The sequence below is a fragment of the Psychrobacter okhotskensis genome (assembly GCF_965638355.1).
Lineage (GTDB): Bacteria > Pseudomonadota > Gammaproteobacteria > Pseudomonadales > Moraxellaceae > Psychrobacter > Psychrobacter okhotskensis.
This window is the reverse complement of sequence record NZ_OZ281822.1, coordinates 2,825,901-2,883,571: the sequence shown is the minus strand read 5'-3', so window position 1 is coordinate 2,883,571 and position 57,671 is coordinate 2,825,901. Positions and strand designations below refer to the sequence as shown.

The 57,671-nt window shown below is 44.2% G+C and carries 50 protein-coding genes (1 of these 50 only partly in view); 25 read left to right on the top strand and 25 right to left on the bottom strand.

Translation table 11 applies throughout. The annotated features are described in order from the left end of the window. Positions 1–20: 20 nt before the first annotated feature. The 5 genes from bioB to serB form a co-directional block, all read right to left on the bottom strand. On the bottom strand, positions 21–1,055 hold the full coding sequence (gene bioB / locus ACSUPM_RS11985; RefSeq protein ID WP_025652281.1) for a biotin synthase BioB: 1,035 nt from the start codon (positions 1,053–1,055) through the stop codon (positions 21–23). A gap of 358 nt (positions 1,056–1,413) precedes the next feature. Then, on the bottom strand, positions 1,414–1,920 hold the full coding sequence (locus ACSUPM_RS11980; protein WP_025652282.1) for an SCP2 sterol-binding domain-containing protein: 507 nt from the start codon (positions 1,918–1,920) through the stop codon (positions 1,414–1,416). A gap of 266 nt (positions 1,921–2,186) precedes the next feature. Then, the gene (aciT, locus tag ACSUPM_RS11975; protein WP_227502360.1) at positions 2,187–2,564 is read right to left on the bottom strand and encodes an AciT family ciprofloxacin tolerance protein; all 378 of its coding nucleotides are present in this window, start codon (positions 2,562–2,564) and stop codon (positions 2,187–2,189) included. 282 nt (positions 2,565–2,846) lie between these two features. Beyond that, positions 2,847–3,857 carry a DUF368 domain-containing protein gene (locus tag ACSUPM_RS11970; protein WP_025652284.1) on the bottom strand — a complete coding sequence of 337 codons (1,011 nt, stop codon included), beginning with the start codon at positions 3,855–3,857 and terminating at the stop codon, positions 2,847–2,849. Between the two features lie 260 nt (positions 3,858–4,117). Beyond that, positions 4,118–5,308 carry a phosphoserine phosphatase SerB gene (gene serB / locus ACSUPM_RS11965; RefSeq protein WP_436879975.1) on the bottom strand — a complete coding sequence of 397 codons (1,191 nt, stop codon included), beginning with the start codon at positions 5,306–5,308 and terminating at the stop codon, positions 4,118–4,120. Between the two features lie 527 nt (positions 5,309–5,835). Between serB and ACSUPM_RS11960 the strand changes: the two genes are divergently transcribed. From ACSUPM_RS11960 to ACSUPM_RS11935, 6 genes are all read left to right on the top strand, one after another. After that, the gene (locus ACSUPM_RS11960) at positions 5,836–7,362 is read left to right on the top strand and encodes a hypothetical protein (RefSeq protein ID WP_173238743.1); all 1,527 of its coding nucleotides are present in this window, start codon (positions 5,836–5,838) and stop codon (positions 7,360–7,362) included. Positions 7,363–7,569: 207 nt separating this feature from the next. Next, positions 7,570–7,806: a PA3496 family putative envelope integrity protein gene (locus tag ACSUPM_RS11955; RefSeq protein ID WP_025652287.1), complete on the top strand. Its 237-nt coding sequence runs from the start codon at positions 7,570–7,572 to the stop codon at positions 7,804–7,806. Between the two features lie 511 nt (positions 7,807–8,317). Next, on the top strand, positions 8,318–8,875 hold the full coding sequence (locus ACSUPM_RS11950; protein ID WP_025652288.1) for a UPF0149 family protein: 558 nt from the start codon (positions 8,318–8,320) through the stop codon (positions 8,873–8,875). A 163-nt stretch (positions 8,876–9,038) separates the two neighbouring features. Further along, entirely contained in the window at positions 9,039–9,476 is a 438-nt protein-coding gene (locus ACSUPM_RS11945) for a YbjQ family protein (RefSeq protein WP_227502364.1), read from the top strand. Between the two features lie 49 nt (positions 9,477–9,525). Further along, a complete protein-coding gene (locus ACSUPM_RS11940; RefSeq protein WP_025652290.1) occupies positions 9,526–10,014 on the top strand; it encodes a YbjQ family protein in 489 nt (162 codons plus the stop codon). Between the two features lie 445 nt (positions 10,015–10,459). Then, the gene (locus tag ACSUPM_RS11935) at positions 10,460–11,383 is read left to right on the top strand and encodes a bile acid:sodium symporter family protein (RefSeq protein WP_173238745.1); all 924 of its coding nucleotides are present in this window, start codon (positions 10,460–10,462) and stop codon (positions 11,381–11,383) included. 146 nt (positions 11,384–11,529) lie between these two features. Here ACSUPM_RS11935 and ACSUPM_RS11930 read toward each other — a convergent pair whose 3' ends face one another. Continuing rightward, positions 11,530–12,687: a formate/nitrite transporter family protein gene (locus tag ACSUPM_RS11930; RefSeq protein ID WP_201565538.1), complete on the bottom strand. Its 1,158-nt coding sequence runs from the start codon at positions 12,685–12,687 to the stop codon at positions 11,530–11,532. A 374-nt stretch (positions 12,688–13,061) separates the two neighbouring features. Here ACSUPM_RS11930 and ACSUPM_RS11925 point away from each other — a divergent pair, with 374 nt between their 5' ends. Continuing rightward, positions 13,062–16,007, top strand: coding sequence for a valine--tRNA ligase (locus ACSUPM_RS11925; RefSeq protein ID WP_436879974.1), 2,946 nt, complete (start codon positions 13,062–13,064; stop codon positions 16,005–16,007). A gap of 77 nt (positions 16,008–16,084) precedes the next feature. On the opposite strand, the gene ACSUPM_RS11920 is transcribed toward ACSUPM_RS11925, so the two are convergent. Together ACSUPM_RS11920 and ACSUPM_RS11915 are read right to left on the bottom strand one after the other, a co-directional pair. Then, a complete protein-coding gene (locus tag ACSUPM_RS11920; RefSeq protein ID WP_201615922.1) occupies positions 16,085–16,558 on the bottom strand; it encodes a type II toxin-antitoxin system VapC family toxin in 474 nt (157 codons plus the stop codon). Continuing rightward, positions 16,555–17,316 (bottom strand): hypothetical protein, encoded by a 762-nt coding sequence (locus tag ACSUPM_RS11915; RefSeq protein ID WP_201615924.1) that lies wholly within the window; start codon positions 17,314–17,316, stop codon positions 16,555–16,557. Before ACSUPM_RS11915 ends, ACSUPM_RS11920 begins: the two co-directional genes overlap by 4 nt. A gap of 159 nt (positions 17,317–17,475) precedes the next feature. Here ACSUPM_RS11915 and ACSUPM_RS11910 point away from each other — a divergent pair, with 159 nt between their 5' ends. After that, positions 17,476–18,783 carry a VWA domain-containing protein gene (locus ACSUPM_RS11910; RefSeq protein WP_201577344.1) on the top strand — a complete coding sequence of 436 codons (1,308 nt, stop codon included), beginning with the start codon at positions 17,476–17,478 and terminating at the stop codon, positions 18,781–18,783. Positions 18,784–18,799: 16 nt separating this feature from the next. On the opposite strand, the gene ACSUPM_RS11905 is transcribed toward ACSUPM_RS11910, so the two are convergent. Continuing rightward, positions 18,800–19,930, bottom strand: coding sequence for a sterol desaturase family protein (locus ACSUPM_RS11905; RefSeq protein WP_201577346.1), 1,131 nt, complete (start codon positions 19,928–19,930; stop codon positions 18,800–18,802). A gap of 215 nt (positions 19,931–20,145) precedes the next feature. Here ACSUPM_RS11905 and ACSUPM_RS11900 point away from each other — a divergent pair, with 215 nt between their 5' ends. The 5 genes from ACSUPM_RS11900 (at position 20,146) to ACSUPM_RS11880 (ending at position 24,494) form a co-directional block, all read left to right on the top strand. Beyond that, positions 20,146–21,957, top strand: a complete 1,812-nt coding sequence (locus ACSUPM_RS11900) for a hypothetical protein (RefSeq protein WP_436879973.1) — start codon at positions 20,146–20,148, stop codon at positions 21,955–21,957. Positions 21,958–22,083: 126 nt separating this feature from the next. Beyond that, positions 22,084–22,470 carry a hypothetical protein gene (locus ACSUPM_RS11895; protein ID WP_101212226.1) on the top strand — a complete coding sequence of 129 codons (387 nt, stop codon included), beginning with the start codon at positions 22,084–22,086 and terminating at the stop codon, positions 22,468–22,470. A 311-nt stretch (positions 22,471–22,781) separates the two neighbouring features. After that, entirely contained in the window at positions 22,782–23,267 is a 486-nt protein-coding gene (locus ACSUPM_RS11890; RefSeq protein WP_201577350.1) for a hypothetical protein, read from the top strand. A 349-nt stretch (positions 23,268–23,616) separates the two neighbouring features. Beyond that, positions 23,617–24,039 (top strand): YbaN family protein, encoded by a 423-nt coding sequence (locus ACSUPM_RS11885; protein ID WP_101212228.1) that lies wholly within the window; start codon positions 23,617–23,619, stop codon positions 24,037–24,039. 245 nt (positions 24,040–24,284) lie between these two features. Then, a complete protein-coding gene (locus tag ACSUPM_RS11880) occupies positions 24,285–24,494 on the top strand; it encodes a cold-shock protein (protein WP_010201661.1) in 210 nt (69 codons plus the stop codon). A 207-nt stretch (positions 24,495–24,701) separates the two neighbouring features. Here ACSUPM_RS11880 and ACSUPM_RS11875 read toward each other — a convergent pair whose 3' ends face one another. Continuing rightward, positions 24,702–25,784 carry a YeiH family protein gene (locus ACSUPM_RS11875; protein ID WP_101212229.1) on the bottom strand — a complete coding sequence of 361 codons (1,083 nt, stop codon included), beginning with the start codon at positions 25,782–25,784 and terminating at the stop codon, positions 24,702–24,704. 187 nt (positions 25,785–25,971) lie between these two features. On the opposite strand from ACSUPM_RS11875, the gene ACSUPM_RS11870 reads away from it, so the two are divergent. Next, on the top strand, positions 25,972–26,901 hold the full coding sequence (locus ACSUPM_RS11870; protein ID WP_037025358.1) for a LysR substrate-binding domain-containing protein: 930 nt from the start codon (positions 25,972–25,974) through the stop codon (positions 26,899–26,901). A 120-nt stretch (positions 26,902–27,021) separates the two neighbouring features. Here ACSUPM_RS11870 and ACSUPM_RS11865 read toward each other — a convergent pair whose 3' ends face one another. Then, positions 27,022–27,489, bottom strand: a complete 468-nt coding sequence (locus ACSUPM_RS11865; protein ID WP_025652301.1) for a universal stress protein — start codon at positions 27,487–27,489, stop codon at positions 27,022–27,024. 298 nt (positions 27,490–27,787) lie between these two features. Here ACSUPM_RS11865 and ACSUPM_RS11860 point away from each other — a divergent pair, with 298 nt between their 5' ends. Next, positions 27,788–30,865: an insulinase family protein gene (locus ACSUPM_RS11860; protein WP_201565527.1), complete on the top strand. Its 3,078-nt coding sequence runs from the start codon at positions 27,788–27,790 to the stop codon at positions 30,863–30,865. 121 nt (positions 30,866–30,986) lie between these two features. On the opposite strand, the gene ACSUPM_RS11855 is transcribed toward ACSUPM_RS11860, so the two are convergent. Then, positions 30,987–31,550, bottom strand: coding sequence for an NUDIX hydrolase (locus ACSUPM_RS11855; protein WP_025652303.1), 564 nt, complete (start codon positions 31,548–31,550; stop codon positions 30,987–30,989). A 519-nt stretch (positions 31,551–32,069) separates the two neighbouring features. Between ACSUPM_RS11855 and ACSUPM_RS11850 the strand changes: the two genes are divergently transcribed. Beyond that, positions 32,070–32,822, top strand: coding sequence for an NUDIX hydrolase (locus ACSUPM_RS11850; RefSeq protein WP_037025361.1), 753 nt, complete (start codon positions 32,070–32,072; stop codon positions 32,820–32,822). A gap of 110 nt (positions 32,823–32,932) precedes the next feature. On the opposite strand, the gene ACSUPM_RS11845 is transcribed toward ACSUPM_RS11850, so the two are convergent. Both ACSUPM_RS11845 and nhaA read right to left on the bottom strand, forming a co-directional pair. Further along, positions 32,933–34,273 carry an oxygenase MpaB family protein gene (locus ACSUPM_RS11845; protein ID WP_436879971.1) on the bottom strand — a complete coding sequence of 447 codons (1,341 nt, stop codon included), beginning with the start codon at positions 34,271–34,273 and terminating at the stop codon, positions 32,933–32,935. A 72-nt stretch (positions 34,274–34,345) separates the two neighbouring features. After that, positions 34,346–35,545, bottom strand: coding sequence for a Na+/H+ antiporter NhaA (gene nhaA, locus ACSUPM_RS11840; protein ID WP_201578211.1), 1,200 nt, complete (start codon positions 35,543–35,545; stop codon positions 34,346–34,348). Between the two features lie 517 nt (positions 35,546–36,062). On the opposite strand from nhaA, the gene ACSUPM_RS11835 reads away from it, so the two are divergent. After that, entirely contained in the window at positions 36,063–36,818 is a 756-nt protein-coding gene (locus tag ACSUPM_RS11835; protein WP_025652307.1) for a TSUP family transporter, read from the top strand. Between the two features lie 211 nt (positions 36,819–37,029). Here the strand turns inward: ACSUPM_RS11835 and ACSUPM_RS11830 are convergent, their stop codons facing one another. The 3 genes from ACSUPM_RS11830 to radC all read right to left on the bottom strand — a co-directional run bounded on the left by ACSUPM_RS11830 (position 37,030) and on the right by radC (position 43,281). Next, complete coding sequence (locus tag ACSUPM_RS11830; protein ID WP_101212232.1) at positions 37,030–38,403, bottom strand: dicarboxylate/amino acid:cation symporter; 1,374 nt, start codon at positions 38,401–38,403, stop codon at positions 37,030–37,032. A gap of 525 nt (positions 38,404–38,928) precedes the next feature. Then, positions 38,929–41,835 (bottom strand): acyl-CoA dehydrogenase, encoded by a 2,907-nt coding sequence (locus ACSUPM_RS11825; RefSeq protein ID WP_436879970.1) that lies wholly within the window; start codon positions 41,833–41,835, stop codon positions 38,929–38,931. A 762-nt stretch (positions 41,836–42,597) separates the two neighbouring features. Then, positions 42,598–43,281: a RadC family protein gene (radC, locus tag ACSUPM_RS11820; RefSeq protein ID WP_025652310.1), complete on the bottom strand. Its 684-nt coding sequence runs from the start codon at positions 43,279–43,281 to the stop codon at positions 42,598–42,600. A gap of 128 nt (positions 43,282–43,409) precedes the next feature. On the opposite strand from radC, the gene coaBC reads away from it, so the two are divergent. Together coaBC and ACSUPM_RS11810 are read left to right on the top strand one after the other, a co-directional pair. Next, the gene (gene coaBC, locus ACSUPM_RS11815; protein ID WP_436879969.1) at positions 43,410–44,783 is read left to right on the top strand and encodes a bifunctional phosphopantothenoylcysteine decarboxylase/phosphopantothenate--cysteine ligase CoaBC; all 1,374 of its coding nucleotides are present in this window, start codon (positions 43,410–43,412) and stop codon (positions 44,781–44,783) included. Between the two features lie 40 nt (positions 44,784–44,823). Beyond that, a complete protein-coding gene (locus tag ACSUPM_RS11810) occupies positions 44,824–45,612 on the top strand; it encodes a sulfite exporter TauE/SafE family protein (protein ID WP_101212235.1) in 789 nt (262 codons plus the stop codon). An 82-nt stretch (positions 45,613–45,694) separates the two neighbouring features. On the opposite strand, the gene ACSUPM_RS11805 is transcribed toward ACSUPM_RS11810, so the two are convergent. From ACSUPM_RS11805 to ACSUPM_RS11790, 4 genes are all read right to left on the bottom strand, one after another. Continuing rightward, entirely contained in the window at positions 45,695–45,901 is a 207-nt protein-coding gene (locus tag ACSUPM_RS11805; protein WP_025652313.1) for a DUF2905 domain-containing protein, read from the bottom strand. A 70-nt stretch (positions 45,902–45,971) separates the two neighbouring features. Continuing rightward, a complete protein-coding gene (locus ACSUPM_RS11800) occupies positions 45,972–46,886 on the bottom strand; it encodes a histone deacetylase family protein (protein WP_201577040.1) in 915 nt (304 codons plus the stop codon). 219 nt (positions 46,887–47,105) lie between these two features. Beyond that, on the bottom strand, positions 47,106–47,927 hold the full coding sequence (locus tag ACSUPM_RS11795) for a YbjN domain-containing protein (RefSeq protein WP_436879967.1): 822 nt from the start codon (positions 47,925–47,927) through the stop codon (positions 47,106–47,108). A 63-nt stretch (positions 47,928–47,990) separates the two neighbouring features. Further along, positions 47,991–49,028: a hypothetical protein gene (locus tag ACSUPM_RS11790; protein WP_227692959.1), complete on the bottom strand. Its 1,038-nt coding sequence runs from the start codon at positions 49,026–49,028 to the stop codon at positions 47,991–47,993. Between the two features lie 133 nt (positions 49,029–49,161). Between ACSUPM_RS11790 and ccmA the strand changes: the two genes are divergently transcribed. From ccmA to ccmE, 5 genes are all read left to right on the top strand, one after another. Beyond that, positions 49,162–49,791, top strand: a complete 630-nt coding sequence (gene ccmA, locus ACSUPM_RS11785) for a heme ABC exporter ATP-binding protein CcmA (RefSeq protein ID WP_201582969.1) — start codon at positions 49,162–49,164, stop codon at positions 49,789–49,791. Between the two features lie 64 nt (positions 49,792–49,855). Beyond that, positions 49,856–50,593, top strand: a complete 738-nt coding sequence (locus ACSUPM_RS11780) for a heme exporter protein CcmB (protein ID WP_227523265.1) — start codon at positions 49,856–49,858, stop codon at positions 50,591–50,593. Between the two features lie 218 nt (positions 50,594–50,811). Continuing rightward, positions 50,812–51,600: a heme ABC transporter permease CcmC gene (gene ccmC, locus ACSUPM_RS11775; RefSeq protein ID WP_025652319.1), complete on the top strand. Its 789-nt coding sequence runs from the start codon at positions 50,812–50,814 to the stop codon at positions 51,598–51,600. A 44-nt stretch (positions 51,601–51,644) separates the two neighbouring features. Further along, positions 51,645–51,866: a heme exporter protein CcmD gene (gene ccmD / locus ACSUPM_RS11770; protein WP_025652320.1), complete on the top strand. Its 222-nt coding sequence runs from the start codon at positions 51,645–51,647 to the stop codon at positions 51,864–51,866. A 242-nt stretch (positions 51,867–52,108) separates the two neighbouring features. After that, a complete protein-coding gene (ccmE, locus tag ACSUPM_RS11765; protein ID WP_025652321.1) occupies positions 52,109–52,609 on the top strand; it encodes a cytochrome c maturation protein CcmE in 501 nt (166 codons plus the stop codon). Between the two features lie 98 nt (positions 52,610–52,707). Here ccmE and ACSUPM_RS11760 read toward each other — a convergent pair whose 3' ends face one another. Then, the gene (locus ACSUPM_RS11760; protein WP_025652322.1) at positions 52,708–53,556 is read right to left on the bottom strand and encodes an aldo/keto reductase; all 849 of its coding nucleotides are present in this window, start codon (positions 53,554–53,556) and stop codon (positions 52,708–52,710) included. Between the two features lie 264 nt (positions 53,557–53,820). On the opposite strand from ACSUPM_RS11760, the gene ACSUPM_RS11755 reads away from it, so the two are divergent. Next, a complete protein-coding gene (locus ACSUPM_RS11755) occupies positions 53,821–55,050 on the top strand; it encodes an MFS transporter (RefSeq protein ID WP_265089666.1) in 1,230 nt (409 codons plus the stop codon). Positions 55,051–55,222: 172 nt separating this feature from the next. On the opposite strand, the gene ACSUPM_RS11750 is transcribed toward ACSUPM_RS11755, so the two are convergent. From ACSUPM_RS11750 to ACSUPM_RS11740, 3 genes are all read right to left on the bottom strand, one after another. Next, a complete protein-coding gene (locus ACSUPM_RS11750; protein WP_025652324.1) occupies positions 55,223–56,185 on the bottom strand; it encodes a MetQ/NlpA family ABC transporter substrate-binding protein in 963 nt (320 codons plus the stop codon). Positions 56,186–56,353: 168 nt separating this feature from the next. Then, a complete protein-coding gene (locus tag ACSUPM_RS11745) occupies positions 56,354–57,040 on the bottom strand; it encodes a methionine ABC transporter permease (RefSeq protein WP_025652325.1) in 687 nt (228 codons plus the stop codon). Positions 57,041–57,059: 19 nt separating this feature from the next. After that, a protein-coding gene (locus tag ACSUPM_RS11740) for a methionine ABC transporter ATP-binding protein (RefSeq protein WP_037025372.1) crosses the window boundary here: on the bottom strand, positions 57,060–57,671 show its 3' portion. It continues 159 nt past the right edge of the window; only the last 612 of its 771 coding nucleotides appear in the window; its start codon lies off the right edge, out of view; it ends in the stop codon at positions 57,060–57,062.

Sequence of the window (57,671 nt, the reverse complement as noted above, 5' to 3'; positions counted from 1 at the left end):
TGGTAGCGTTATACCGCAAACTATTCCGCCAATACGACTTGCGATTGATGACCATTCATCGCATCCATAACGGGCACTTGCTTGGGTACTCTCGGCGCGGCAAATTGCGCGGTCAAACCAAGCTCACGCATCAGTCGATTGTCGCTTGATTGACTGGCGTTACCCGTGGTCAGCAGCTTGTCACCATAAAAGAACGAATTGGCACCACCCATAAAGGCTAATGCTTGCTCAGCATCAGATAGGCTTTCGCGACCAGCGGACAGACGCACGTAGCTGGTTGGGCAGCAAATACGTGTCACCGCAATGGTACGAATCCACTCAAGAACGGACAGCTCACCTTCTGCTAATACCTTATCGCCAATCGGTGTACCTTTGATAGGCACTAATAGATTGACCGGAATCGACTCTGGCGCTTTGGGCATTTTTAGCAGCTCATGCACCCAATCGATGCGATCATCACGGCTTTCACCCATGCCAACGATGTTACCGCTACACACGCTAATACCAGAATTGCGCACATTGGTAATCGTATCTAAACGCTCATCATAGCTGCGCGTACTGACAACCTGCTCATAATAACGGCGCGAGGTGTCCAAATTGTGATTGTAATAATCCAATCCGGCATCCGCCAATTGCGCTGCTTGCTCAGTGTCGAGCATGCCAAGGGTCATACAAGTCTCAAGACCGAGGGCTTTTACTTCTTTGACCAGCTCAACCACATAGGGCATGTCTTTGGCGCTAGGGTGCTTCCATGCCGCACCCATACAAAAACGTGATGAGCCACTGGCTTTGGCACGCTTGGCTGCGGCAATGACTTTATCGACTTCGATACGCTTCTCTGCTTGCAGGTTGGTTGTGTCGCGATGATGACCCGATTGTGAGCAGTAGCCGCAATCTTCAGGACAGTTACCGGTTTTGATGGATAGCAATGTGCTGATCTGCACTTCATTGGCAGTAAAATGCTGGCGATGAACGGTCTGTGCTTGCAACAATAAATCCATCAACGGCAAATCAAACAATTGAGCAATTTGTTCACGACTGTGTTTCACGCCCATATTTGAGTTCACTGTAGTGGCATCTGTAGCTAGTGCCGCTAGCAAGTCATGGGTTGCATTGGCTGAATGATTAAGCGTGTTAGTTGGCGTTTGGCTGTCGGCGTTAGGTTCTGAGATACTAAGCAATCCTGCCATAATATAAATCCTTTTATAACGGTATTAAAATTTGAATATCGGTGCCTTTAAGGGTTTTGAAATAATAAAAAAGGCTGCGATATAGTATACCGCAACCTTTTTAGAAAGTCAGAACGCGACTAGCTAGTATTTATAATGACTACAATTAAGCACATTAGAATCATTTTAGCTGCACCTCAGGCGCAACCAATAGCTACTCAATGATTTAGCGACTTATGTCTGATTATTTGCCCAATTTGTGCTTAGCAAAACCAATCCAATGCTCCGCAAATTTCTGCGCTTTATAGGCATAAGGTTTGGCTTTATCAATATACGGCTTACACTCTTCTGGAATGGCTGGCACGATGTGCTTAGCAAGCTTGTTAAACCACATCATCAGGCTATAATCACCCTCAATGCTCAGATTGCCTTCTTGTACGGCAGTCATAAAAGCAGGAAGACTGCCTTGAGTCAAAAGCTTAACACCAGTCATAGAATCTTTAAAGTTAATCGTTAAATCTGCTTCTTTTGCATGACCGCTATGTTGGCTAAACTGTCCATTATCAAAGCTAAAATAACGTGCGATATCCGCCTCAGTGCTGGCAAGCTCGATAGTGACTTTGCGATCAGCAAACAGCGCTTTAACGTCTTCGTTATCGCTATCAGCCAACATCGATAAGCGATAGCCAACCACAGCCAATAACACGTCTAACGGATCAGATTTGATATCTAACACAGGAACAGTAAACATAGTGCAACTCCTAAAGAATGGACATAAAAATAAAGCGTACTTTATACCAATTTTTGCGACAAATATATAAGTAGATTATAAACCATTGCAAGGTCACAACTCTTTAGTAGTTAAGTAGAGAGCGTTAAGTATCTTGTAACATTAATCGCTCAAGGTTTACTGATTATCAGTTTCTTCGCATTGGCTTTCTTACTTCTGCTGAACTGTTTGCAGTTATCTACTTTTTTATAGATTACTTTTTGATTGTCTGCTTTTTATTTAACCTTTCAATGAAAGCGCGGCTGATAATCGTCGTCGTAGACAGGAGTGTGTTCGATATAGCGTGCCGCTTCCAATTCTCGCTGTTGTTGTACCGTTTGACTGACGTCGTCGTAACGTAGCGCCCGATACAGTACCCAAGCACCTAAAGGTAGCCAGCTGATACCCATGGCGATGACATAGCTGTGCCATTCTGAGAGCGTGGCGAGCATCGGCCAAGTCGCCAACAAACCTTGGATGACTTCAACAGCCAGCCAATAGGCCATACCACCAAACAGATATAGCAGCAGCCAGCGCTGTGATGACAAGGCAAGCGCCACTACCAAGCTTGCCAACAAGCCATAGCCGAGCCACGTCGCGCTGCTCCACGTGTCTATACTGATCATAGAAAATATCGTCAATAACATCATTCATCTCGCTAGTCATAAGGTGAATTCCAATGTGACCATTATGAAAGTTTGCTGAGTAAAGCTAAAGAGGGCAGAGGCGACTTTGCGACAACAGATGACGTTTGGTTTTTTGACTAATTTTGACCGTTGAGCATGTGTAATTGGCAGGCAAAGCGCCGCAAGGATGGGCGCTTATTTTTGAGACTGGCGATGGTTTAAGAATAAGATATTAACAAAAGTATTGCTAAATCGAATTTTGACAGTTTGACAGTTTAACGGTTATAGACGATTGCTGCGGTTGCCCCACCAAGCCAATAGTGAGACTAAAACTGCGCCTAACGCCATCAGTCCTATAGTGGTGAGCCACTGCGGGCCAGTAGGGTATTGCCACGGCATGACATTAGTGATTGCTTCGCTATTTAAAGTACCTAAAGCATCTGTTTTCCACGGCCAGACTTTAACCAAGGAGCCGGCAATAAAACCGGTAAGCAACGTTAAGGTGGCTTGATAATAGTGTGACAGTAGCCATTTGAGTGCGCGGGTAAATAATAACAATCCTGTGACCATACCCGCCATAACAGTAAGAATGATAGTAAAGTTATGGGTATGCACCGCTTCTAATACCGTATCATAAGCGCCCATTAGCAGTAAGATAAACGACCCTGAGATGCCCGGTAAGATCATCGCACAGATGGCAATGGCTCCGGCAAAAAACAGATAGGGTAAGCTTGGGGTGGTGGTCAATACAGGCAAACTACTGATAATGACCGCTGCCGCAATCCCGATGACAAACAGCACCGCCCGTCCCATGTTCCAGCGCTTAATCTCACTCAATAAAATAAAGACAGTGGCGACGACCAGTCCAAAAAAGAACGACCAAATCAGTAGCGGCTCATTGTCTAGTAGATGCTTAATAATGCCAGCCAAGGTCACAAAGCTGGTCGCAATGCCGAGTAGCAGACACAATAAGAAGGTGGCATCAACTTGGCGCCAAACGGCAAGCAACCCTTTAATACCACCGTCTTGTCGAAATACTCGCCAGAGACTGGGACCGATACTGCCGAGCGCATTGATCAAACGCTCATAAATACCGGCAATCAGCGCGATGGTACCACCAGAAACACCAGGTACGATATCAGCCGCGCCCATCGCCATGCCTTTGAAATACACGCCCAGTAGCTGTTTTGGATTGTCGGTAGCGGTAGCAGGGTTGATGCTGTTATCCAAAGATTGTGGCAATGGTTGTGGCGCTGACGGCGCATTTGGCCGTGGTGATGGTGATGCCGTCATGGACTATCCTTTATGATTAAAAAATAATAAATCTAAAAACCAGCGAAACATATAGTCGATACTAAGTAAAATAGAGACACGACATTATAAAATGCGTGACTGATACAAATTTTTTTGGCTTGCTGTGCCTACGCAGACAGAGGCGACAAAAAATTTATCTCAGTCACGCTGGCTCTTTTTTATATTGAACTGACCATACAAACCAGAGTAATGATAAAGCATTAACCTAATTTGTATGAACATGTCTAACTATTTAGCGTCTACACAGTAGGGGCAAGCGCTGGATAACCAAGCGCATAGAGTGTGCCTTCCAGCCCAGTGACATTGATTGCGGCATCGGCGCGTGCTTGTACAATAGGCTTGGCATGATACGCAACACCCAGGTCAGCAATAGCCATCATTGGCAAATCATTAGCACCGTCACCGATACAGACCACTTGCGACATGTCGATACCCAAGCGCTCGGCAGTATGCTCAACGATAGCTGCTTTTTTGGCACCATTGACGATGGGCAGCTGTACATGACCGGTGACTTCACCTTCGTCGATGTCTAAGGCATTGGCGTGAACCTCATCAATGCCTAATTGCTCAGCGATATAGCGCGCAAAGTAGGTAAAGCCGCCGGAGACCAATACCGTATGATAGCCCAATGCTTTGAGCGCCTTGATCGTTGTGCGAGCACCCATTGATAGTGTCAAACGGCTGCAGATATCATCCAGTACATCGGTTGAGATACCTTTTAATAACGCCACTCGCTGGGCAAAAGACTCATCAAAATCCATCTCACCGCGCATTGCCGCTTCCGTGATAGCTTCGACTTCCTCACCGATGCCCGCTGTTTTGGCCAGCTCGACGATGACTTCTTGCTCAATTAAGGTTGAATCCATATCAAAGCAGGCAAGTTTGTGAGTACGTAGCATATGACCGACTGATAAAATATGACAATCGACGACGTTTAAGTCATCTACACTGCCAGCGCTACGCGTATTGTTATAGGCTTCGGTCAAGTCATGACGCAGACGCGTGGTTAGCTGATCGTCGATGATATGAGCTGCTGCGGTCTTTTTAGCAGGGTGCATGAGCGTGTCAGTCACTGGTACCAATAAATAGCGGAAGACTTGTGATTGCGTAAAAGGCAGGCGCTGCGCGTCTGCTGCTGTCGATTCTGTATCAGAAACCATGATGTCGACGAAGCTGGCATCGGTATCTTCAGCGACGGTCACCAAATGCCAGCTTGGCTGCTCATCGACCCATGACTGTATATACTGATGGATATCAAGCGTTGTGACTTGCATCGGCAACACTACAATGAGGGCAAAAACCGGTAGTGATTGCAGCGCGTCGAAATCTTGCAAGTTAGTACCGTCGGGTAGTAGTGAAGCGATAGAGTCGACGGCTTGTTGCCATGCTTTGCTGTCTTTTGGTAACGAATAGGAGGTATTTTTTGGCATGGCTCAATTGTCCCTTGTATGCTCATATAAGATTGGGAATAATAACAGCTTTACTCGGCAGCGCCTATAGATGAGGCGCAAAGTCTCAGCGTTGTATCAAAACGACTCTGAGGGGTAAAAAAGCCGTTAGAATAAATTCAAACGATTATGACAAATTTATAAAACGGCTAACGCCATCAGGCTTACTATGGTGATATAGTAGCGTTATTGCCTTGATAATGACTTTATATTTAAGATAATGACTTTATATTTAAGATAATGACTTTATATTTAAAAGGCGATGCTGAGCAATTTTATCTTAAGCTGTGCTATTTTTTAGACCTCGTTAAGTTTAAGGCTGTGGTGCCTTTTAGATGGTAAGGCTTTTTAGATTGTGGAGCTTTTTAGAACATATTACGTCTTATAATGTAGTGCTTAATGTCATCATCTTTATAAATATAAACATCGCAGAATTTTTTAAAATTAGCCAAAAAATGAGCCATCGCCTTGTTTTTTAATTTCTTTTATCCAAAAAAGTTTACTATATCATGACGTATTTAGCGCCGCGGCAAGGGTTGTTTGCCATTATTCTTCTGGTTAGTTTTTGTTTGCAAACTCTATTATTGGTCATCAGTACCGATCAACAGCTGAGCGAGAGTCGGGCGCAAAAGGGCGAACAGATGGTCGCCCAACTGATTGATGAGGCGCGCTTGTCTTTGGAAAACAAAGACCGTGTCAGCTTGAGCGTCATTGCCAATCGCTATACCAGCGAGCAAGACGTGACTCGCATACTGATCAAAGACAATAACGACGATATATTAGTGCCGGTCGGCAATGCGCCGATGCAGCAAGGCAATACGATCAGTCAAATCGCGACTAAAGGCGATGCGGTGATTGGCAGTGTGTCATTGACGTTGAAGGATATTAGCAAAGGCGAGATCATCACCATGCAGTGGCCGTTTGTAATCGGTACTATGCTGCTGCATTTATTATTGTGGCTCATCTATGGCTATATTGCCCGTCCGACCAAAGAGCAGATTAATGCCCTGAGCCGTGATATCGAAGATTTGCACCGTGAGCAATATCGGCAGATTGATCAGCGTGGTCATTACCGCGAGAATGCTCGTGGCTATGCGGATGATGGAAAAGGCAAGCGCTCAGACGATTTTGAGACAGCGGATAAAGATCTTAACCTTACTGATAGCCAAGCGAATGCCAGTGGTGAGACAAACGATACAACCACGCGTACTCGCAAAATTGATGTTCACAATGAAGTCAATGCCTACTTAAGAGCGCAGCAGAATCAAGAGGCGACTGCTGTTAACTCTGATCATGCATCTGAAAATCACACAGATTATCAGGTAACCAACGCGACGCACTATGAGGAGCTTGATACTGATAACGGCGCTCACAAAACTACTCGTAGTGCCTCCCAGCTATCTACTAATAAGCTATCTAACGCCAAGCTATCTGCCACCCGCGCATTTGACACGGTCAGCGTCCAAATCGTCTTTCATGACGAATTTAATATGCTTGAGCGCCTAGCGCCTTCTCAGCGCTTGCCTTATCTGGCGCTATGTACGCAGCTTCTAAATCAAGCAATGACCGAGCTACTCAAACAGCCACTGCTGATGGGTGTGAGTGCGATGAATGAACCGCGCTTTGATGAAAGCGGTGCTTGTGCGCTGCTCAAAGCAGATAATAGCCACGCCAAAGTTGCGCTAGCAGGTGTAATGTTGGGTAAGCTCTATTTAATGCTTAATAAAATCATCCACGACAAGCATATTGAGCTATCACGCTTTGCTTTGCCAGCCAAAGCTGGGGTGAGCGATGATGCCCAAGCCGATGCCATGAGCCAACTGCTACAAAGCGTGGGCAAAAAAGAGCAGATGCTGATATTGCTCCCCAATGCTGGCCTTAAGCAAATCAGCAACCATGTCCAAGTACACAGCATCATGCGCCCAACGACTGTCTATGAGCGTGAGTGCGCGATATTTGATGGTGGCAATGACGCCATGATTCAGCGCTTAGCCGATGTCCGTAATGCCGTATTGATGATTGAAGACGACGAGTGATGATGACAAGTATGGTATTTCGCTGCCTTTAACGCAGCTACTTTCTCTACAATTGCCTACGCGATAGCTGGTCAGATTCACTTTGTATTTGCGACTAAATAGCGCATAGTGATAAAAAGGATTGACAACGCTCAGTAGAGACTTTATAAGGCATATATATATTCATGTATTTTTAATACACTTGCCGAAAAATGATAGGAGTTTGTCATGAGTGACGCTGATATTGACGACGATTTTGATGATGATTTTGTCGACGATGACGACGCAAAGATGGTAGAAGAGGCTGAGACCAGTGTGCGTACGCGCCTAAGCAGTCTCGAGAAGCGTCGACTAATCGATAATTTGCTAGAAGAAAAGCGTTTGGCAAAAGAGTTAAAAGACGACCTTGATGATCTAGATAACTTCGATGAAGATGGCGATGATTGGGATGATGACGACCTCTAGGCTTTAGACTTAAGTTAAGCGCTAGAGGCGTCAGCCAAACAGCCGTTATAACCTTGGTTATACGAAGTAGATCATACAAATTGGGTCACGCAAACTAGGTTATGTAAATTAGGTCGCGCAAAAGCAGCTCAATAAACTAAGCCAACGCCTTAGCAGATTATCGCGACTTAATTGTGCTAAGCTGACTGTCTACATATTAGTGGTTAACGCTTGATTTTCGTTTTTACCGACTGCGACATTATCTACTTTATCTAATAGACTTATAGTCTGTTCGATATAATCTGGATACCAGGAGAGCGAGTGAAGTACTACAAATAGTAGACTAAGCGAGCTTGATACCGTATCTGACTTATAGAGGACTGACTATGCTTTATAAAGGTTGTTTGGTTCTAAGTATGCTCGCCAAGCAACTGCTATCCTCTTTTTATTTACCATCTTTTATTTACCACCTTACATTTAATCGATCGTTTGTGGCGACTGACGCAATCTATCTTTCAAGGACCATCACACCATGAATAACCAATTAAGTTTCGACGAATTATTAGACTATTTGGACAATCAAGAGAGCCAATTCGTGCTTGATAGTGTCGCAACCCATGGTTTTTTGACGGCGACTGTCATTGGGCGTCCGTTGCCTAACTGGCTTGAGGCGCTTTTTGAAGGTCATGTGAGCGAAATTCCAGAAAACGTTATTGATGGTATCCAGCGCTGGCGCGACTCTATCATGGCTGAGCTAAAGAACGAGACGCCTATTGAATTGCCTTTTGGTGAAGATGCGGGCAACGAAGAAGTGGCTGTTGATTTTTCTGAAGAGTCCGATATCGTTGCTTGGTCAATTGGTTTTGTCGATGCCATGTATGGTGATGAAGCCAGCGACTGGTTTGAAAACGAAGAAACGGCAGAAGACGTGGCTGTATTAACCTTGCCAATGATTGTGCTCAGCGGTATCGATGATGAAGATCCAGAGCTGGCCGAAATGCGTGTGGATCAAGATAAAATGGCACAGATGGCCAACAGTATCGAAGGCAATCTGACTGAGTTGTTTTTATTGTTCCATACCAATGATTAGTTTGTTGGAGACAGCATTTATTATTAACACTGTTTATTTCTATTAATATTGGGTTTTGTTCGCAGCCATGCGCGCTAACATTACCCTTAATCAACGTCGATGAACGCTGAATGTTACTCGCTAAATTATTTTTATAAGTCACCGATAAGGTCGTACTATGACTGTGCAACTCTCCAATCTTGAGCACTTGCCCAACTATCAGATCACTGAGCGCTTGGACGTGGTTTACGGCAGTACCGTGCGCTCAAAGCATGTCGGTAAGGACTTGTTCGCCAGTCTAAAAAACATCGTTGGTGGCGAGCTGACTGCCTATACTGAGCTACTAGAAGAGTCGCGCCAAGAGGCGATAGATCGCATGATTGTAAAAGCCGAAGCACTCGGTGCTGATGCCGTCGTTGGTCTGCGATTTTCGACCTCTAGCATTGCCCAAGGCGCTTCTGAGCTATTTGTCTATGGTACTGCGGTCAAAGCAGTGCCGGTACAACAGCAGCCTGCCTCAGCGCAACCACCACATTCTCCCTCTAGTCACGACCCATCTATTCAGAATTCACAACCGCCAGCCCCAGCGGATGATTTGCCACGTTTCAATCCTTTTGGTTAGTTAATTAAGTTTTAAAACACTAAAGCTTTTTTATGATAAGAGACGTGCCATGAATAACTCTATGACTCAGTTCCTCATTAACTACGCGCCGCTTATCATATTATTCGTGGTAGGGTGGTTCTTTGGCTCGCGTCATGAGCGTCAGCATTTGGCGCAGCTGATGGTTTCAGAGCAAGCCGTGGGTCATATTGTGGTCTCAAGCGAGCGCTTTTATCGCCCCAAGCTGGTAGCCAATAGTGACAGTGAGCTGGTGCTTGGCAGCGTGGTGATTGCGCAAGATTACTTTAAGATGATTATCGCTCGGGTGCTGAGTTTGTTTGGCAAAAATCTAACCACTTATGAGACGCTGTTAGACCGTGCACGACGTGAGGCTATCGTCCGTATGCGCTCGCAGGCACAAGCCAAAGGCTACAATCATATCTATGGTTTGCGTCTGGAAGTCACTAATATCAATCAATTGGGCAGCATGGTTGAAGCCATTGCCTATGGTACGGCAGTTCTTAGCACTGAGATTGCTACCAAAACGTCCCCAAAATAAGCGCTCATAGCACTATCAATATTTAGCCATCATTATTTAGCTATAACTACTTCACGCCAAATTATCGACCGCCAATTCATTTAAAAGCCAAATCCTTTAGAAGCTGACGGTACACACTCTCATTTAATCTTATTAAACCCGCTTTTATTGTTGTTCAATAGACCCTATTCTGCATTTGACTGATGAGTCGTTGAATAAAGCAGATAAACCTAACTTTCGCCCTATATACTCCCTTTATTGATTCTTAATAATTATCAATGATTAATCACAGTATCTATAAAGTATTTTATAAAAATCTATATCAGAAATGGTATAAAAAAATGGGTGATGTCCGTTATTCATAAGGGTCGGTAACGATGAACCCGTATTAGCAAGGAGCGCTAATCTGGCATCATTTAATCATTATAAACTGACCTAGTATTAGGTCTTCTACATGGATGTAGTTATGGAAAATCTTGAAATAGTCACTTTAGTAAACTCAGTCGTGATTCCCCTTTGCCTATTTTTGATCATGATGGGTATGGGTATGACCCTCATTACCAACGATTTTAAACGTGTTTTAAAATACCCAAAAGCGGTCAGTATTGGCTTGCTCAATCAGCTGATTTTGTTGCCTATTATAGGTTTTGCACTGGCAAATATCATGCCGCTGCGACCTGAATATGCGGTAGGGGTCATGTTACTCGTGCTCTGTCCGGGTGGCACCACTTCCAACTTATTTACCTTCCTTGCCAAAGGCGATGTAGCGTTATCCGTCACTATGACTGCGATTGCTAGTATCATCACGGTATTTAGTATTCCTATTGTTCTAAGCTTTTCATTGATTCACTTTATGGGTGCTGGAAGCGAGTTTCAACTGCCAATTATAAAGACAATGATTTCTTTATTCGTCATCACCATTTTGCCTATTAGTATTGGTATGCTGATCAAACGCTTTGCGCCAAGGGTTGCCGATAGCTCACAAGTATTGGTCTCTCGTTTTGGCGTGACGTTTTTGACATTTTTAGTGGTGTTTTTGAGTTATGTACAAAGAGATATCATCGTTGAGGCGCTTATCGCTACTGGCCCCGTATCGTTGCTACTAAACCTATCAACCATGGCGCTTGGTTACTACAGTAGTAAATGGTTGGGCTTGAACCTAGCACAACGAACGTCTATCACTATGGAAGTCGGCTTGCAAAATAGTACCTTATCTATATTTATGGCGCTCACGCTCTTGTCTAATTACGATATGTCGATGACCCCAGCTATTTATACCTTAGTTATGTTCTTGACCGCTGGTATATTGGTGAGAGTATTTAGCTCGAAGTTCAATAAGTTGAAGAAAAAAGAAGTAGAACAAGGGGTTTTGGCCGCCCGTATGCTTTAAAGGTATCATCAGTGTTGAGCACTTATTGCCTATAAAATATAATTACTGATAAAATATTGCCAGCGCACACTCTTAAATAATGAGTTTGCGTTGGCATTTGCTTGTATGAGTCAGAGGCTTTACGAGTCGATAGGTATTTGATTACCCTAGCGCCGTCGTCTATTCATCCTCGCGACTTGGTTGTCTTTGTTTTGCTGCTTCACTCTTTCGATTTCAAATAAGAAGGTACGGTTTTTGAGTACCGCGACGAACACCACGCCGCCTACGGTATTGCCTAATATCACTACCACCAAAAATATCAAGTAACGCCAAAAGCTGACGGTATTGCCATACAGTAGGGCAGAAAACACCTCGATATTACCCACGATACTATGATGCAAACCCAAAAAACCAATACTACCCGTGATTAATGACACCAGCACGATACGGCTAATGGTATCGCGTGCCGAGGTCACCAGCCAAGCGGCGACCCCCATCATCCAACCTGCCAGCACAGCACTACCAAATATCACCCACCATTCAAATCCCAAGACATGCTCGGAATAGGCGTCGATATCGCTCGCACTAAATAGCTGCATATGTAAACCCAACCCGATCATTAACGCTGCAAATAAGCAGCCACCAACGACGTTACCCGCGATCACAATGCCCCACAGCCGCATGAGTTTGTTTAATGGTTCGATGCCATTTAGTACAGGAAGACTCAACAGAGACGTTTGCTCGGTAAACAATAGCGATTGCCCAATGACGACAATGATAAAGCCAATCGGGTAAAGTAGGGAAGCGAGGACAATGGCATAATGACTGGGTAGCACGCCACTCAACAGCGCAAAAGCCGATAAAATCATAAAAAAGCTAATGCCAATCTCCAGCCCAGCGGTAAAGGCACTGGTAAATAACGAGCCAAGCGAGCGTTCAAAGGTTTCTTTGGCATCCATTACTTGCTCAACCAAGATACTGGCATAGCTTTTAGGTTCGCTTAAGTTGTCATCGCTGGCCACTTCTTTGATAGATTGTTTGTCTTCATCGCTCATGCCTTCTGAAAAGTCTTCGTCTTTTAGGGTTTTGCCCTCTGACGCACTTTCATCTTGGTTTTCATCTTCAGAGTCATCTTGGCTTTCATTTTTGGAATCATTTTGGTCTTCATCCTGAGCGACGTACTGATGGGTTTCATTGCTCACTGCTACTGCATTGTTCTTGTCATCGGTATTGGCATTATTATCGTCACTGCTCTTTGCTGCGTGACGGTGAGTGGTGACGCTGGATTCATTATTTTCATGAGAATGATCTTTGTTATTAGGCATGCTAGTAAACTTATATAAGAGAAGCGGTGAGTAAAAGATATAAAAGTGCGAGTCAAACCGACATCGACTTATAGCCATTGCCATGCTGTAATGGCGCTATGCCGTGCTGCTGTATTACTAAAGACAGCTTATTTTAATAAGTTACAGTAAGCCAATAACGACTGCAAGCAGCGAAAAAGCATTCGATGCTAACAAAATTTGCCCATATAAGATAAAATCATCCTACTAACTTTTTTGTTTGCTCGGATGACTTATTATTATCCAACGTTAGCGCTAGGTCTGAACCTAGCTTGCGTTGGTTAATTGTATGAATTCAGCGATAACCATACCTTTGCTTATTATTTAATCCATTTACATTTTAGTCTGAGAGCCTTATGAGTAACCCTGATAGCAAAAATAATTTAACCCAATCGATTCAAGCCGCCTTAAGCCAATTAGAAAACGCCTACAATCCAAGCGATGTCGAAGCAGGCATGTATCAAGGCTGGGAAGACAGTGGTTATTTTCAGCCGACTTTTGATAAAGACGAGTCGTTTTCTATTGCGCTGCCACCGCCAAACGTCACGGGCTCGCTACACATGGGTCATGGTTTTAATAACGCTATTATGGATGCGCTCACCCGTTATCACCGCATGGATGGCGACAATACGCTGTGGCAACCAGGTACGGATCATGCGGGTATCGCCACCCAGATGGTTGTTGAGCGTCGTTTAGAAGCGCAAGGTATCAAGCGCCGTGATATGACGCGTGCAGATTTCATCGATAAAGTCTGGGAATGGAAAGAAGAGTCGGGCGGTAATATCACTAGCCAGATTCGTCGTTTGGGCAGCTCGGTTGACTGGTCGCGTGAGCGTTTTACTATGGATGATGGTCTATCTAACGCGGTAAAAGAAGTGTTCGTACGTTTATTTGATGATGGTTTGATTTATCGCGGTAAGCGTCTGGTTAACTGGGATCCAAAGTTCCAAACCGCATTATCTGATTTGGAAGTAGAAAACCACGACGAGAAAGGTAGCTTGTGGCATTTCCGCTATCATTTCACGGATGCAGAGCTAACGACTCAAGATGGCAAAAACTATCTGGTCGTCGCCACCACACGCCCTGAAACTTTACTCGGTGATACCGCTGTCGCCGTTAATCCTAGCGATGAGCGTTATGCACATTTGGTCGGCAAAACCATTACCTTACCAATTACGGGTCGCGTCGTGCCTATCGTCGCTGATGATTATGTCGAAAAAGACTTCGGTACAGGCTGCGTAAAAATCACGCCTGCGCATGATTTTAACGATTATGAATTGGGTCGTCGTCATAGCTTGCCATTGATTAACATCCTTGATGAGCGCGCCAATATCTTGCCAGCGATGGAAGTTTATCCTGATTTGCAGACACGTGAGCCTGAATTAGAGACCACGCCGAGCGAATATGCAGGACTTGAGCGTTTTGCTGCGCGTAAATTCCTTGTAGAGCAAGCAGGCGAGCAAGGCTGGCTAGAAGACATCGAAGACTACGCGCTCAAAGCACCGCGCGCTGAGCGTGGCGGTACGATCGTCGAGCCATTTTTGACCGATCAGTGGTACGTCGCCATGAATAAGCTGTCACAGCCTGCGATTGATGCGGTAGAAGACGGTAGCATCGAGTTCGTGCCTGCGCAATATAAAAACATGTATATGGCGTGGATGAACAATCTGCAAGACTGGTGCATCAGCCGTCAGCTCTGGTGGGGACATCGTATCCCTGCATGGTATGACGATGCGACAGGTGAAATCTATGTCGCCCGTGACGAAGCGGAAGTGCGTAGTAAATACAACCTAAGCGAAGATGTAAAACTGCGCCAAGACGATGACGTGCTCGATACGTGGTTCAGCTCTGGTCTATGGACGTTTAGTACGCTTGATTGGGCAGACGTCAACGCCGATCCACGCGTGATGGACACTTTCCACCCGACCAGCGTGCTCGTGACAGGTTTTGATATTATCTTCTTTTGGGTGGCCCGCATGATCATGATGACCATGCACTTCGTGAAAAACGAAGACGGCACGCCGCAAGTACCGTTTAAGACCGTCTATGTGCATGGTCTGGTACGTGATGGCAATGGTCAAAAAATGTCAAAATCAAAAGGTAACGTCTTAGATCCGATTGATCTGATCGACGGTATTGACCTAGAAGCGCTGGTCGAAAAACGTACCAGCAATATGATGAATCCAAAAGACGCGGCCAAGATTGAGAAGCAAACGCGTAAAGAGTTCCCAGAAGGCATCCCAGCCTTTGGTACGGATGCACTGCGCTTTACCTTCACCTCCTTAGCCAGTACCGGTCGCGATATCAACTTTGATCTAAAGCGTGTCGAGGGCTATCGTAACTTCTGTAATAAAATCTGGAACGCTAGCCGTTTTGTACTCATGAACTGCGTCGATAGCGAAGGTGCTGCCAAGCCTATCGACCAAGCGGCGAATCCTGACGTATGGGAATTACCAGAAAAATGGATCATGAGTCGTCTGAACTCTACCGTTGCCGATATCCATCAGCATTTCGCCCAGTATCGTCTCGATATGGTCAGCCAAGATATCTATGAGTTCATCTGGAATGAGTACTGTGATTGGTATGTTGAGCTTGCCAAAGCCAGTCTAAATGATGACTCGGTGTCTGACGAGCGTAAAGCGCAAATCCGCTATGTGCTGCTGCACGTGCTAGAGACGGCGCTACGCTTTAGCCATCCAATCATGCCGTATCTGACCGAGCAAATCTGGCAGACCATCGCGCCGCTACTGGGTCGCAAAAACACCGACAGCATCGTGATCGCTGACTATCCACAGACTGATGCCAGCCAAATCAGTGAGCAGACCGAAGCGGATATGGCATGGTTACAAGAGCTCATCGCGAGCGTCCGTAACATCCGTGGTGAGATGAAACTGGGTAACGCGGTACGTCTGCCAGTACTCCTACAAAACGTCTCTAGTGATGAAGAAGCGCGTCTATCACGTATCAAAAACCAGTTTAAAGCGCTTGCCAAAGTCGAGAGCCTAGAGATCGTCAAAGAAGGTGATGACGTGCCATTGTCATCATCAAGTATGGTCGGTCAGCTACGCGTACTCGTACCGATGAAAGGGCTAATCGATCCAACGGCTGAGCTGGCACGTCTGGGCAAGGCGCATGAAAAGCTACAAAAGCAAGCCGACGGTATCGCGCGTAAGCTAGGCAATGAAGGCTTTGTCAGTAAAGCACCTGTAGAAGTGGTCGATGCTGAGAAGGCGAAACTGGCTGAGCTAGAAGGGCAGTTGACGGCAATGACGGCGCAGATGGAGCAGTTAAAAGCGTTGTAATATTTTTGCTTTAGATATAAAAAAGCCACCTAATTAGGTGGCTTTTTTACCATCTCAAATTATTTGATCAGGGTCTGTCAATCTAATGATGATTCAAATAGTGTCATACCTAAGAGTTCGTCTTTCTCAAAATTAATGACTTCAATTGGTAAGTCAAGCTGATCGATTATCTCTATTATCCCTTTGTCTGCGGTATATAACTTAGAAACTCTATTTGCTACAGCAATACTGATAATCTGGATATCAACTTTGATAACTTGTCTTTTGCTATTATTTTCTTTGATATATCCAATATCTTGTAAATTACGAAAGATTTCTGCACTTAATAGTGCTGACTTCATATCAAAGTCAAAAGTTTGTGTAAAGCTATTAACCTTAGATAAGAATGTTGCTCGTTCATAGTTATTGTCTTTTACCAAAAACTCAGCAACAACAGGAGTTGGCAAACCTAAAGATATTTCACTTCGTTCAAGAGATTGGAGGAAGATACGATATGTTTGGTTATCGTTAACTAACTTAATCAGGAAATTACTATCTACCATAACCATCATGAATGACGTTCCTCAAGCCATGTACCAATAGGGTCGTCATCATTTTGCCAACCACTTTCGCCGCATTCAATAAAGTCTTTCATCCAAGATCTTGCTATCGTTTTATTCTCAATAATCTCGAAACTATCTGCATCAAAGCTCTTTAAGAGTAAGCTGTATTTTTGTTGTAATTCATAACAAGCTGTACCTCTAAATTTGATTAAGCTTTTAAATCGCCACAATGATTCTAAATGAGGAGCCAAGTCATACGATAAGTTTTTAGGAACTGAAACTGATATCGTTTTATCATTACCAAGCAGAATTGTAAAATGATCGGTATCATCTTTTCCATGCGCAGGTTTTAGTAATTTACCAATAAAAGTTTCTGGTTGCTCAAAGGTATGAGATGAGGGTTTACGAAAATCTATATGATGAATCAGTTCCATATCATCATCATTTACAGCTGTTCTACTAGCGAAAATAGAGGCGTCTATATCTGTAAACTGTTGTGAGTATCGACGCATTACTTTATGGATATCATCTAACGCTGAGCTTGGTTTAACTAAGTTTTCACTAAGTTTTTCAATTTTATTCGTATAGTACTCAGGTTCTGTTTTTACCTTCAGTACGGCAGAGCCTGAATAAATATTATCAAAATACAAATATTCATCACCTAGTAATTTGCAAAAATCGTTAAGCAAGCGACCTATATCACCCGCTTTGATATTCTGTAAATCAATACCAGTTAGTTTTAGGACGAAAGTGGATTTATCTGTCATATCGCCCTCCTATACTTAAGCGAAATATAAGTTAATACTAATATGGATTTATACTAGTATGTAATAAGCTTATGTTAACAAAATACACTACCTGCTAGATAGTAAAATTATAAATATGTGAATTAAATTATTATTAAGTATGATTTATTAAGGAACACCTTGAACCATCTCACCGTCGGACAACGCGCGCCTTTAAGCAACCTTGCTATTGACGATACCGCACCAATCACGCTTAAGTTTACTCGCCAAAGCCCAATAGAGATGGACATCAGCTGCTTTGCCTTAGACGCAGCGGGCAAACTGATCAATGATGATTATATGGTGTTTTATAATCAGCCAACCTCACCATGCGGACAAATCAAGCTTACGCATTATGAGGCGCAGCCAACAGCAAATAAAGGTATTCAAGCCGAGTTTGAAGTTAATTTATCCAAACTGGCTGCTAATATAGACAGCTTATTTTTTGTGTTATCAGCTGACACGCCACTCAATCAAATTCAATCGTTAGAGATTGGCATTTGGCAGCAATCACAAAAAGCGCAGGCAGAATATCAAGCAGCAGACTTTGCCCAGCAGCAAGCCAGTATGCTGATGCAGCTTTATCGTAAGAGTGGAGTTTGGCGTGTCGCCAATGTGGCGCAAGGCTTTAATGGAGGACTAGCGGCAATCGTGCAGCACTTTGGTGGCGATGTAGAAGAGGGTAAAAATGAAACTACGGCTTCACCAGCTCCGCAACCCTCTAAAATAAATACCTCAAAAATTCCCTTAGAAAAAGTGATGCTAGAAAAAGCACCGAAACTCGTTAACCTCGCCAAAAAAGCTACCATTTCACTAGAAAAACGTCAGTTACAGCAATTAACGGCTAAAGTTGCTTTAGTATTAGATGCCACAGGCTCAATGAATCGACAATATAAAGAAGGTCGCGTACAAGAAGTGGTCAATCGTCTATTGCCATTAGCAGTCAGTTTCGATGACGACCAAGCGCTAGACTGTTGGGCATTCGGTGAGCATTGTTCTTATTTAGGTGAGGTTGGGCTGAACAACTACGCTGATTTTATTGACACCGTACAAGGTGGCTGTCGTAAATGGGAGCTGGGCGCACGTACTAATAATGAGGCAGGGGTGATGAAAGCGGTTACTGATTTTTATCAGAATGATGGACTCAACGTTCCCGTTTATATTTTATTCATCAGTGATGGCGGGGTGCGAGATACGCGTGGCATTACTAAAATCATGACTGAAGCGGCGAAGCTTCCTATATTCTGGCAATTCGTTGGTTTGGGTGGTCGCAGTTACGGCATATTAAAAGACTTAGATGATATGACTGGACGACTGCTTGATAATTGCAGCTTTTTTGAATTAGACGATTTGGATGATGTTAGCGAAGAAGCTTTATATGAAAATATGCTAGAAGAGTTTCCAAGCTGGCTTAAAGAGGCTCGCGATATCGGCTTAATAGCGAAGTAAGTAGATGTTAATAGCATCAATTCTTTTTGCGTTGTTCATTTTGCAGCGGATATACCAACTGCGCCACAAAGCCCTCTGGTACTTTTGTATTTGCTGTCGTGCCATATTTTTTAGGTAGATGCTCTGGCAGATGAGCGGTTTTAAATATCACATCATAAATGGGCAAAAACGCAGCAAAGTTTTTGTCCCATGCCTCTTTTTCTGACGAATGATGCCAATGATGGAACTCTGGCGTTGCGAGCACCCAGCGAAAATACGGAAAACGAAAACGTACATTGGCATGAATAAAAATGGCGTGAAAAGAGATAAACACCAAGTAAGCATAAGTTGCCGCTGGAGAGAAGCCCATAAACAATAATGGAATATAACCCACAAAACGATTCACAATCAGCTCAAATACATGCACCCGACTTGCCGCCAGCCAGTCCATGTGATGCGAAGAATGATGCACGGCATGTATGCGCCACAGAGACGGGACTTTGTGCATCGTGCGATGAATCCAGTAACTAAAAAAATCCACTATGATCAGAATCTCTATAAATTGCAGTACTAAAGGCTGACCGCTTACCAGCTGATGCCATGAGGGATTGAGCCATTGGTTAAATAAAATCTGTGCAGGAATGATGGTAAAAAAACTCAGTAACTGAATACCCAAATGGCTAAACATGAAGTATTTAATATCGGTTACCCAGCCAGATCGCAACAGTTTTTGTTCTTTATATTTGGCATAAAACCGTTCCATAGGAATAAACACCAGCGCGGAAATTAACAGCGTTAAAATAAAATAGTCCAAGCCTGCATATATACTACGGTCATAGTAATTGGGCTCGATCTGCCCTGATGCGAGTAGCGCTGCAAAGGCATTGAGTAATATCCCCGCCATTCCCCAGCGCTTAGACGGATTGCGTAGTAGGCTAATAACACCCGACACAAAGCCAATAACCACACTGACAAACAATAGGCCTCGTAAAATATTGGCATTATATAAGGGTCTAAAATCTGGTGTGGTAAGCAGATTGGGGAATAAAAAACACAAAGCAGCAAGGGTGGCAAGTATGCCTAAAGACAGCGCAATAAAGGCAGACACTTGCCCTGAGCCTTTTTTAATTTCACGGTCTTCAAAGTGTTGTCGGAGTAATTTGCTCATAGTTTTAATTTGCTGATGCGATTTGAGTTTAATCTAGCATTGTTTAGCGCAAATGAGTATATTATTTACTCGACATTATTAGATAAATACTGTTTATTCGCATAATGTAAGCTAGCTATAGTCAAACCACTACGATGCCACAGCGATGCTAACGAAAGTCCTGCTGCTAATCATAATTTTATGCTTCTTAAAACCCTACTGCTGGATAGCGATTTATGACTGATTTGACAACCTACTCTATAGGCAGTCGTGCAACCGTTTTGGCCTCTTTACCATTGAGTATTTTACTGGCATTAGCTGTCAGTGGCTGCTCTTCAGAATCTGTTGATGATAACAGGGACTCGGTAGATACCAATAATACGAGTAGCCACCAGCCCAAAGCAAATAAAAGCTCTGCTAACTCTGCTTTAGAGCAAATTACAGCGCTGCCCTTTACTAAAAAGACGTCACAAAACGGTCAACAAAGGCCGTTATCAGCATTTCCAGTTAAGACCAATAATAAACAGCTTCAAGAGCTGCTATCGCGGGATTATATGAAGCGGGCAGGATTTTATCAGCTCCCTGATAAGGATGATATGCAAGTCTTTGTCATATTTCATGCTTATGAAAGTGAGTCCCTTGAGCTTGAAGATACCTCTGGTTTAACCATTGATCAACTTGAAGATCAACACAGCTATCTTGTGACTATTAAAAAAACGCGTACTCCAAATGCTAATGATACGGTTCATATATTTGAGCTGGCTGAAAACGACTTTGTAATAGCAAAAGACTATCAACAGATCATTAACACTTATTATGATTTTAACCGCCAACCCATTCATTATCAGTTAACTGATGATGGTTCAGTGCGAGCAGACCGAAGCATCACCAATGTCACTACACTACCCTTTAGTAGTTATGATGTAGATGACGCCGTGCAGCTCGATACCAATCTAGTCACTAGCGAGTTTACAATGGATGATCAAGTGCATGCCAAGCAAGTGACTAATAAGCTTAAGCCTGTGCTGGGTGGCTCCTCTGACCGAGGGTTTTTTAAACTGCCCAGCATTGGTGATATTGAAGTATTTTTGGCATACGGGTTATTCGAGGATAGCGGTGCGGACTATATTACTGACGATAATCCTGAAGGTATGTTTGTTGATCCCGAATATTATCTCATTACTGTCAAAGACGACAATATTGCTATTACCCATTTAGGTAGCACGTTCACTATTGAAGAGGATTACCAAGAAATATCAGTAGTTGATAAGTATTTCCAAATCACGGTCACAGGAAAGATTGTCCCTGTTGATGAACGTCCTAAACCAACCCCACCAAAGGCTAGGATCACCCAAGCAAACTATAAGCATTTTTTTCCCAGTCCTTTATTTGCCAGTTTTCATTTCGATGTCAATAATGATGGCAAGCGCGACTTACTAGTGGCTAAAAATAACTCTAATGGCGATAGCCAGCAAGATGATGAGTTATACGTTTATTTAGCAAAAGGTAAATATTATGAGTTAGATTTGTCTTCGATTACCTTTGCTGATGCACCTTCTACCCTTTTTTCTACCATTACTCCTAGACATAATAATAAGGGATTTATTGTAAGTACATACTGGGCAAATAGTGAAAAAGACTATATCAAAGAGTATCTATTTGAACAGGTTGGTACTGAATGGTGGGTGACCCATGGCGTTTTAAAAAGCACCGTAGATACGGGGGAGGCATATTATTGTCAAAGTAGAACGCAATATAATGCCACGACGGATTTTGCTCGATTTGATTTAGATAAAGAAGTCGACGATGACTACAAATTGCAAAATTGTCCCATACCGCCTACCCGCTATAAGGTAGTCAGTGATAAAGCAGAAATTTTGAATGAAAATTTTGTGCCCAATAAACCAGCAAGCTATTTTATAAAAGGCGACATCATCCAACAACCTGATATTTTTTACGGACAAAATCAGGATTGGGTTAAAGTAAGCTATAAAGGTGGCTCAAAGTCAGGGTGGGTGCGTAAGCGTGATTTGCTAGGTATGAAATAAGATCTTTTCACCCTTAGCGCATAAAACAAAAGCACCTAAAACAAAAACAGCTAAAATGAAGTTTTTAGCTTGCCTGTTATACTATGAAATGCAGAAGGGAAGACTCATAGTCAAAGGAGAGACGCCATGCACACCACTAAAATGCTTACCTTAAGCCTCTTGATAGCAAGTCTAACGGCTTGCGTCTCGCAGCCTACCAATGAAGACACCTTAACAGATGCCGATCTTATTCAAGCGGCCAAGCAAAAAGAATCAGCACCAACCGAGGGCGCGCAGCAGTGGGTGATTGGCTATCATCATGGTACCGCAGTCGTCAAATCCTTCCAGTGCGCAGACCTCTGTCCGCAGAATACTTTGCGAGTGATTTATTATGATGTGCCTGATGTAGAGAGCTGCGCTCGCATTGGCGGTGTCAGTAAACAGATTTTAGTTCCGATAGCGATTACTGTCGCCCCAAGACCGTTTTGTTTTCCTAAGGCGATTGCGGACAACTGGGAAGGCTATCTTAAATAAGCCGATATTGAGTAAGATGCCATCGAATAAAGCTCAAATTTAGCAGTTAGCTTTTTATACTAATAATTAAGAGTATCAGACAAACGATCAACCAAACATCGTATTCTGTTTGCCAGTGATTGTCGTTGCTACAGTCAAGTTTTTCTTTAGACATTTTGTTACAAATCAAAGCGATAAGGCTGATAATATAAACCTAAGCGCATTAATTCATGTGGACGTTTGCACTATACAAACACAACGTTTTATGTCGGACTTTAGTAGTACAGCCGCTGTTTTTAAATCATATTTTCATAGATTTAGGGATAATTACTATGATAAATATATATGTAGTCTTTTGGGTCGCCCTGACGTTTTTTACTTTCCTTTTGACCGTCAGTAATATCAGAGGTCATAACTCAATCATTACTAGAGGTGCTCTGCCCAGAGCGCTCAGTAGCGACAGGCTCGATATTGAGAGCAGCTTTTATAGAGCCGATGCCACATTGCACGACATGATATTCTTTCATGCCTCTGCATCAGGCGTGGCCATCGTGCTATTGGTACTAATTATCAAAGGTGAGGTTTTATTCCCCGGCACCGTGGTGTTTTTTGGCGTCCTGTCCTCCGTGGCGATATTTGCTATTAGTATGGTGCTACTATTATTAGCGTTCTATTTTTATACCATCTCGATTTTGAAGCTTGGCGATACCCTCACTAAAACGCAGATCGATGGCAAGCCGCTCAAGACCATGTACGCAATTATGGGCGTCTTTGGCTATTTTCTGGTATTTTCAGTACTGGCATTGATATTGGTTTAGAACTTATTTGTCAAAAAATCCTTATAAGAAAACCGCTCACAGTGTCGATTGTGAGCGGTTTTCTTATTAATACAGTGTATCTCATAATATTCTGGCTATTATTCAGCATATAAGGGAGCAAGCACCCCTTTATAAGTAAAACGTTCGTTCACAGACATTTTAAACAGCTGTCCTGTAAATGGCGTAGACTTTACCCAAACACTAACCAATTATACTTATCGATAGCAAAAGCATCGTAAAAATAGCCTTGTGCAGATTTATAAGATATTGCATGCTTATCCACCTATATGGGTAGTTATCTGATAGCTGCTTGACCTCTATTGCCACCATCGCCAAGTGATACCTTTTTATGAGCGACAACAAAAAAGCGTTTTATTATCGACCAAAGACCAATCAATCCAACAGCCCTACAGTGCGCTGGACGTTTGTAACGCTTGGCTGGATATTTTTTATTTTGGGCATTATTGGCGTGTTATTGCCCGTAATGCCGACCGCGCCCTTTATACTACTGGCGGCGGGTTGCTGGGCACGTAGCTCGCGGCGCTTTCATTTTTGGCTGATCAATCATAAATATTTTGGGAAGTTCGTCCGTGATTGGGAAGATCGCCATGCCGTACCGCTGTATGCCAAGTGTCTGGCGACAATTATGATGGCGTTATCGACAGCAATGTTATTTTATCGTTTACCCAGCGACATGATGTGGGTTGCATGGCTGGTAGCCACGGTGTGTAGTGGGGTTGCGGTCTATTTGTTCCGTTTGCCAAACGCCTAAAAAGCTATAAAATTAAGGCTAAAAATAGAAAAAAACGACCTTTAGTTACACGAAATGTCAGATAAGGCTTGCGCTACTAGAATGTACCCCTTATAATACGCCCAAGCTTAAGAGCAGTTCTGCACCAAATCATTACCTCGTAGTATTAGTTATAATCCTTCGTTTTAATATTTATCGTTCAGTAGCTATTTGCAAGCGTTACCGGTCACTAGGCCATTAATAAATTAAAAAGTAGGATTATCAATATGTCAGATACTCAAAAAGGTACAGTTAAGTGGTTCAACGAAGCTAAAGGCTTTGGTTTTATCGCTCCAGAAACTGGCGCAGACGTTTTTGCTCATTACAGCGAAATCACTGGTTCAGGTTTTAAAACTTTGGCTGAAGGCCAAGAAGTTGAGTTCACTGTAACTCAAGGTCAAAAAGGCCCACAAGCCCATAACATCGTTGCTATCTAATTTGTCTTTATAGGCAACTAGAGCAAGATGAAAAAAAAGCGAACCTTCGGGTTCGTTTTTTTTCGTCTATTGTTTATGTTTATCGCCTATGACTTATGATAAATGCTTTGATAATAAGACATTAAGCAAGGTTTTAGAGTAAAAATGCCTACGATTGTGATGATAGTCGTAGGCATTTTTGGTTTTGGTGTTTAGTCAGTAACTGTTTTAGAGTGAAGCAATCCCTATATTAATAAGTCCGCCGCCAAGAATAAGCCAAGCAAACATAATGGCACCCAAGATAAGAGGTTTTACGCCAGCTTGCTTGATAGCGCCTAGATGGGTGGTGAGTCCCAATGCAAACATAGCCATGGTCAGCAAGACGTCATCTAGCATAACCATACTACGCTCAAAATTCTGAGTCATTGGCACCCACGTGTGCAATACCACAATAAGAATAAAAATAAAGGCGAACCAAGGTATTTTGACCTGTTTGGCACGCATAAGTAGGGTTTGTTTTTCAGGATTTTTGCCCGCGCCTTTGGTTAAGGCAAAAGATAGTACCAGTAAGAATGGCGCAAGCATCATCACCCGAATCATTTTGGAAACCACCGCAGTATTACCAACGTCAGTACTGATCGCATTACCGGCTACCACGACTTGTGCCACCTCATGAATGGTTGAGCCGGTATAGATACCGTATTGTTGGGCACTCAGCCAAGGTTGTAACCAGCCAAGATGATAGAGGAAAGGGTAGAGCAGCATGGCAATCGTGCCAAAGACTACCACCGTCGCGATAGCAATCGTTACTTTATGGGCTTCAGCTTTGACAACTGGTTCAGCTGCAATCACCGCCGCGGCTCCGCAGATACTAGCACCTGAGCCAATCAATAAAGTGGTTTGCTGATCGATCTTTAACCATTTTGTACCCAGCCAATAAGTGAGCAAAAATGTCGATGTTAGCACCAAGGCATCAGCCATCACCGCTGGCATACCGACACTGGCCACTTGGGTCATCGTCAACTTAAAGCCATAAAACATAATAGCGAGGCGTAGAATTTGCCCTTTGGCAAAGCATACTCCCGCATTCAAGCGCTCAGCTAAATGAGGATAAATGGTATTGCCCAATAGCATACCAAGCAAAATGGCCAATGTTAAGGAAGACAAACCAACGATGCGTCCGTTCGACCACGTCGCCAGACTCGTATTTAACCATAGACAAAATACACTACCGCTCAGCACGACAAACAACCCTGCCAAATGTCGGTTGTTTGGAACATAATGATTCACTGATTGGGCAAAAGCGTGCATAGCGTACGCATCCTATTATTGATAATCAAAATAAGCATAAGCTTATGAATAGACAGTATAAGCCAAGCTGATTTATAATAAAAACAGATTAATAAGATACAAGCTATCGAAAAAGTAGGTTAATAATTGGTTTTTAATATTAAGTGATTTTTTAAATTTATAGTTTGTATAGGATGTTAGAAAGATTATGAAAAAGCCCATGCAGACGCTACCGAAAATTACCCTCAAGCAATTGGCGGTATTTGTTAGTATTTATCAGACAGGTAGCACCAGCCGTGCCAGTGAAGAGATGCATCTATCACAGTCTGCGGTGAGTAGCGCGTTGACTGAGCTCGAGTCAAGGTTGCAAATGCCCTTGTTTGAACGGGTCGGGCGCAGGCTTAACCAACATCCCAACGCCCATCCCGTGTATGTACAAGCGCAAGCGATCTTGGGGCAATCATTAACGCTAGAGCATTATCATAAATATCAAGCAGGACAGATTCATATTGGTGCGAGTACCACCATCGGCAACTATGTATTGCCGCCGCTACTTGCCAAGCTATATGAGGTGCTACCGGATGCCAATGTCGATGTCTACATTGCTAATACGCAAGAGGTGGTCAGCGAGGTTGAGCAATTAAACATCGATATTGCTGTGGTCGAAGGCATGCCGCGTCCGACTGATATAAAAGTCATCGAGCAGCGAGAGTGGCGCACCGATACCTTGATGGTATTTGCTAAACACCATAGCAAATGGTTGGCAGGATTGGTCAACTATGACAAGGACGAGCATTGTTATTTGTTGACGATCGAGCAATTGGCACAGCTACCTTTATTGGTAAGGGAGGCAGGTTCGGGGACACGGCAGATTATCGATGAGCAGTTACTAAAGCACTTACCCGATCCAAAAGTGGTCATGGCTATTCAACAGTCAGAGGCCATCAAGCGTATGGTTAGTGCCGATATTGGGCTTGGCTGTCTGTCACAACACGTTATCGAGGCAGAGCTAGCAGCAGGGAAGTTGGTACAAGTAAAAATAGCCGGTATCGATTTGTCACGCACATGGTGGCTAGTTTGGCACAAAGCCCGCCATCAAAGCCCGATTTGGCAGACCTTTATTGATATTATTGAATAGGATAATAAATAAGTTAGGGCTAAAATGAATGAGCTAAAAAAAGCGCCCCGTAGATTGCTCACCGATGCGCTTTTTATCAACTTATACAAACCATTTATCAAAACGATATTTGGGTTCAGGTTAGCTGCGTTTTGATACGGGCTTGTCAAGTCTAACGACTAAACTGTCACAGGGGACGTTTGGCAAAATATTATCTGCTGTGGCACCGCTGAGCCATGCGACGATACCATGACGCTCATGGCGACCGATGACCAGAAGATCAACGTCATGCTTATGGCAATAGTTGACGATACCTTCGCTACTAGAGATGGCGGTGGTTACCTCGGCATTAACGGCAGTTAAGCCATTGCGCTCTAAGAATTGTGCCAATTTGGCTCGTGCCTCTTGGCAGCGCTCATCGTCAATCTGGTCATATAAGCTTGATGCGGGCACCAACTCATAACCAAAACCGACCATGGTGTCTTTGACAATGTGCAGTACAGATAGCTTAGAACCGGGGCGGTTATCGACGATCTGTTTGGCTTTTTGTGCCACTGTGTCGGCATCAGATAACAAGTCGGTGACCAGTAAAATATGTTGGTAACTCATGAGGTGCTCCTCGTAGCAAGTAGTCTTAACTATAGCACTACTGATGGCTGCTGTTAAGTAATGTCGGCGTACTTTTAAACGGTTGCGGTGTCGTGCTTCCTAGTTGTAGTATCAGCACTGTTCTTTCTGCTGTCACTGTCTTGACTTCTCAATCTGCCAACCCCATCTATTAGCGCTAGACCAATTGTTTTCATGACTAGCGTTTGCCACTATAAAAACCAATACATCACACCTTTTGACCATTCTATTTACTCTGAATTGCAGGGTGCTATTTACCTAATAAGCTATAAGGATAACTATGACTGACACGCCATTTATTGCGGATTTAACGCTACATCCAGCGTTTGAGCTGATTGAGCATCGCCACATTGAGGCGCTATCGATGGATGTGCTGATCAGTCAGCATGTTAAGACTGGGGCGATGCATTACCATTTGGCGCATCCGAGTGATGAAAATGCCTTTTTGGTTGGCTTTCGCACTCAGCCAATGGATTCAAAAGGTGAGGCGCATATTCTAGAGCACGTGGCTTTATGTGGCTCTGAGAAATTCCCTGTACGTGACCCATTTTTTTCGATGATTAAACGCTCATTGAACACGTTTATGAATGCGATGACGGCTGCCGATTGGACGGCGTATCCGTATGCCACGCAAAATAAGAACGATTATTTTAATTTACTTGCCGTTTATCTTGATGCGTCATTTTTCCCTAATATCCATCCGCTTGATTTTGCCCAAGAAGGCATTCGTGTCGAGTTAGACGAAAATGATAAGCCGCAGTTTAAAGGTATCGTCTTTAATGAGATGAAAGGCGCGATGAGTGGCGAGATTGACCAGCTCTATCATACGGTCGCCCATCATTTGTTCCCAACGACGACCTATCATTATAATTCAGGTGGCGATCCTGCTGATATTCCTGACTTGACCCATCATGAGCTGGTTGAATTTCATCAAAGCCATTATCACCCATCAAACAGTGTGATTATGAGCTTTGGTAATATTCCAGTCGCTGAGACGCAAGCGAAAATCCATGAAGATGCCTTGATTCAATTTGAAGCTGGCAAAAAACACGTCTCGCGTCCAGAACAGCGTCTGTCTGCACCGATTAGCGCGGTCGATACTTATACCGCTGACGAAGCCGGTCCTGACCAAACCCATCATGTGGTGGCGTGGTTATTGCCATCAATTACCGATCCAAAGCAGCGTTTAGCACTGCGTCTACTAGAAGGCGTACTGGTTGAGCATGCTGGCTCGCCATTGCGCGCGTATTTGGATAGCCATCCACTTGGTAAAGCGCCAAGTCCGCTATTGGGACTCGACGACAGTCATTATGAAATGGTCTTTTATACCGGTCTGCGTGGTTCAAACCCTGAGCATGCCGAAGCGGTAGAGCAGGGGATTATTGATTTGCTTAAACAGGTCGCGAGCAAACCGATTGATGATGAAACCATTGAAACCATTTTGCATCAAATTGAGATTGATCAGCGCCATATCGGTGGTGATAGCATGCCGTATGGTTTGAATCTCATGCTAGAAGGCTTTAGCACGGCGATTCATGATGGCAACCCTATCGACGTCTGGGAAGTTGACGAGCATTTGCAGTGGCTACGTGAGCAAGTAAAAGATGCGCAGTGGTTACCGAATTTAATCAAGACTCATTTACTCGATAATCAGCATCGTGTCCGTGTCACTATGACGCCTGACAGCGAAAAAACTGCCCGCCTTGCAGCAGCTGAGCAAACCCGTCTTGATACCATTGCGATGGATTTGACCGCTGATGATAAAGCTATCTTAAAACAACAGGCTTTAGATTTGGCAGCGCGCCAAGCAGCACCTGATGATTTAAGCCTATTGCCAAAAGTTGGCTTAGAAGATGTCCCGACCGATATCAGCTTTAAGCAAGGCACGCAAAAACAAGTGAATTTAAGCGGGCAAGAGAGCACCTTATTTGAATATGAAGCGGGTACCAATGGCTTGTATTATTATCAAGTGATTGTGCCGTTGACCGATGCGATTGGTAATCAGGATACCAGCGTGCTACCGGTTAATGAAGTGATTAATCATCCATTGTTGCCTATTTACTTAAGCTTATTATCTGAGCTCGGTACCGATTCGCTAAGCGCTCATGAAATGCAAGCCAAGCAAGCGGCGCATTCATCAGGGGTGACGGCACGTATCAGTCAGCGCACTAATATCGATGACAGCCAAGCGATTAGCAGCTATTTTGTTGTGGCAACGCGCGCGTTGAATCGCAAGCCTGAGGCCATTGACTTGCTAAAAGAAGTCATGGAGCACAGCGTCTTTAGTGAGCATGACCGTATTAAAGAGATTTTGCAGCAGCGTCAAGCAGGTTGGCAATCAAACCTTGCCGGTTCAGGGCATTCTTATGCGATGCAAACTGCCAGTCGCGGCATGAGTCGCCAAGCACAGTTAGAATATGTGCGCAGCGGTCTGCCAGCACTAAACGCGCTAAAAGACTTCTTAACCCATGCCAGTACTGATGATGCACAGTGGGATAAATTGGCAACCAGCTTGATGGATTTACATCAACGTTTAATCAGTTTACCTAAGCACGCCGTTATTATCTGTGAAGCCGAGCAAACCGAACGCTTAAGTAACTTAATCGTTGATAGCTGGAAAGACAGCCAAGCGCCAAAGATTGCGGAAAAAATCACAAACTCTGATGCGGGTATTGAAGACAATATCCCAAGCGAGTTTGCCGAGTTGCAACTTGATGCGGCGTTAAATGGCGAGACAGACGCGGTCAAAGCACTAGAAAGTGGTGTGGCGCTCGATGTTGAAGATTTGGCGTGGCTAGTTCCGACCAACGTCTATCATAATGCTAGCGCATATACCGTGCCAGCAGCCGACCATCCTGATACCGCTGCCTTGATGGTATTAGCGCCTTATCTGCGTAATGGTTACTTGCATAGTGTTATCCGTGAGCGCGGCGGTGCTTATGGTGGCGGTGCAGGCTACGATGCCAATGCTTGCGCCTTTAAGTTCTTTAGCTACCGCGATCCGCAGTGTGCTGAAACCTTTGCGCATTTTGATGCCAGTATCGAATGGTTATTAAATGAGCCGCAAACCGATGAGCAGTTGGAAGAAGCCATCTTAGGTATTATCTCAGGTATGGATAAACCAGGCTCTCCAGCAGGTGAAGCGGTCAAAGCCTGCTTTGCCAATCTGCATCATCGCGGTGTCGACTGGCAGCGTAAAATGCGTGCAGCCATATTGGCCGTGACAGTTGCTGACATACAACGTGTGGCTAAGCAATACCTGCAAGGGCAAAAGCATGTCCGTGCGGTACTAGCACCTTATGATAAAGAAGAGCAAGTGAAAGAGCTTGGCTTTAAGGTTTGTAAGATTAAAAGCTAGTTTTTGACTTATCGTGAAATCAGTCATAGCAAATTATTGACTGTATAAAAAAACCGCCGCCTTCAATATTTATATTGAAAGCGGCGGTTTTTATTGCCGGTAAGTATTTTTAAAAGCTGTATTAATAACGCTTAATGGCTTGGTCTTTGCCAATCAACTCTTGATGAATGGGAAAGTTCTCATGGTTATCGTATTGCTGACGGTCGGCAAAATAACTTTTTAAAGTGCGGCGCACGGCTTCAAAGGCAAGCTTATCCCACGGAATGTCTTCTTCGGCGAACAAAGCGCAGTCCAGACTTTCAGAGCCAATACCGTAAGCGCCGTCTTTTAACTCGGTGATATAGATGCTATAGATTTGCCCGATATCAGGGATGTCATATAAACAATATAAGTGCGGATTGGTGACCACCGCTTCCGCTTCTTCAAAGCTCTCACGCGCAGCACCTTCCGCCATTGTTTCACCATTTTCCATAAAGCCTGCGGGCAGCGTCCATAAGCCATATTGTGGCTCAATTGCGCGGCGACATAGCAGCACACGTTGCTTATGCACGACCAATGAGCCACAGATGACTTTTGGGTTTTCGTAGTGAATGTAGCCGCAATTCGGGCAGACCAAACGCGGTATATTATCAGTGGCCGGTATTTTACGTTCAGCCTCGTGGCCACATTGTAGACAATAGCGCATATAAACTGCCTTGTTATTATGATGAGAAAGGATGGGGGTGTAATGTAATTGCTAGCACTCAGTTTGTTTGTATCGATATCATGGTGGATTGATTATACTCAAGGTTAAGCGTCATTCCACAAGAGTGCTATAAATAATCGTTATTACCTTAAGATAGCACACATTTTCGTGGCACAGAATGATGATAACAGTAACGCATCATTTCACTTGTAGTGACATTGCATAATTCTATTAACCAAACGGCCTCAAGCAATTCTGATGATACAAATAAGCAGTCACATAAATAGCATGCAGTTGACAGGCGATTGCGCTAATCTAGATTCAGAGATTATTTTAGGTTTTTAGTTAGGGCGTGTCCTCAATTCAAGCGATTGTACCTAAATGGGCTAAAAATGGCTAAATTTTGCTAAACATCGTCAAATATAGTCAGTGAGAAGTAATATCGATATCAGCAGTACCGTAGCGATTTTAGGATATGGTGACAAGGCTTTATACCGATAAAAATACAAGGCAATTATAATGGCAACCCCCAAGCAGTCTGCACCTTTTAGTGAATTGTCAGTCGCTGTACCCACTTTTATTCGTCATCCGACGCTGAGACAGTTGGCAGAACGGGTGCAGCATGAAACTTTAAACGCGGTGACCAGTCCAGCGATGTACAACTCTCAAAATACCTCGCGCAGTGCTCGTATCTTAGACAGCCTGTATCAGACACCGATAGCTGATGCCTCAGTCTTGGTTGCTATCACTCATGAGCGTCATCCTAAGCTGCTATTGACGCGCCGTGCAGCTCATATGAACAGTCACGCTGGCGAAGTATCCTGTGCTGGTGGCAAGTATGAAATAGGCGATGGCAATAACGTCATCACCGCGCTGCGTGAAGCTTGCGAGGAGACGGCGCTACCACCAAACAAAGTCCAGCTGCTCGGTCAACTGCCTATCCAAACTTCCAAAAGTGGTATGAGTGTTCGTCCTATTGTGGCGCTCATTGCGCCGGGTCTGGTATTGGTGCCTGAAATGGGCGAGATATCGCGCATCTTTTGGGCAGATTTTGAAGCGCTGCTCACACAGCCGACAGTAGAGTATGCGATAGAGTATACAATGCAAGAGGAGACTGCGACCATCCTTACGCCCAGCTGGCAAGTGGATGGTGAGACGGTTTGGGGGTTGACAGGACGCGTCATCGCCAGTTTGTTAGAAACGGGGTTTGATCGACAATTGGAATGGTACTACCGTATCCAAAATGAACAAGCGCAAAACGTAAGGCAGTAAGAATGAGCGGCTGATAACTTCTCACCCAAAACCATGAGTAAACCTATCCGTTATAGATTGATTATAATGAGTGTCGAGGCGATTGATAATGCTTTCACCTATTCTAATGACTACTTATAATAGTCATCGTTTTTCTTAAGCCACCAATTCATATTGTCTTGGCGTTTGGCACGGAAGGCTTCTAACTTATGCGCTACGGCTTGATTGTGCTGTCTGGCAGTGTCAAGAGCAAAGAGAATCGGCACCGAAGATAAGACGCCAAAGCGTATCTTTGATTTGGGCAAATCTAAGCCATCACCGATATCATCGCCGACTAGAGTGCGAGTCACGCTGGCATTGACCATCTCGACGAAGCGCCCGCGACGATTGTCTTCACCCATCAGCTGACGAGGCAAATCGTGCAAGGCTTTTGCTAGTGGTTGTCCCATCTTAAAGTCAAGCTGTTGAATGGATAAATAGGTATATAACCACTCCCAGCACGCTGCTTCATCTGTTGGCAAGCGATCTAAATCAACGCCCATCCAGTAGCTGGCAAGATTCCATAAATGTAAAATACCTTCCGCCTCCTCGGGACTGATGCGTGCGCCCAGTAGTCGTAGGCCGCGCATTATCAACAACGAAAACTGCAAATGGGTGGCGATCATATCGGTCTGGTTGATGGGTAGACCCCAATAAATCGTATTCCAGCTGCCATCGGGGTTATGATGCTGATCGGCACTCGGTATGACGCCCTTAGCAGCATTGCCTTTACCTTTTAATAAATTCTGCCGTACCAATGTATGAATTTGCCGCACCTGAATAGATTGCCGCCAGCCTTCAGAGCCAATCGCTAGTACTTGGTCGATAGGCTTGCGGCCGTTAGCTATGTGCGCAGTGACTTGTGGATGTTCAGAGACGGCTAAGATATAAGCATAGGTACGCATCAAACGCGGCAGCGCATCGTGCATCAAAGCGCCGGTCTGAATGAGTGGCAAGGAGAGGGCAGGGATACTATAGCCTGCCATCAGCGCGACGTTGCGTAATAGCCAAATCAGCATCAATGGATAACGGCGATAGGCGACTGCCCCAATGTGCGCAAGCTTGGGATCGAACCAAGCAGGCTGCCTGCTAAATTGCTCAGTTAAGGCGTTAAACGCAGGGTTATCTATCAGATTGGTATCAAATTTTGCACTGCGATCATTAATAATGAATTGCTGTAAAGGTTTGGCAAAACGAATGCCATCAGCGGCTAAAGTATCTGCCAACGGATCGCCAATATCGTAGCCTGCCACTATCTCGTCTAATAAATCTTGCGAGATTACAAAGTCCTTTGGTAATAAATAACGCTTGATGCGCTTTAAAACCTGTAAGTCGCTATGATCGTCGATAGCAGTAGTACGACCATGGCGCTGATAAGAAGATGCCGACTGACGATGGGTGTCTGAATTCAAACCATTGTACTTTTTGTCCATATTTGTCTCTACACCCATCCTCTATCGCTTGCATCTGTTACTTATCGATTCCCTTATTGCCCGTCAATCGTATTAATGACGGGTCAAATCTACCGAAGTGCTGTTGATGTCTTCTTTTAGCGTTGCTTTGAGCATCATGTAACCGGCGATACCAGAAACAATTGACCCCATGATAATACCTAAACGCTCATCGAATAATGGAGTGTCGCCTGCGAATGCTAAGCCACCGATGAATAAACTCATGGTAAAACCAACCCCACATAGTAAGGCGGCACCATAGATTTGTTTAAAGTTCATGCCTCGTGGCATGGTTGAGATGCCAAGTTTAAAGATTAACCAGCACATAATCATAACCCCTAACTGCTTACCGATGAAGAGACCAGCAGCGATACCCAGCGGTACCGAGTGGAACAGTTCAGCGAAGCCTGCACCCTTCAGCGAGATACCTGCGTTGGCAAAGGCAAACAACGGCAAGATACCAAAAGAGACGGTATTTTGTAGATCATGCTCCAGCTCTTCTAATGGCGAATGCTCAGGGTCAGTACGATCAAACATTGGAATAAATAGAGCCAACACCACACCTGCCAACGTCGCATGAATACCAGATTTGAGTACCGCAATCCACATAATCACACCGATGAGTAGATATGGGGTGATGCTCGTCACGTTGCGACGATTGAGGAGGTATAAAAACGGCAGACATAAACCAGCGACGGCTAAAGAGCCCAATGACAAGTCACTGGTATAAAATAAAGCGATGATTAAAATGGCGCCAATATCATCAAAAATAGCAATAGAGACCAAGAACACTTTTAATGAGTTAGGAACGCGATTGCCCAAAAGACTTAAGATACCCAAAGCAAAAGCAATGTCCGTCGCGGCAGGGATTGCCCAGCCTTTCCAAAAATCAGGTTCATTATAGTTAAAGAGCAGATAGACAATGGCGGGCATAATCATGCCGCCCAGCGCCGCTCCAGCGGGCAGGATAATTTGCTTAACGTTAGAGAGTTCACCAATCAAGACTTCACGCTTGAGCTCAAGCCCGACTAAGAAAAAGAAAATCGCCATCAGACCATCGTTGATCCAATGATGCGCATCCTTAGCAATGCCAAAGTCGCCAATGCGAATGGATACGGGGGCGTGAATAAAAGCCTCGTACCAAACGCTAAGAGGTGTATTGGCAATGATCATTGCAGCAATGGCAGCCAATGCTAAGACGATACCGCCTGCTGCCTCAAATTCGAAAAATGCTTTGATTCTTTTTATTGCCATATCATCCTCATTTACTAAATACAATTTGCTAAATAATTCAATAACCTCAAGTGTCTATACTGGCAACTTTGACGCTGGCGCAGCTAGATGCTAACAGTTTCTCATAATCTCATTCAGATAGACAACAAAATCCGTCAAACTGAAACCATAAAACTATCTTACGCTCGCAATAATAGCGAAATGACAGTGGAATAACAGCAATATGGTGAAAGGCAGGACGGAAATAAGCTATAAAATCTGCTGTCAATAAAATATTATTCTTAAAGATTTCAGCAACCTGTTAGACAAATCTAGCAGACTTTGTTACGTTTTTGGCTTTTTTTAGTCTTTTATCTCTATAATGAGTGGCATTACGTGCACACAGATGCTCTTGCGCACGCGGTTATTTAGGCGCTTTTTGCCTGTTTAATTGCGGTGTTCTTACTCTCGATTTCACTCTTATTTTTAGGGTTGTTTTCTACAGATTGTTTTCTAAAGTTTGTTTCTCTTTTTATCCTCAATGTTGAAGGTCGGCGTCATGGACTTATCCCTCTCGTTAGAGATTATTTTAATGCTCACTGCTGTGGCAGCGTTGGCAGGTTTTATTGATGCTATCGCAGGTGGCGGTGGCTTATTGACTATCCCAGCCATGCTACTGGCGAATATTCCGCCAGTGCTCACGCTAGGTACCAATAAGCTACAAGCGGCTTCAGGCGCATTGGCTGCGTCCATCACCATGATTAGAAAAGGGGTCGTCAAGCCTCAACGTATCAAAGTCGCCATTATTGCGGCTTTTATCGGTTCGGTTATTGGGACTATCGCCGTACAGATGTCACCGCCTGACTTGCTCGAAAAGCTCATTCCTTTCTTAATTGCCGCGATCGGTATCTATACCTTGTTTGCACCTAGGCTTGGCGAAGTAGAAGCGGCACCGCGCATCTCAGAAGGCAAATGGCAAAAAGTCGTTGCACCCTTAATTGGTTTTTACGATGGTTATATCGGTCCGGGCACCGGCATGTTCTTTGCGTTAGGTAATGTAGCACTGCGTGGGCGTCAGATCATCGAAGCAACAGGCGCGGCGAAAGTTTTGAACTTATCGACCAATATTGGCTCGCTGATTTTCTTTATTTTGGGCGGCAATGTCTTGTGGAAAGTAGGGCTGGCAATGATGGTGGGACAGACGATCGGCGCTTATTTTGGCTCGCATATGGTCGTCAAAGGCGGTAGTAAGCTGATTCGTCCGATGATTGTGTTGGTCTGCTTAGCCATGGTAACCAAATACGTACTTGGCTAGTTTCCTTGATGTAAACATGCTTTAGACTATACCAAAAAAAAACTCAGCCAATTTGACTGAGGTTTTTTATTTGAATAAGCATTCAAATTTTATAGAGTCGGTTCAATCTAATGTAGATACAAGGAAGGTGGGTGAAAGTACTACAAGTAGTAGACTAAGCGAGCCTGACACCGTATCCAATTGTTATGAGATTGACTATGGTTAATTATGGTTAGCGACGATCGACGTCATCGTATTCACTACCCATAATGCCATCGCTAAAGACATTTGAGAACTCGCGCTCGTTGTCTTCATCGATATGACCATCAAACACGTCTTTGGCACCCGCATCAGGATCGTTATAAATTGCAACGTCCATTTTGTTTTCTGACTTTGCTACAATAGCGGTCACTGCTGCATCACCGCCGACGTTCACTGCGGTACGAAGCATATCAAGAATACGATCCACGCCTAAGATAAGACCAATACCTTCGATAGGTAAGCCCACCTGAGCAAATACCATGGACAGCATAATCAAGCCAACACCCGGTACGCCAGCCGTACCGATCGAGGCCAATACTGACATTAAGATAACTGTCAGATATTCGGTCACACCCAAATCAATACCATAAATATTGGCAATGAAAATGGTCGCCGTTCCTTGCATGATAGCCGTACCATCCATGTTGATGGTGGCGCCAAAAGGAACGGTAAACGACGCGACAGAGTTATTAACCCCCATACGCTTGGTCACAGTACGTAAAGTAATCGGAATCGTCGCATTCGAGCTTGAGGTACTAAACGCAAAAATCTGAACTTCGCGCATTTTTGCCAAAAAGGTTTTGACCGATAAGCCTGAAAATAACTTGAGGACAATCATCATGGTAATAAAGAAATGGAAAGCCAGTGAGCCAACCAATACCGCAACGTAACCAAGCAATGACCAAATTAAGTCTAAGCCGAGCTCAGCCATGGCTTTGGTCAATAGCGCAAAGACACCATATGGTGCAAGATTCATAATGATAGTCACCATCTTCAAGATGACTTCGTTGATCAATTCTAAACTTTTTACCAACCCTTTAGCAGGCTTACCAACCATTAAGATACTAATACCGATTAGGACGGCAAAAAAGATGATGGATAGCATATCGCCATTTGCCATCGCACTGATGGGGTTAGATGGGATAATATTGGAGAATACATCAAGCAGAGGTGGCGCAGAGGCTGCTTCAAATTCTGCTGCGGTCTCGACATTCATGCCTTTACCTATGCCAAATACGATACCCAGCCCAATGGCTGTCGCAATGGCTAATGCTGTCGTCATCATATAGATCATAAAGGTTTTGGTACCAATACGACCCAGCAAACGGATGTCACCAATCCCGCAAACTCCGCAAATCAGTGAGATTAACACCAAAGGTACAACCAACATTTTGAGCGAGTTCACGAACAGTTTACCGATAATGGCAAGGAAGCCATTGGTAATGTACGTATTAACAAAACTGCCTTCAGCGTTTAGCCCTGAATAGTTTATAAATAAACCCAGTACGATACCGAGTATCATGGCAACAATAATCTTGCCCGTTAGTCCCATATTTTTCCACATAACCTCTATCCTTTTATATGCAACGCTCAGTAGTCAGTACGGCAATAAATCAATACATTTATGATTGTTGTCTCAACGTCTGATATTGTTACGTCTATATTAATTTGTTACTTAGTGTCAGACTTTTTGACAATATAAAATAATTGTTAAGGGTACTGCAAGATTTTTTTATGATTTAAATAACGTGACATTAGCGATTTTTTCCGTTTCATTTATTCTTTCGTGCTCAAAAAGACGTAAAATTGAGAAGATTTGTATGGGTTTTTATGAATATAATCGGTAATTATTTGAGGTGAAAAAAGCGAGACCGTCTGAAGTAGACGGTCTCGCTTTTTTAAGTGATATGGTTGATTTAAATAGCAATTTAACGTTCAAGGTTAAGTGAGATTAGTAGGTATAAGTCATATTGATTATAAATAGTTGCTTGTCAGTATTTTTAAGTGACGTTCAACAGACCCTAATTTCTTTCAACCTTAGTCTTTTTAAACATAAGCCCCTTTAAACATAAGCCTCTTTGATTACCATTTAAGCTTTATCGTTTTCATCACGACGGAGACCATCTTGCCATTTACTGTCCTTGGCTTCCTCGGCTCTTTCGGCTATTGTCTTGGTCGAGGTTAAGTCTGAATGATTAGGCAAATCAGAGTCTGCTTTATCAAGGCTATGATTGTAGCTCATACGCTGATTCAGAGTCGACTCAGCGTCACGATAACGAGGATCTAGCGCTTCTGCCTCTGGATTAGACTCATCAAAATCCGCTTGCCCGCGTATTTCTTCGACAGTATTTTGCTCATCTACCATTTTTACATCGCCATCACTTTCATAGCCGTGATCAGGATTGGCATCGCCCGTTTGCTCTTGAGTATCCGCCGCTGCAACCGTATTATTGGTCGCTGTGCCATTTCTTGCTTGGGCATCATTTTTTAGTTGCGCATAATCAGTCAGCTTGTGCACAGCATTTTCTAAGCTATGAGGGTTTTCACGCTCTTGTGATACCTCAAGATGCTCATCGAACACATCTGTCAATAATGAATCGAAGCGTAGACCATTATATCTAATCAGTTGCTCCGCTTCTTCTTCAGTGATATCACCGCTTTGACTAGCATTGACCACATGATCTTCGAACGTCAAGCCTTCGAAGCTGTCTTTATGCTCCGCTTTTTTGAACTTCTGCCACAATGGTTCGACTTCAAGTAGCGTCTGATAAGCGTGCTCCATACGACCGCTGACATCATCAGGTAAGGTATTATAATAGACCATGGTTTTGAGGTAATCACGGAACGGGTTGGCTTCATGATCATCCATAAAGACATCACCCAGTTTGGTTTTTAACTCATCGCTCGCTGGGGTAAAGATACGACCACTTGGGAATGTCACAAAGCTCACAACACCAGCCGCCATACGATTCGGGAAGTTGGCAAAGAAAGAAACAAAGGCTTCTTGAATGGTATAGAGGCTATTCTGTAGCGCGACCTCGGCATGTAAACGTTCGGCTTCTGATTTGCTGCCATGCTCATAAAACTGCAAGATAGCCGTCGCAATGAATAAATGACCATGAATATCTGCCAAACGGCCAGAGAGCATCTCTTTGCGCTTCAAGTCACCTGCCAATAATCCTAATGCCATATCTGCTGTTAAGGCAAAGCTGGCACTTAAGCGGTTGATATGTTTGTAATAAGGGCGAGTAAAGTCATCGACAAAGCTTGGCGCATCGTTGCTACCACCGACATAACCTGCGATAAAGGCTTTTGCCCCGCGGTTAAAGGTATAGCCCAAATGTTTAAAGAACAACGTATCAAACTCTTTGAGCGCCGATTCTTTGTCTTCGCTCTGTAGAAGTTGTAATTCGTCAAATAGATACGGGTGACAACGCATGGCCCCTTGACCAAATATCATCAATGAACGCGTCAATATGTTCGCGCCTTCTACGGTAATAGATACCGGAATGGACTGATAAGGAATGGCCAAAAAGTTACGTGGACCCATCTGCACAGCACGCCCACCAACGACATCCATACCATCGTTGACCACACTACGCATGGTTTCTGTCGCATAGTATTTTGCCATCGCAGTCATTACTGATGGCGTACCACCTTGGTTAAGACCACAGGTAACTAAGTGGCGAAAGGCTTCTAGCATATAAGTATTACTGGCCATACGACTGGTAGCGTCTTGCACGCCTTCAAATTTACCGACTGAGATTTTGAACTGTTCACGAACCTTGGCAAACGCGCCAACAGACAGATAAGTCATCTCACTGGCTGAGGTAGATAACGCTGGTAAGGAGATACCGCGGCCCACACCCAAACATTCCATCAGCATGCGCCAACCGCGTCCAGCATTTTCAACGCCACCGATGATGTAATCCAACGGGATAAAGACGTCTGTACCGTCGACAGTACCATTCATAAATGGCGAGCCGATGGGGTTGTGACGAGGTCCTGTGATGACCCCTTCGTGGCTGGCAGGAACCAACGCACAAGTAATGCCATAATCGGTCTTATTGGGGTCGCCCAGCAGACCTTCAGGATCGTGCATTTTGAAGGCCAAGCCAACCACGGTAGCGATAGGGGCCAAGGTAATCCAACGCTTAGAAAAATTCATGCGCAGACCGAGCATTTGCTCGCCTTCGTGAGTTCCGTAGCACACCACACCAGTATCAGGGATCGCGCCAGCATCAGAACCTGCTTCGGGGCCAGTCAGACCAAAACAAGGCACTTCTTCGCCTTTGGCTAAACCGGGTAACCAACGCTGTTTTTGCGCATCCGTACCATAATGCATGAGCAGCTCACCAGGGCCGAGCGAGTTCGGGACCATACAGGTCACAGCAGCGGTCGGCGAACGTGAGGCGATTTTACTCATCACCCGACTTTGTGCATAAGAGGTAAATTCAAGACCTCCGTACTCTTTCGGAATGATTAATCCTAAGAAACCGTTTTCTTTAATGAATTTCCATGCTTTAGGAGACAGCTCTTTATCATCATGATGGATTTTCCATTCATCAATCATGGCGCACAGCGTCTCTACCTCATTATCGATAAAGCTTTGTTCTTCTGCAGAGAGCTGTGGATAGGGATAATTGGCAAAGGTATCCCAGTTCGGTGCACCCATAAACAGCTCTTTTTCCCACCAGCTAGTACCAGCATCTAGGGCTTCACGTTCCGTATCACTCATGCTAGGCATGGCACCCGCAAGTGCCTTGTAAACAGGCTTGGTCAGCAGTGACTGACGCAGAGGCGCGACAAGCAGCACCAGACACAATAGCAATATCGGTATGCCCAAAATGAGCGACCATGGACTGATAATAGCGGTCACGACCACAGCAATAATGGCGACTATACTACCAGTGACGCGCGATAAAGACAGCAAAAATATGGCCAAAACCGTGGCTAACTGTATGATTACTGCCAAAATAAATAAGCCAACTGCCATGACTGTCTCCTTGGTAAAACCTAACTGGAAAATGGGGTAAAACTCAGAAAAAAATTATATTGAGAAAGCATCTTATTTAAGATCAGGGGTTTAAATCAATTAACGGGAAATCAAAACCCTTTTAAAACAAACAATGTCATTAATTATATAACCATGCTATTAAAAACTAAAAACCTATTGGTAAACAAACTTATAAACGTCTATCACAACATCATTTCGACTCAAAGCACTGTTCTTGAGTCAAAAAAAAGTAGGATAAAACAAGCATTGCTGACCATTAGAAATATACGTTTGATGCTCTACAAAAACTAATGAATCAAAATATAAATAACTGAGCGAAAGTTAGCTACCAATATGAAATAGTTAATGATAACTATCAATAGCGAAAATGCTATTCTGTGTCGATAATATGTATCAACTACTAGGGCGTGTCCTCAATTCAAGCGATTGTATCTACATGGGCTAAAAATGGCTAAATTTTGCCAAACATCGTCAAATTGCTGATTAATATCCCGATATTATTTGCGCTATTTTCCTCGTTTGAGGGCAATTTATCTCATTTTTATGACCATTTTTAAAATGAGGACACGCCCTAGATATATCGTCAATAAACCAGCGCTATAATTGGTTTAACACAACTGGAGCTCCATTCTCAAAGCATTACGGTGTTAATCTCGCTTGAATGATGGCCTATAAATCTTTACTCGCCTTTTTTGTACCTGAATTATCTTGAACCGACTATAGAACTAATTATATTTTCGACTAACCGAAGGGCGCTAAGCAGCTTTCGGCATAAGATAATGTTTCATTACGTCCAACGATGATGTGGTCTACCAAGGATAAATCTATCAAATCACAGGCTTTTTTTAGCTCGTAGGTCAATAGGTTATCTGCCGTTGAAGGAGTCGCATCAGTATGCGGATGATTGTGCGCGACGATTAATTGACCAGCAGCGTGACTCAACGCGTGACGGAGTACGTGCTTGATACAGACCGAGCACGACGAGATGCCACCAGTAAACAGTATTTCAAAGTTTAGCAGATTTAGCGCATTGTCTAAGCAAAGGACGGCAAAGACTTCACGATGCTCACCGCGCAATTGGGTGCTGATATAGTCCTTGACGACTTGTGAGCGCCCAAGCGCTTGCCCTGTCTTTAGCTTACTGTCTAAATAACGCGTACCCATCTCAAGCGACGCCAGTATCTGTGCGTACTTGGCAGGACCGATACCATGACAAGCAAGCACGGTCTGTGCCGGCGCTGCCAATAGCTCGGCAAGACTACCGAACTCATCGATCAAATGACGCGCCAGCTCGATTGCCGACTGCGACTGGGTGCCAGTGCGTAAGAATATCGCTAATATTTCAGCATCCGTTAAGTGAGCGGCGCCAAATTTCAGCAGTTTTTCTCGAGGTCGATCATCTTCATGCCAGTCTTTAATCGCCATTGTCACTCCTTAATGGGGGATGAATGCTAGATATATGATATAAATGCGGAAAACCTTACCCAACTTATCTCATAATTGTTACTATAAGCGCAATTTTATCTTTCAACTTTTTTATTGATGCCACGCTTATGTCCAATATTGTGCTCGCTATCACCGGCGGTATCGCCGCTTATAAATCCGCTATCTTTGCCCGTCTGCTCATCAAGGCAGGCTTTGATGTGCGTGTCATTATGACCACAGGCGCACAGGCCTTTATCACACCGCTGACGCTGCAGGCTTTGACAGGTAATGAGGTGCATACCTCTTTGCTGGATGAGCAAGCCGAGGCGGGGATGGGTCATATTGAATTGGCCAAATGGGCGGACTTAATCGTCATTGCGCCAGCGTCTGCCAATACACTGGCGCGTCTGGCAATGGGCATGGCAGATGATCTGTTGACGACCGTGTGCCTAGCAACGACGGCACCAGTCATTATTGCTCCAGCGATGAACCAGCAAATGTGGGCGCATCCAGCGGTGAATCTTAACGTCCAAACCTTAAGTGATATGAATTACCAAATTATACAGCCCGCCAGTGGTGAACAAGCCTGCGGTGATGTGGGGGCAGGGCGATTGCCCGAACCTGAGCAGTTATTGGCTGAGGTGTTGTTATTTAATGCCATGCAAACCACGCCGCAATTATTGGCAGGTAAAAGAGTGGTGATTACTGCTGGACCAACTGTCGAAGCGATTGATCCGGTACGCTATTTGTCCAATCACTCTACCGGTAAAATGGGTTTTGCTTTAGCGCGTGCTTGCGTGGCCGCTGGTGCAGACGTGGTTTTGATTGCGGGTGGTAAAGTAGTACTGTCCACACCGCTTAATGTCACCCGTATTGATGTGTTGTCCGCGCAAGAGATGCTGATTGTCGCACAGCAATGTGTGGAAGGTACGCATAGTGCGCTACAGTATATCTCTGAAGATGAGCATGATCATTCACACGAAGATCATCATGCTCATCACCACGGTGACTGTGATTGCGGCGATGAGCACGATGTTGATGCCATGGTTACCAATGATAGCGTGAGAGTCGCAGATGTCTTTATTTCGACGGCGGCGGTTGCTGATTATCGTACTGAAGAGGCTGCCCCGCAAAAGATTAAAAAAACCCAAGATGCCATGACGCTGAGCTTGGTCAAAAATCCTGATATTTTAGCAACCATTTCGCTTGCCCATCCAGCGCTATTTGTCGTCGGCTTTGCGGCAGAAACGCAAGATGTCGAGCGCTATGCTCGCGGTAAACTGATATCTAAAGATCTAGATTTGATTGCTTGTAATGACGTGTCGCGTGCAGATATTGGTTTTGCCAGTGATGACAATGCGATGCAAGTGTTTTTCTCTGAGCGCTATAAGAATGAAGCAGTAACGCTAGAGAAAGCAAGCAAAGATAAAATAGCTGAGCAGTTGGCCAGTATTATTGGTAAAGCTATCTGGCAGCGTCACAATGCACAAGACACGCCCTAGTTATGCTTTCGCTAATGTCGCTATTAGACACTAAATACTGATGGCAAATATGATAGATAGCGATAGCACCCAGACGTTATTGCTGATTGTGATTTTTGCGCTGGCATCATTGCTGCACGGGATTAGCGGTCTGGGTGTGACCTTGGTGACCACCACTGCGCTTGCCAGCATCTATCCGTTGCCACACGCCATTGTATTGGTGATATTCCCGTCATTATTGCTTAATGCAATGACTTGGCTGGCGGGTGGTGGTCGCACTATTTGGCAAAACTTTATCTATTACGGCAGGCGTTATTGGCTGCTCGCTTTAACTAGCCTGCTCGGTAGTATTTTGGGCGCGAAGCTCTTGCTATGGGTCGATAGCGCTTATATTTTATTGGTATTGGCGGCTGTCATTGGCTTTTATGTGATCAGTGCGCTACTCGGTAAGCAAATTCGGCTACCTGCTACCAAGCCTGTGCTGATTATCGTTGGACTGAGTGCTGGTATCATTGGCGGCGCGACCAATGCAATGTCGACCATATTGATGATGTATTTACTGTCTGCCAGCGATGATAAAAACACCGTCGCCAAAGTCGGCAACATGTGCTATTTCTTAGGAAAAATTGCCCAAATCATTGTATTGCGTGAGCCTATTATGGCGCTGAGTAGTGGTGAATGGCAGCTGATTACTTTGCTGAGTGTTTTATCTATTGTCGCGCTTTTAGTCGGTATCCGCCTGCGTCGTTACTTACCGCAAGCACGCTTTCGTCAGCTTATTTTATTAATTTTGACCGTACTTGGGCTGCGCGTGGGTTGGCAAGGAGTTACGGCATTTTTATCAATCTAAGCAGTTTGCGGTGTTAGTTAAGTTTTAGATTTTAGGTCAAAGGTATGCTTGGCATGTCGTCACTCATATTTGCGCTGGTGATTTAACGATTAAACAAATTCAGTAAGATGGTAGCGACGATGCTAATCACTATCATGGTAACGACCGGAAAATACACGCGTGTATTGCCTGATTTGTGTTTAATATCTCCTGGCATGTTGCCTATCCACGAAAACGCACTGGGAAACACCAGCCAAATGATTCCGATAACAATGAACACAGTGCCTATACCAATCAATATTTTTGCCATATAAAACCTCGCTAACTTTCTGACGTTTTTTCATTTTGTCTTAAGCATCGATATGCGACAAAGTCACTATTTAAACCGCCTTACCAAAATAAAGCTGCTGCGCCACTCGAAAAGTATTACAGTGCGCTTCAACCACATCTTCAATATCTTCTGAATAGCCACCACCCATGACGATGGCAACGGGGATGTTGGCGGCTTTTGCTTGACGTAACACATATTCATCACGCGCCTTGCAACCAGCTTGTGTCAATCCAAGCTTACCCAGTTTATCGGTCGCCAGTACATCGACCGCAGACTGATAAAAGATCATATCTGGTGCAACGTCGCTAATTAAGCGCGGTAGCGTGTCCTCTAATATCTGTAAATACTCAGCATCACCAGTATCGTTGGCAAGTTCAATATCTAGGTCAGATAGTTCTTTGCGAAATGGATAGTTCTTGGCGCCATGCATACTAAACACAAAAACCCGTGGCTCATTTGCCATAATACTAGCATTGCCATTGCCCTGATGGACGTCTAAATCGACCACCAAAATCTTTTGCGCCTGTCCACGATTTAATAATAAATTACTCGCGATACAAACATCATTAAACACGCAAAAGCCCTCGCCATGATCGGCAAATGCATGGTGCGTACCGCCGGCGACATTCATCGCCACGCCATATTGCTGAGCATAAAGCGCACATTCATAAGTCGCATGGGCAATATGACGACCACGATCGACTAAAGCTTCAGTCATCTCAAAGCCGATAGGGCGTGCTTCCTTGCGCGGTAAGGTTTGGGTTTTAAGCTTATACCAATAGTCTGCCGTATGAGTGGTCAAAATCTCCTCTTCGCTTAATCGCGCAGGCGCAAAGAAATTATCGGTACTGATAGTGCCTTCAGCCAATAAGCGCTCAGGAATCATCGTATATTTTTGCATGGGAAAACGATGCTTGTCAGGTACGGAATAACGAAAGACGTCGGAGTAAGCAATTTTTAGCATAATGTTTAAGTGTGTCGGTATTTAAGAGGTGATAAGGTGTTTTTAGAAGGTTTTTTATTAAGCGTGATAAAGGGGTAGAAAATAGACGAATGACTGATTTATATTTTGCTAAACTCTTTAAGTTAAAAGGCTTTTTTAAGTTAATAGACTTTCTAAATTAAAGGGCTTTTGTAAGTTAAGAGATTTTCTTAAATAAACTATTTTTTAACTTAAGCATCTTTATTGGACAAACTGAGTCGGCAAAAAGAAGGTGCGTGAGTCGGATTGTTGACGCAGCTCTGTTAATAACGTTTGCATATCTTCAGCGGGATATTGGTTATTGAGTAAATCACTAAACAGCTCATTCGCTACCGTGGTCATGGCAATGACACTTTGTAGTAAATGCTCGATGATTTCGTCATTAATACCAATAGTTTCGACATCGATGGCATGCTTGTAGCGTATCTCGCCATCGTTGATATCCATTTCTAGATTGCCAATCAGCATGTCATAATTGATTTGAGTAATCAGTAACATCGCTGCACTTTGATGACTCTCTGGTATCAAAAATGGCAAAATTCCATAGACCGCTAGCAGCTTGTTTTTCTCTTGCACCCGAAATAGGTAGCCACAGTTCAGTTGTTTATGCCGCATTCTTAAGGATAAGTGATGCGATTGCTGACTGTCACTGCTTCTGGGTCGATAATAGGTATATTGCCACTGATTATTACTAAAGTACTGTTTTAGACAGTCGACGATGGGCGTTTCATTGGTTTCTTGCTGCGATGCTTGCAAATTCGCTTGAGCTTGCGAGCGCTCGCTATCATGATTATTATCACGGTGACTGGTCAAACTGCCAGTAGAGTCAGCCGTATTTGCCTCATTGCTATTACGAGTATTGGCGCTCGAGATTCCTGCCTGCATCATATCAAGATCAATATCATCGTCAGCCGCTGCTGCCTGTGTTGGCATTTTTGCGCCATGGATAATAGACTGCGGTGCTGAAGCAGTCAGTAGCCGTTTGAGTTTTTGCCACAAGCTGAGTTTATTACGTTGACTCATAGGTATTGTGTTGATATATAAATGGATGATATTGAAAAATGGCCGATAAGCAAAAACAGTCAGTTAGTTATTATTAAACACCAAACCCTCTTTGATAGTGGGCTGCGCATAAAATGCTTGCAACATCTCACCTATATGCGCTGCCAACCACGGACTTTCAAGCGCATCGTATACGATGGGCAGTAGGGCACTACTAAATTGCGTCATGGCTTGCTCATCTATATATAAACTCGCGGCCACCGTTGCCATGCTATCGCCATGATGGTTGGCATACCACGTATCGATACTGGCTGACACGAGGCTGTGCAGATAAGGCGACATACGCAGACGGTTGTAGCTCTGTTGAATACTGGCTTCAATATGATCGATACTACTATTGCCAGGCTCATCAGTTAAATAATTTTGCAGTTGGCTAATGGGCTGATCTTTGATTCTTGCCCAACCGCTTACTAGCAACCGAGCGACTTCGTCATTTGATAAGTGCTCTTGGGCATTGGCTTCTGCACGACGTGCTAAGTCTTTAATATTACGGTGCAAATACGTTTGCAGTTTTTCATCAAGGTTTCTATTGGTCGCCTTTTCAAAAGAGCTGCGCCCAAATTTCATCAGTTTACCAGCAGCGCCTGCTTTATCTAGCGTGGTTTCCATAAAGTCGTTGATCGCGTGATAGAGCGTTTGCGTCAGCAAATCTGCAAAAGTCTCGTTGCCGACTAGCGTATGAATCAAAACATTACGCTGCTGCTCATGGCTACCCACATAATCGGCTAAGGTCTGCACTTGAGTGTCATCTACCAGCTCAGACAACGGCACATTGTCATTGACCGGATGATAAATAATCGTATGCAAGATATCGCGAATATCTTTACGTATCACATCCGTCATCGGTTGGTTCAGGAGCCAGTCGTTGATCAGATGTTGCAAATCATCGGCGCTGACATATTTATTCAATGGCTGGGCAGCAAACCACTGCCAAGCCTCTATGCTCAGCGGTTCAGCTTGCGTGCGTAACCATTGCTGCATAAAGGCAACTTGTGCCTCGATTAAGCTGTCAATGGTCAGCGCTGGCGTATCTAAATGTTGGCTATCTTTTGAAGTCTGCATAGGTTTTGAGGTCATAGTTATCGACAATTTGTTATACTGTGTGGTTGGGGTAAGCATAAAGTATTATGCCACGAACATGATATTTGTTGGTGATGAATATTGACTGCCGCTTGATAAATAATACGAGGTTTGAATGACAGCTCTGAATATCGCCTTACTTACGCTTGATGAGCTGACCGTTCAGCGCGGTGAAGTCCCTCTATGTGAAGGCGTTGCGCTCGATTTACCGGCGGGCAGTATTTGTCATCTGATTGGTGCTAATGGTACGGGTAAAACGACGCTACTGATGCAGCTGGCTGGATTGTTGCCGGTGCTGAGCGGTGAAGTGTATTATCAAGGATCTGCAAGTTTACCTATTCAGCCTTTGTATGTGTCGCATCAGTTGGGTATCCATCCAAATCTGACGGTCGCACAAAACCTCACCTTTCTGTTGAATTTATACGGCATCAGCCCAAGTGTTGCTGATATCGATGACGCCTTAGCTTGGGTCGGACTGCAAGGCTTTGAGACGATTAGCTCAAGCCATTTATCGGCTGGGCAAACGCGCCGTATCACCCTGGCAAGGTTATATTTATTGACGCCGGACGTGACCCCGTTATGGCTACTTGATGAGCCTTTTACCGCCCTTGATGTCGATATGGTGGCACGGATGGAAGACAGGTTGCGCGATTTTGCCACGGCTGGTGGTGGCATATTGATGACCAGTCATCAGGCTGTCGGCGTCGCCAATCAAGTGCTCGATTTGTCCGACTATATGGTTTGAATGTTGTTAGCATAAGTGTGATAAGTAGTATAAGTGTGCCAGTCATCCGTGGAAGAGCGAATAAATGATAGAAATAGACGAGCCAGTAGACAAGGTTAATACAAGCTCAAACGTTAGCGTATCACCTGCGCGCGCTATCAGCTTTAGGCAGTTATGGCGGCGCGAGTGGCACGTGAAGCAGCAAGGAGCGGTACAATGGTTGTACCCTTTGGTACTGTTTTTAGTGATTATCACCTTGTTTCCGCTAGCCGTTGGTAGCGAACCTGCGCTGTTACAGCGTCTTGGGGTCTCAGCGGTGTGGATTGCTGCTCTATTGTCACTAGTAATGGGTGTTGATGGCTTATTTAAGCCCGCTCTTGATAATGGCACACTGGCGCAATTGGTTGTTGCCAAAGCGTCGCTGCCGTTATGGGTGCTCATCCGCCTAGTCATCCATTGGATTTTTAGTAGTGGCATTGTGGCAGCGCTTAGTTTACTTGCCGTGCCTTTGTTTCAGCTTAGCTGGTTTGAGGCGTGGATATTGATGGCGTCTATTTTGACCGGCAGTCCGATGCTCTTGATGCTGTCAGCAGTGGCAAGTAGTTTGACGCTGTCATTGAAGAATGGTGCAGTGCTAGTGCCTTTGATCGCCTTACCAATGCAATTGCCGGTGTTGATTTTTGCCACAGGAGCAGTGGATTTATTTGCCACTGGTCTTAATGGCTTACCGATACTGGCATTATTATTGGCAGGTAGTATTATTTCAGTGTTGGTGATGCCATGGGTGATTGCGATGACCTTAAAAATGTCATGGCTCAATTAAACAGTAGACTTTCTGTACTATCAACACCCAGTCGTTTAAACCCAATGTATTAACAGCATGTTGAAAACTGGCAACTTTGCTATAATAGCCAGCTAACTAAGTAAACAATCACTCGTAGATTCTATCCAGTGTTTAACGCCGGCAGGTTGACAGGTAGTCGCGCCCATGATGCGCTATATCGGTTACAACCAATACGCTGTGCCAATAGGTTTATTCCCATGCCCAACCTGAATAACATCTCATCTCCTAGCCTGTGGCAGCGCATCTGGCAGGGCTTTTTGACCACTGTGGGTACCAAGCAGTTTTTTCGCATTTTTTCGCCTTGGGTCAAGTGGCTGGCAATATTAGCCACTATTTGTCTTGTGATCGGTAGCGTCTGGGGTCTCGCTTTTGCGCCACCTGATTACCTGCAAGGTAATAGCTACCGCATTATCTTTATTCACGTGCCTGCTGCTAGCATTGCCATTTCTATTTATTTTGCCTTAGCAGTGCTCGGGGTCATTTTTTTGGTTTGGAAAATTAAGACTGCCAGTCTTGTGGCGCAGGCGCTTGCTCCGCTAGGATTTTTGCTCTGTGTGATTAGCTTGATTACGGGTTCTATTTGGGCAAAACCGACGTGGGGCACTTACTGGGTTTGGGATGCGCGTTTGACCTCTATGCTCATTTTGGCATTTTTGTATGCGGGCGTCATGGCCCTGTTTGCCGCGTTTGAGCATACTGCCAATCGTGGTAAAGCTGCCGCTATTTTGTCTATTGTTGGCGCAGTAAACTTGCCTATTATTAAGTATTCGGTACAGTGGTGGAACACCTTGCATCAAGGCTCGACCTTTACTTTAACCGCCGCGCCCAAAATGTCTGCAGATATGTGGATGCCATTATTACTAATGATTGTCGGTAGTTATTTATTGGTCGCGACGTTAGCGATTTATCGTACCAATACGCTTATCTTGTATCGTGATCAAGGCAAAGCGTGGGTCAAAGAGTATATTCGCGGGCAAGCCAAATGACGGCAACGACTGTCGCCAAAACAAATAACGGCTAGGAAAATATTATGCAGCCTTACTTTTATAGCGTATCTGAATTTCTTGCCATGGGTAAGCATGGCGTGTTCGTTTGGTCATGCTGGGCCATTACCGTTGGCATGATGCTGGCTTTTGTTATTTATAGTCGCAGGCAACGACAGGCTTTAATCAAGCAGCTGACTATTCAGCAAGCGCGGCAAGCACAGCGTACGGCTAAAACTCCTAATTCTAAAACTAAGCAACCGATGTAAAAAATATTTTAATATCATAACTTTAGCTCACAAAATTATGATCTCTCAATTGTAAAGATATGACCCCGTCAGTTGCTAGGGGCTTATTGATTTATGCGAAAAATGCTACCATATAGCTATTAGAAGAGTACGATTAGAAAGACATTTTTAGAACGTTTTTCTAATGGTAGTTTCTTTAATATTTTCTGTTTTATAGACTGTCTATATTCTACAAAACAGCGACTCATCAATGAGGTAGTGGTATGAACGCAGTTCGTCGCAAAAAACTGATGTGGGTTATGTTTACGCTTGCAGGGGCAGCGATAGCCGTGGTGTTGGTTATTTATGCTATTGGGCAACAGACTGATTACTACTTTGATGCTACCGCGATTGCGCAAGGTGAGGCACCGCAAGACAAGCGTATTCGTGCTGGTGGTATGGTAGTCGCGGGTAGTGTTCAACGCGCCGAAGACAATCCATTGAACGTTGAGTTTGCCATCACGGATTTTCAATCGACCGTACCTGTGACCTATCAAGGTATTTTGCCAGATTTATTTGCTGAAAACTCAGGCGTTGTCGCTACCGGTAAGATGCAAGGCGACATCTTTGTGGCTGGTGAAGTATTGGCCAAGCATGATGAAAACTATATGCCGCCAGAGGTGGCCAAATCGATGAAAGAAAACAATCGGAGCGTCGCAGTGCCTTCTTCTGAGCAATATAACCCTGCTGAGCCGATACATGAAACCAAAACGCTTCAACAATAGTGGTTGCGAATACCAATAAAAAAACCACCGATTTGCTCGGTGGCTTTTTTTGTTTAGTAAATTATTAATTGATTAAGTATATAACGATTTTACGTCAATCAATCGTCCCACTCAGGTGAATAATCAGGATGTTCGATTTTACGTCCATCACTACTGGCAAGTTTGCCAATTTTCTCTAGTTCCTCTGCACTCAAATGCACCTTCATTGCATCCAAGTTACCTTGTAAGTGGTCAGGATTAGACGTCTTTGGAATAGCAACGCGGTGCTTGTCTGACAGAATCCAAGCCAACGATACTTGTGCAGGCGTGATGTTATGCTTATCAGCGATTTCTTTGATAACCTCATTATCGAACACATCACCGCGTGCAAGTGGCGAATAAGCTTCAAGTAGAATATGGTGATTGTTCAAAAAAGTTTGCAAGGTTTTTTGCTTAATAAAGGGATGAAACTCAACCTGATTGACCACAATCGGCACATCTGCATATTTCTTGGCTTCAATGATATTGGCAATATTAAAATTAGAAACCCCGATATGGCGCGTCAAACCTTGCTTTTGCAACTCGCATAGTGCTGGAATTGTCTCAGATAGTGGTACGCGGTCGTCAGGCCAATGCAAGAGTAGCAGATCCACATAATCGGTATCTAAATTCTCTAATGAGCGTTTTGCTGCTGCCATGAGTTTCTCTGGCTCAAACTTCATATCATCAGGGAAAATCTTTGTGGTCAAAAAGAATTTATCACGAGCGACGCCTGATTGCTTAATACCTTGGCCAACCTCGAATTCATTACCGTAAGCTTGGGCGGTATCGATATGTTCGTAGCCCATCTTAAGACCTTGGCTAACGACATCGATACAGTCTTGCCCCGTTGACTGCCAAGTGCCCAGTCCTAATACTGGAATGTTGGCTTGTCCTGCGGTACGAATATTATACTTTTTAGCATGCATATTATTATCCTTGTTATTTGTGTGATTTGTTAATAGAGGACTTATCAAGAGAGCGATTACTCATGAATATTATTGTCTCGACCTCTATACAGCCCAACCACTATAGAAAAAAGCAGGCTGAAGTGAAAGAGCCCGTGACGCTTTCCTACAAAGGACAAACAGGCTGTAACGTCATTTTAGAGATGGTTAGGTGTTTATGGACGGAATTATTAATAAAGGAAGATTACCTAATCTTCTGAACACTTCATTCAACTAGGAGAGGATGTGGCTATTTTTTCAGAAATCACTCATTCAAAAGACGGTCTGGCAAAAACCAATAGCACCGGACAAAATCCTCTTTCTTGGTTTATCTTCGGTCTTATGGCCAGCGTTACTTTTATCGGTATACTCTCAGAGCTTATGCCTTCCGGTATTTTGCCACAAATGACTGTAGGTCTTGGTATTGAACAGACCCAAGTTGGATTTTTGGTCGGTATCTATGCACTGGCATCAGCGATTTTTGCCATTCCACTCATCAGTATGACGCTGTGGGTCAATCGAAAGATTCTCCTTATGGCTTTATTGACAGGTTTTGCTGTCTCTAATATCGTCGTCGGCCTCACTTCTTCTTATTCTCTCATCGTGGTCATGCGTATTTTGGGTGGTATCTGCGCCGGTATTATGTGGCCAATGATTGCAGCCTACGGTACTGAATTGGTGCCCGAGAATATGCAGGGTAAGGCGATTACTATTATTATGGCGGGTAACACCTTTGGCGTGAGTCTTGGGTTACCGATTATGACTTTTATTGGTACGCAAGTAGGGTGGCGCACATCGTTTATCGTGCTTGGTGTACTAGGTGGGGTCATTGCACTATTGGCGATGAAATTCTTACCATCCGTAAAAGGTGAAAAGCTGACGCAAAGCAATTCGCCAATAGCGGTGCTAAAAATATCTGGGGTCTGGATAGTCTTAGCCCTCACTTTCTTGGCAGTCGTCGCGCATTACAGTACCTACACCTATATTACGCTACTGGTCGAAACCATAGAGTTTGTCGGTGGTATCAGCTTAGCGCTGTTGATTTTTGGCATTGGTTCTGTCATCTCAGTCATACTATCGGCCAAGATTATTGACACCCATTTACGGGGTTTAATCGTTGGGATGTTGGCTTGCGGTGCTATGACGATGCTGCTGTTTGTCTTCTTTGGCGGGACTAATGGGTTTGCGCATTTTGCCTTTTTACTGTGGGGCTTAGCATTCGGACCTTTGGTCACGATGTTTCAAACAGCCGTTAGCCATCAGGTCACCGAGGCAAAAGCTATCGCCACGTCAGTACAATCTAGTGTGTTTAACTTTTCAATTATGATTGCGACATGGTTGGCGGGTTTGATTTTGGTGCACCTGCCAGAGACAGGTGTTTTCGGCATTGTATATCTGTCTATTCTTTGTTTTGTTCCGGCCATTATTATTACGGTAATCTCTAAAAAAACCTTAGATACGCCTACTTTCCACTGACTATAGAATGCAGACCATAAAAGATGCCCATTACTTATAAGTAATGGGCATCTTTGTATTTATATTTCGGCTTGTTAGCGCTATTCGTTGATATGAATGAATACTCTTTAAATATCTAAAAATTTAATGACTAAGTTATCAACTATTAGTCTATCAATTACTAAGCTATCAACTATTGAGCAGCTGCTTCGGTAGTAGGTGCTGTCGTGGTAGCGACGGCCTTATCGGTAGCCGCATTTTCACCCCAAATTTTTGGGTACTTGTAACCTGGGAAGCTATCATGCGCATACTTTTTAAAGGCTTCTGAGTTATAAGCAGCCGTCACGTCTTCGACCCATTTTTTGCCTACATCTGCAGATTTAACCGCTGACCAGTTGACATAAGCAAAGCTTGGCTCTTGGAACAGCGCTTCGGTCAGTTTAATACCAGAATCAGTGGCATAGTTACCATTAATCACTGCAAAGTCAACTTCATCACGGGCGCGTGGCAATTGCGCCGCTTCTAATTCAACAATTTTGATATCGTATTTACTGTTATCAGCGATGTCTGCTTTTGACGCTGTCAATGGATCTACATTGTCTTTTAGAGTAAGCCAGCCAAGGTCGCTCATCATCACTAACGCACGCGCAAAGTTACTTGGATCGTTCGGTGCAGAGACGCTCATGCCTTTATATACATCATCGAGGCTAGTCTTTTTGCCTGAATAGATGCCAAGAGGCGCCGTTGGTACTTGGAATACTTCAACCAAATCAAGGTTGTTTTCTTTTTTGAAAGTATCTAGATAAGGCTTGTGCTGAAAGATGTTGATGTCCAAGTCGCCTTCAGCCAATGCCAAGTTAGGACGTACATAATCCGTAAAAGGAATCAGTTCAACTTCGTAACCTTGCGCTTCTAGCGAGCCTTTCACTTGGTTACGTACCATATCAGCAAAATCACCTTCGGTCGTACCGATGACGATTTTGGTATGGTCAGGATCGATGTCGCTAGCAGCCGTTTCAGCCGTTGAGCCTTCGGTAACGGGCTCTTTGGTCGCTTCTGGTGCTGACGAGTTGTTGCAACCAACTAAGACTAGGCCTGATACGCCAACCGCAGCAAATGCCGTCGCCAGTTGACGGCTAATATCTGTTAATTTCATAAAATTTCCTTATTAATACATGGGATTGGGTAAGATAGTTATCGTCTGAGCATTAAAAAAGCAACATTCTAATGTAGTAATGCTGCTTTCTTATGAGCTGAGACAAGGATTAATTACTGCCAAAAATAACCCTAGTCGCTGACAATGTCAAGTATTTGCTAAAGCGGTTTAACGTTTGTCTAAACGCGTCGCCAGCCAGTTACCAGAGGCTTGAATAGATATGACCATAATCGATAGCATAATGACAATAAAAATCATCACCTCTGTCTGATAACGATAGTAGCCGTAACGAATGGCCAAATCACCCAGACCACCGCCACCAATCATACCAGCCGCCGCTGAATAAGACAGCAGACTGATACAAAGGATGGTCACGGATAACACCAAACCTGAGCGCGCTTCATTGAGCAATACTTTGATAATGGTAAAGGGGCGGGCGCCCATAGACTCCGTCGCTTCGATGATACCACGCGGTACTTCGCGCAAGTTTTGCTCGACCAAGCGGGCAAAGTAGAATGAACCTGCAATCGCTAGTACCAAAGAGGCAGCGATGGGGCCAATACCTGTGCCGACGATAGCCTTAGTAAATGGGCTCATGGCTATCATCAAAATAACAAACGGAAAGGCGCGCATAAAGTTGGTAATGCCGCCCAGTATGCCGTAGAGGGTTTTGTTTTGCAAAAACTGCCGATCGCTCGACAAAAATAAGAATATTCCGAACAGTCCGCCGATTACAATCGCGACTGTCGTTGAGATACCAAGCATAATGAAGGTATCAATAAACGCTTTTACAATCTCTTTGCGTAGCAGCAATAGCTTGTCGATTGAGGCGGATAATTCAGCACCAGTTAACATATGTATTTCTCCTGCCTCATTAGTCTTCGTGCACTAAGCCTTTACCAATTGGTGTAGTGGCCTGAATCAGACCATCGCGAATATCTGCCACTTCAAGTAATTGCCCTTGGTGTAATAGCGCCGCACGATGGCACAGCCTGCGAATGACGCTCATCTCATGAGTCACGATGACAATAGTGACGCCGAGTTGCTCATTAATATCACGTAGACAAGTCAGCAGACTTCGCGTCGTCGCTGGATCAAGGGCGCTGGTCGGCTCATCAGCCAATAATACTTTGGGGCTGGGCGCAATCGCGCGGGCGATACCAACACGCTGTTTTTGTCCGCCCGACAGCTGCGCCGGATAGTGACCAGCGCGATCAGTTAAGTCTACAATCTCAAGACAATCCATCACTCGCTTGTGAATATCGCGACGCGGATAGCCAGAAACCATCAAGTTAAATGCGACGTTATCAAAGACGGTGCGATTGGACATGAGGTTAAATTGCTGAAAAATCATACCAATGTTGTGACGAGCGATACGCAAATCACTGGCAGACAAGGTGGTCAAATCCGTCCCATCTATCACCACTTGACCTGAATCTGGGCGTTCGAGCAAATTAATTAAGCGCAAAAGGGTCGATTTCCCAGC

Coding starts and splice junctions, on each gene's coding strand:
- bioB (WP_025652281.1), bottom strand. CDS start 1,055: ATGGGCGTGAAACACAGTCGTGAACAAATTGCTCAATTGTTTGATTTG.
- ACSUPM_RS11980 (WP_025652282.1), bottom strand. CDS start 1,920: ATGTTTACTGTTCCTGTGTTAGATATCAAATCTGATCCGTTAGACGTG.
- aciT (WP_227502360.1), bottom strand. CDS start 2,564: ATGATCAGTATAGACACGTGGAGCAGCGCGACGTGGCTCGGCTATGGC.
- ACSUPM_RS11970 (WP_025652284.1), bottom strand. CDS start 3,857: ATGACGGCATCACCATCACCACGGCCAAATGCGCCGTCAGCGCCACAA.
- serB (WP_436879975.1), bottom strand. CDS start 5,308: ATGCCAAAAAATACCTCCTATTCGTTACCAAAAGACAGCAAAGCATGG.
- ACSUPM_RS11960 (WP_173238743.1), top strand. CDS start 5,836: ATGACGTATTTAGCGCCGCGGCAAGGGTTGTTTGCCATTATTCTTCTG.
- ACSUPM_RS11955 (WP_025652287.1), top strand. CDS start 7,570: ATGAGTGACGCTGATATTGACGACGATTTTGATGATGATTTTGTCGAC.
- ACSUPM_RS11950 (WP_025652288.1), top strand. CDS start 8,318: ATGAATAACCAATTAAGTTTCGACGAATTATTAGACTATTTGGACAAT.
- ACSUPM_RS11940 (WP_025652290.1), top strand. CDS start 9,526: ATGAATAACTCTATGACTCAGTTCCTCATTAACTACGCGCCGCTTATC.
- ACSUPM_RS11935 (WP_173238745.1), top strand. CDS start 10,460: ATGGAAAATCTTGAAATAGTCACTTTAGTAAACTCAGTCGTGATTCCC.
- ACSUPM_RS11930 (WP_201565538.1), bottom strand. CDS start 12,687: ATGCCTAATAACAAAGATCATTCTCATGAAAATAATGAATCCAGCGTC.
- ACSUPM_RS11925 (WP_436879974.1), top strand. CDS start 13,062: ATGAGTAACCCTGATAGCAAAAATAATTTAACCCAATCGATTCAAGCC.
- ACSUPM_RS11920 (WP_201615922.1), bottom strand. CDS start 16,558: ATGATGGTTATGGTAGATAGTAATTTCCTGATTAAGTTAGTTAACGAT.
- ACSUPM_RS11915 (WP_201615924.1), bottom strand. CDS start 17,316: ATGACAGATAAATCCACTTTCGTCCTAAAACTAACTGGTATTGATTTA.
- ACSUPM_RS11905 (WP_201577346.1), bottom strand. CDS start 19,930: ATGAGCAAATTACTCCGACAACACTTTGAAGACCGTGAAATTAAAAAA.
- ACSUPM_RS11900 (WP_436879973.1), top strand. CDS start 20,146: ATGACTGATTTGACAACCTACTCTATAGGCAGTCGTGCAACCGTTTTG.
- ACSUPM_RS11895 (WP_101212226.1), top strand. CDS start 22,084: ATGCACACCACTAAAATGCTTACCTTAAGCCTCTTGATAGCAAGTCTA.
- ACSUPM_RS11890 (WP_201577350.1), top strand. CDS start 22,782: ATGATAAATATATATGTAGTCTTTTGGGTCGCCCTGACGTTTTTTACT.
- ACSUPM_RS11885 (WP_101212228.1), top strand. CDS start 23,617: ATGAGCGACAACAAAAAAGCGTTTTATTATCGACCAAAGACCAATCAA.
- ACSUPM_RS11880 (WP_010201661.1), top strand. CDS start 24,285: ATGTCAGATACTCAAAAAGGTACAGTTAAGTGGTTCAACGAAGCTAAA.
- ACSUPM_RS11875 (WP_101212229.1), bottom strand. CDS start 25,784: ATGCACGCTTTTGCCCAATCAGTGAATCATTATGTTCCAAACAACCGA.
- ACSUPM_RS11870 (WP_037025358.1), top strand. CDS start 25,972: ATGAAAAAGCCCATGCAGACGCTACCGAAAATTACCCTCAAGCAATTG.
- ACSUPM_RS11865 (WP_025652301.1), bottom strand. CDS start 27,489: ATGAGTTACCAACATATTTTACTGGTCACCGACTTGTTATCTGATGCC.
- ACSUPM_RS11860 (WP_201565527.1), top strand. CDS start 27,788: ATGACTGACACGCCATTTATTGCGGATTTAACGCTACATCCAGCGTTT.
- ACSUPM_RS11855 (WP_025652303.1), bottom strand. CDS start 31,550: ATGCGCTATTGTCTACAATGTGGCCACGAGGCTGAACGTAAAATACCG.
- ACSUPM_RS11850 (WP_037025361.1), top strand. CDS start 32,070: ATGGCAACCCCCAAGCAGTCTGCACCTTTTAGTGAATTGTCAGTCGCT.
- ACSUPM_RS11845 (WP_436879971.1), bottom strand. CDS start 34,273: ATGGACAAAAAGTACAATGGTTTGAATTCAGACACCCATCGTCAGTCG.
- nhaA (WP_201578211.1), bottom strand. CDS start 35,545: ATGGCAATAAAAAGAATCAAAGCATTTTTCGAATTTGAGGCAGCAGGC.
- ACSUPM_RS11835 (WP_025652307.1), top strand. CDS start 36,063: ATGGACTTATCCCTCTCGTTAGAGATTATTTTAATGCTCACTGCTGTG.
- ACSUPM_RS11830 (WP_101212232.1), bottom strand. CDS start 38,403: ATGTGGAAAAATATGGGACTAACGGGCAAGATTATTGTTGCCATGATA.
- ACSUPM_RS11825 (WP_436879970.1), bottom strand. CDS start 41,835: ATGGCAGTTGGCTTATTTATTTTGGCAGTAATCATACAGTTAGCCACG.
- radC (WP_025652310.1), bottom strand. CDS start 43,281: ATGGCGATTAAAGACTGGCATGAAGATGATCGACCTCGAGAAAAACTG.
- coaBC (WP_436879969.1), top strand. CDS start 43,410: ATGTCCAATATTGTGCTCGCTATCACCGGCGGTATCGCCGCTTATAAA.
- ACSUPM_RS11810 (WP_101212235.1), top strand. CDS start 44,824: ATGGCAAATATGATAGATAGCGATAGCACCCAGACGTTATTGCTGATT.
- ACSUPM_RS11805 (WP_025652313.1), bottom strand. CDS start 45,901: ATGGCAAAAATATTGATTGGTATAGGCACTGTGTTCATTGTTATCGGA.
- ACSUPM_RS11800 (WP_201577040.1), bottom strand. CDS start 46,886: ATGCTAAAAATTGCTTACTCCGACGTCTTTCGTTATTCCGTACCTGAC.
- ACSUPM_RS11795 (WP_436879967.1), bottom strand. CDS start 47,927: ATGAGTCAACGTAATAAACTCAGCTTGTGGCAAAAACTCAAACGGCTA.
- ACSUPM_RS11790 (WP_227692959.1), bottom strand. CDS start 49,028: ATGCAGACTTCAAAAGATAGCCAACATTTAGATACGCCAGCGCTGACC.
- ccmA (WP_201582969.1), top strand. CDS start 49,162: ATGACAGCTCTGAATATCGCCTTACTTACGCTTGATGAGCTGACCGTT.
- ACSUPM_RS11780 (WP_227523265.1), top strand. CDS start 49,856: ATGATAGAAATAGACGAGCCAGTAGACAAGGTTAATACAAGCTCAAAC.
- ccmC (WP_025652319.1), top strand. CDS start 50,812: ATGCCCAACCTGAATAACATCTCATCTCCTAGCCTGTGGCAGCGCATC.
- ccmD (WP_025652320.1), top strand. CDS start 51,645: ATGCAGCCTTACTTTTATAGCGTATCTGAATTTCTTGCCATGGGTAAG.
- ccmE (WP_025652321.1), top strand. CDS start 52,109: ATGAACGCAGTTCGTCGCAAAAAACTGATGTGGGTTATGTTTACGCTT.
- ACSUPM_RS11760 (WP_025652322.1), bottom strand. CDS start 53,556: ATGCATGCTAAAAAGTATAATATTCGTACCGCAGGACAAGCCAACATT.
- ACSUPM_RS11750 (WP_025652324.1), bottom strand. CDS start 56,185: ATGAAATTAACAGATATTAGCCGTCAACTGGCGACGGCATTTGCTGCG.
- ACSUPM_RS11745 (WP_025652325.1), bottom strand. CDS start 57,040: ATGTTAACTGGTGCTGAATTATCCGCCTCAATCGACAAGCTATTGCTG.